General features: G+C 42.8%; 40 protein-coding genes, 1 pseudogene and 2 riboswitches. Of the genes and pseudogenes, 15 read left to right on the top strand and 26 right to left on the bottom strand.

The annotated features are described in order from the left end of the window. Positions 1–162: 162 nt before the first annotated feature. Positions 163–1,563: a Cof-type HAD-IIB family hydrolase gene (locus HMPREF2704_RS03260; RefSeq protein WP_049522857.1), complete on the bottom strand. Its 1,401-nt coding sequence runs from the start codon at positions 1,561–1,563 to the stop codon at positions 163–165. Positions 1,564–1,625: 62 nt separating this feature from the next. Between HMPREF2704_RS03260 and HMPREF2704_RS03255 the strand changes: the two genes are divergently transcribed. Beyond that, positions 1,626–2,588: an asparaginase gene (locus HMPREF2704_RS03255; RefSeq protein WP_003008546.1), complete on the top strand. Its 963-nt coding sequence runs from the start codon at positions 1,626–1,628 to the stop codon at positions 2,586–2,588. 197 nt (positions 2,589–2,785) lie between these two features. Here the strand turns inward: HMPREF2704_RS03255 and recG are convergent, their stop codons facing one another. From recG to manA, 8 genes are all read right to left on the bottom strand, one after another. Beyond that, a complete protein-coding gene (recG, locus tag HMPREF2704_RS03250) occupies positions 2,786–4,801 on the bottom strand; it encodes an ATP-dependent DNA helicase RecG (RefSeq protein WP_070845657.1) in 2,016 nt (671 codons plus the stop codon). Positions 4,802–4,861: 60 nt separating this feature from the next. Then, positions 4,862–5,974: an alanine racemase gene (alr, locus tag HMPREF2704_RS03245; RefSeq protein ID WP_049522855.1), complete on the bottom strand. Its 1,113-nt coding sequence runs from the start codon at positions 5,972–5,974 to the stop codon at positions 4,862–4,864. Next, positions 5,961–6,326: a holo-ACP synthase gene (gene acpS, locus HMPREF2704_RS03240; RefSeq protein WP_003005615.1), complete on the bottom strand. Its 366-nt coding sequence runs from the start codon at positions 6,324–6,326 to the stop codon at positions 5,961–5,963. Before acpS ends, alr begins: the two co-directional genes overlap by 14 nt. 86 nt (positions 6,327–6,412) lie before the next feature. Continuing rightward, on the bottom strand, positions 6,413–7,441 hold the full coding sequence (locus tag HMPREF2704_RS03235; RefSeq protein WP_049522854.1) for a 3-deoxy-7-phosphoheptulonate synthase: 1,029 nt from the start codon (positions 7,439–7,441) through the stop codon (positions 6,413–6,415). A 52-nt stretch (positions 7,442–7,493) separates the two neighbouring features. Then, a complete protein-coding gene (secA, locus tag HMPREF2704_RS03230; RefSeq protein ID WP_049474057.1) occupies positions 7,494–10,013 on the bottom strand; it encodes a preprotein translocase subunit SecA in 2,520 nt (839 codons plus the stop codon). Between the two features lie 174 nt (positions 10,014–10,187). After that, complete coding sequence (locus HMPREF2704_RS03225) at positions 10,188–12,032, bottom strand: APC family permease (RefSeq protein ID WP_070845655.1); 1,845 nt, start codon at positions 12,030–12,032, stop codon at positions 10,188–10,190. A 374-nt stretch (positions 12,033–12,406) separates the two neighbouring features. Continuing rightward, complete coding sequence (locus HMPREF2704_RS03220) at positions 12,407–13,147, bottom strand: MerR family transcriptional regulator (RefSeq protein WP_049490815.1); 741 nt, start codon at positions 13,145–13,147, stop codon at positions 12,407–12,409. 278 nt (positions 13,148–13,425) lie between these two features. Continuing rightward, the gene (gene manA, locus HMPREF2704_RS03215) at positions 13,426–14,370 is read right to left on the bottom strand and encodes a mannose-6-phosphate isomerase, class I (RefSeq protein WP_070845653.1); all 945 of its coding nucleotides are present in this window, start codon (positions 14,368–14,370) and stop codon (positions 13,426–13,428) included. 115 nt (positions 14,371–14,485) lie between these two features. Here manA and queG point away from each other — a divergent pair, with 115 nt between their 5' ends. Then, entirely contained in the window at positions 14,486–15,625 is a 1,140-nt protein-coding gene (gene queG / locus HMPREF2704_RS03210; RefSeq protein ID WP_070845650.1) for a tRNA epoxyqueuosine(34) reductase QueG, read from the top strand. A gap of 21 nt (positions 15,626–15,646) precedes the next feature. Here queG and HMPREF2704_RS03205 read toward each other — a convergent pair whose 3' ends face one another. From HMPREF2704_RS03205 to HMPREF2704_RS03170, 8 genes are all read right to left on the bottom strand, one after another. After that, positions 15,647–16,273 carry a GNAT family N-acetyltransferase gene (locus tag HMPREF2704_RS03205; protein ID WP_024054808.1) on the bottom strand — a complete coding sequence of 209 codons (627 nt, stop codon included), beginning with the start codon at positions 16,271–16,273 and terminating at the stop codon, positions 15,647–15,649. A gap of 83 nt (positions 16,274–16,356) precedes the next feature. After that, complete coding sequence (locus HMPREF2704_RS03200; protein WP_024054809.1) at positions 16,357–16,872, bottom strand: phosphatase PAP2 family protein; 516 nt, start codon at positions 16,870–16,872, stop codon at positions 16,357–16,359. 266 nt (positions 16,873–17,138) lie between these two features. After that, positions 17,139–18,899, bottom strand: a complete 1,761-nt coding sequence (locus HMPREF2704_RS03195; protein WP_024054810.1) for an ABC transporter ATP-binding protein — start codon at positions 18,897–18,899, stop codon at positions 17,139–17,141. Further along, positions 18,892–20,694 carry an ABC transporter ATP-binding protein gene (locus HMPREF2704_RS03190; protein ID WP_024054811.1) on the bottom strand — a complete coding sequence of 601 codons (1,803 nt, stop codon included), beginning with the start codon at positions 20,692–20,694 and terminating at the stop codon, positions 18,892–18,894. The genes HMPREF2704_RS03195 and HMPREF2704_RS03190 overlap by 8 nt, the downstream gene beginning before the upstream one ends. Continuing rightward, entirely contained in the window at positions 20,691–21,137 is a 447-nt protein-coding gene (locus HMPREF2704_RS03185) for a MarR family winged helix-turn-helix transcriptional regulator (protein ID WP_070845648.1), read from the bottom strand. The genes HMPREF2704_RS03190 and HMPREF2704_RS03185 overlap by 4 nt, the downstream gene beginning before the upstream one ends. 135 nt (positions 21,138–21,272) lie before the next feature. Further along, entirely contained in the window at positions 21,273–21,683 is a 411-nt protein-coding gene (locus HMPREF2704_RS03180) for a peptide deformylase (RefSeq protein WP_024054812.1), read from the bottom strand. Positions 21,684–21,930: 247 nt separating this feature from the next. Then, positions 21,931–22,830 carry a fructokinase ScrK gene (gene scrK / locus HMPREF2704_RS03175; RefSeq protein ID WP_003016958.1) on the bottom strand — a complete coding sequence of 300 codons (900 nt, stop codon included), beginning with the start codon at positions 22,828–22,830 and terminating at the stop codon, positions 21,931–21,933. Positions 22,831–22,989: 159 nt separating this feature from the next. After that, the gene (locus HMPREF2704_RS03170; protein ID WP_003008594.1) at positions 22,990–24,909 is read right to left on the bottom strand and encodes a sucrose-specific PTS transporter subunit IIBC; all 1,920 of its coding nucleotides are present in this window, start codon (positions 24,907–24,909) and stop codon (positions 22,990–22,992) included. Between the two features lie 377 nt (positions 24,910–25,286). Between HMPREF2704_RS03170 and HMPREF2704_RS03165 the strand changes: the two genes are divergently transcribed. The 10 genes from HMPREF2704_RS03165 (at position 25,287) to thiE (ending at position 34,985) form a co-directional block, all read left to right on the top strand. Next, entirely contained in the window at positions 25,287–26,741 is a 1,455-nt protein-coding gene (locus HMPREF2704_RS03165; protein ID WP_070466488.1) for a sucrose-6-phosphate hydrolase, read from the top strand. Beyond that, entirely contained in the window at positions 26,722–27,687 is a 966-nt protein-coding gene (locus HMPREF2704_RS03160; RefSeq protein WP_049486254.1) for a LacI family DNA-binding transcriptional regulator, read from the top strand. The genes HMPREF2704_RS03165 and HMPREF2704_RS03160 overlap by 20 nt, the downstream gene beginning before the upstream one ends. Before the next feature lie 470 nt (positions 27,688–28,157). Next, positions 28,158–29,294 (top strand): L-lactate oxidase, encoded by a 1,137-nt coding sequence (lctO, locus tag HMPREF2704_RS03155; RefSeq protein WP_049474070.1) that lies wholly within the window; start codon positions 28,158–28,160, stop codon positions 29,292–29,294. A gap of 190 nt (positions 29,295–29,484) precedes the next feature. Further along, positions 29,485–29,573: riboswitch (TPP riboswitch) on the top strand. A 151-nt stretch (positions 29,574–29,724) separates the two neighbouring features. Beyond that, positions 29,725–30,285 (top strand): ECF transporter S component, encoded by a 561-nt coding sequence (locus HMPREF2704_RS03150; RefSeq protein ID WP_049486253.1) that lies wholly within the window; start codon positions 29,725–29,727, stop codon positions 30,283–30,285. Beyond that, a complete protein-coding gene (locus HMPREF2704_RS03145; RefSeq protein WP_049474072.1) occupies positions 30,286–31,671 on the top strand; it encodes an ATP-binding cassette domain-containing protein in 1,386 nt (461 codons plus the stop codon). Between the two features lies 1 nt (position 31,672). Beyond that, positions 31,673–32,323 carry an energy-coupling factor transporter transmembrane component T gene (locus HMPREF2704_RS03140; protein WP_049474073.1) on the top strand — a complete coding sequence of 217 codons (651 nt, stop codon included), beginning with the start codon at positions 31,673–31,675 and terminating at the stop codon, positions 32,321–32,323. 10 nt (positions 32,324–32,333) lie between these two features. After that, the gene (gene tenA, locus HMPREF2704_RS03135; RefSeq protein ID WP_049506470.1) at positions 32,334–33,023 is read left to right on the top strand and encodes a thiaminase II; all 690 of its coding nucleotides are present in this window, start codon (positions 32,334–32,336) and stop codon (positions 33,021–33,023) included. Positions 33,024–33,029: 6 nt separating this feature from the next. Further along, the gene (gene thiW, locus HMPREF2704_RS03130; RefSeq protein WP_049474075.1) at positions 33,030–33,554 is read left to right on the top strand and encodes an energy coupling factor transporter S component ThiW; all 525 of its coding nucleotides are present in this window, start codon (positions 33,030–33,032) and stop codon (positions 33,552–33,554) included. Next, positions 33,554–34,357, top strand: coding sequence for a hydroxyethylthiazole kinase (locus HMPREF2704_RS03125; RefSeq protein WP_049474076.1), 804 nt, complete (start codon positions 33,554–33,556; stop codon positions 34,355–34,357). The genes thiW and HMPREF2704_RS03125 overlap by 1 nt, the downstream gene beginning before the upstream one ends. Continuing rightward, positions 34,350–34,985: a thiamine phosphate synthase gene (gene thiE / locus HMPREF2704_RS03120; protein WP_049474077.1), complete on the top strand. Its 636-nt coding sequence runs from the start codon at positions 34,350–34,352 to the stop codon at positions 34,983–34,985. Before HMPREF2704_RS03125 ends, thiE begins: the two co-directional genes overlap by 8 nt. 42 nt (positions 34,986–35,027) lie before the next feature. Here thiE and thiD read toward each other — a convergent pair whose 3' ends face one another. The 8 genes from thiD to uvrA form a co-directional block, all read right to left on the bottom strand. Next, on the bottom strand, positions 35,028–35,819 hold the full coding sequence (thiD, locus tag HMPREF2704_RS03115; RefSeq protein WP_049474078.1) for a bifunctional hydroxymethylpyrimidine kinase/phosphomethylpyrimidine kinase: 792 nt from the start codon (positions 35,817–35,819) through the stop codon (positions 35,028–35,030). Between the two features lie 86 nt (positions 35,820–35,905). Continuing rightward, a riboswitch (TPP riboswitch) is annotated at positions 35,906–36,003 on the bottom strand. A 115-nt stretch (positions 36,004–36,118) separates the two neighbouring features. Then, positions 36,119–36,550: a transcription antitermination factor NusB gene (nusB, locus tag HMPREF2704_RS03110; protein WP_049474079.1), complete on the bottom strand. Its 432-nt coding sequence runs from the start codon at positions 36,548–36,550 to the stop codon at positions 36,119–36,121. Continuing rightward, positions 36,543–36,932, bottom strand: a complete 390-nt coding sequence (locus HMPREF2704_RS03105; protein ID WP_003005404.1) for an Asp23/Gls24 family envelope stress response protein — start codon at positions 36,930–36,932, stop codon at positions 36,543–36,545. Before HMPREF2704_RS03105 ends, nusB begins: the two co-directional genes overlap by 8 nt. A gap of 36 nt (positions 36,933–36,968) precedes the next feature. Next, the gene (gene efp, locus HMPREF2704_RS03100) at positions 36,969–37,529 is read right to left on the bottom strand and encodes an elongation factor P (protein WP_049474080.1); all 561 of its coding nucleotides are present in this window, start codon (positions 37,527–37,529) and stop codon (positions 36,969–36,971) included. 148 nt (positions 37,530–37,677) lie between these two features. Continuing rightward, positions 37,678–38,784, bottom strand: coding sequence for an SPFH domain-containing protein (locus tag HMPREF2704_RS03095; RefSeq protein WP_049474081.1), 1,107 nt, complete (start codon positions 38,782–38,784; stop codon positions 37,678–37,680). A gap of 8 nt (positions 38,785–38,792) precedes the next feature. After that, complete coding sequence (locus tag HMPREF2704_RS03090) at positions 38,793–39,761, bottom strand: TIM44-like domain-containing protein (RefSeq protein WP_049474082.1); 969 nt, start codon at positions 39,759–39,761, stop codon at positions 38,793–38,795. A gap of 56 nt (positions 39,762–39,817) precedes the next feature. Next, on the bottom strand, positions 39,818–40,885 hold the full coding sequence (locus HMPREF2704_RS03085) for a M24 family metallopeptidase (RefSeq protein WP_070466490.1): 1,068 nt from the start codon (positions 40,883–40,885) through the stop codon (positions 39,818–39,820). After that, positions 40,882–43,707 carry an excinuclease ABC subunit UvrA gene (gene uvrA / locus HMPREF2704_RS03080; protein WP_070466492.1) on the bottom strand — a complete coding sequence of 942 codons (2,826 nt, stop codon included), beginning with the start codon at positions 43,705–43,707 and terminating at the stop codon, positions 40,882–40,884. Before uvrA ends, HMPREF2704_RS03085 begins: the two co-directional genes overlap by 4 nt. A 121-nt stretch (positions 43,708–43,828) precedes the next feature. On the opposite strand from uvrA, the gene HMPREF2704_RS03075 reads away from it, so the two are divergent. Together HMPREF2704_RS03075 and HMPREF2704_RS03070 are read left to right on the top strand one after the other, a co-directional pair. Beyond that, entirely contained in the window at positions 43,829–44,773 is a 945-nt protein-coding gene (locus HMPREF2704_RS03075; RefSeq protein WP_070466493.1) for a magnesium transporter CorA family protein, read from the top strand. Between the two features lie 28 nt (positions 44,774–44,801). After that, the gene (locus HMPREF2704_RS03070; protein ID WP_013904094.1) at positions 44,802–45,479 is read left to right on the top strand and encodes a DUF1129 domain-containing protein; all 678 of its coding nucleotides are present in this window, start codon (positions 44,802–44,804) and stop codon (positions 45,477–45,479) included. A 34-nt stretch (positions 45,480–45,513) separates the two neighbouring features. Here the strand turns inward: HMPREF2704_RS03070 and HMPREF2704_RS03065 are convergent, their stop codons facing one another. Beyond that, complete coding sequence (locus HMPREF2704_RS03065) at positions 45,514–46,035, bottom strand: GNAT family N-acetyltransferase (RefSeq protein WP_070845646.1); 522 nt, start codon at positions 46,033–46,035, stop codon at positions 45,514–45,516. A gap of 257 nt (positions 46,036–46,292) precedes the next feature. On the opposite strand from HMPREF2704_RS03065, the pseudogene HMPREF2704_RS10735 reads away from it, so the two are divergent. Beyond that, a pseudogene (locus HMPREF2704_RS10735) lies at positions 46,293–47,240 on the top strand (IS3 family transposase); the annotation flags it as partial.

Below are 47,240 nucleotides of genomic sequence, written 5' to 3'. Positions count from 1 at the left end.
GTTTCTAGCACTTTTCTCACGGCGGAAAGTTTTTCAATATTTTTTATAAATTTTAAAAATAAGAACATATTTCGACTTCTTTGTGGAACACTTTACTTATCTTAGTAAAAAATAGTTTGTCTACATTCTAAAAAAAGTTTGGAACAAAGGTTCCAAACTTTTTTAGTTGTCTTTTTTTGCTTCTTTTTGTTTTGCATGTTTTTCGTAGGCCTTGAGCTGGCGATCGAGTTCTTTTTTGATGGCTGGTTCTGGGGCGTATTTTTCTTCCCAATCATCTGGCTTCAGAATTTTGTGGGTTACTGGATCAAAGTGCGCCTTTCCATCTGGGAAAATCTTGCCCATATTGGCCCGGTGAACAATCTCAAAGACCTCTTCAGGATCGACCCCCATTAGTACAAAGCTACCATAAGTCAGATAGAGGGTATCAATTAAGGCATCAACCTGCCCTACCATGGAGATCTCAGCTGGATGCTTGCTCCGAACCTTATCTGCAGCCTTATCCAAGGCTTCGTGAAGAGCTGCGACCGAGCGGTCAAATTCTTCCTCACTTGTGCTAGCTGCTCGGACAAATTCTACCAACTCCTCTTGCTTGAACATGGTTCGATAAAGGGCGTCTTGAGGCTGCCAAACAACTGGTTTCTCCTGGGTTTCCCCATCCATCACACCATGGAAGGTTTTGACCTTATTGAAGTGATCATCCTTAGAAAGAAAGAGCTCTTTCTCTGAAAGAATACCAAAGTGTTGCAGGGCCTTTTGAATGCCATCCTTGCCATTACTAGTCGTGGTATGCTTGGCAATTGCCTTGACACTGGTCGTCCCATTTCCCATCGCAATAGACAAGCCAACACCTGACAGCATCTCTAAGTCATTATCAGAATCTCCAAAAGCCATCACTTCATCGATGTCAAAGCCAAATTCCTGACCAACGATGCGGATCCCTTCTAGCTTGGAAATCCCTGGGTTTAGGACATCTGCTGCAAAAGGACTAGACCGTGTGAATTTCAGATCTGGAAACTCTTTTTCAATTTTTGCAGTCTCTTCTGGACTCGATAAGATCAACACTTGGTAGATCGGTTCTTGCGCTAGTGCATAGAGGGTGACCTGATCTTGTGGGACGACCTTGCTGACCACTTTGTTAAATCCTCGACTGACTGTACGGGCCATTTTACGGGGCACAAAGCGACTGGACCAGGTTGAAATAGGACTCATCCCAAAACTCATGATCCGAGAACCAAATACCCCATCCTTGGTACCGAGAGCAATTTCCTTACGGTGTTCTCGAGCATAGTCAATTAGTTGGTGCAGACTCTTTTTATCGATTGGGCTAGTAAACAGCACGCGGTCCTTGGTCAAAATATACTGACCATTATAGGTCACTGCAAAATCAAAACCATAGCGTTCCATAAACGGTTTGACAAAGGCCGGTCCCCGACCTGTCGCAAGACCTACATAGATCCCTTCTTCCTTTAAAGACTGAATGGCTTTTTCTGTTGATTTTAGGACCGCTCGACTATCATTGACCAAGGTTCCATCGATATCAAAAAAGACTGCTTTTATTTCCATGTCTACTGTTTCTTTCTTTTTATGATAAAATAAATTATATCACATATTCCAAGGAGCTTCACATGTTTAAGAAAATTTTAGCACTACATACCGGAGGGACCATTTCGATGGCGGCAGATGACTCTGGGGCAGTGATTACCAATGAAGTCAATCCCATGACCCAAGTTACTTCACCAATTGAAGGGATTGCAGTCACCTCAGAGGACTTCTTCAACCTTCCCAGCCCTCAAATGACACCCCGTCACATGTTAGCTCTATATCAAAAAATCAAAGAGGAAGCTCACAACTACGACGGCATCGTTATTACCCACGGGACAGATACGCTGGAAGAAACGGCTTATTTCTTGGATACCATGGAGTTACCAGAGATCGCTGTGGTCATTACAGGAGCTATGCGAAGCTCCAATGAGCTAGGAAGCGATGGCGTCTATAATTTTCTGACAGCCCTTCGAGTGGCTGCCGATCCAAAAGCACGTGATAAAGGGGTCTTAGTCGTCATGAACGATGAAATTCATGCGGCTAAGTACGTCACCAAAACCCATACCACCAATGTCAGCACCTTCCAGACACCAACCCACGGTCCTCTAGGTTTGGTCATGAAAAAGGAAATCCTCTTCTTTAAAACAGCCGAGCCAAGGGTGCGCTTTGATCTCAATACCATCGATGGGTTCGTTCCGATCATTGCTACCTATGCAGGGATGAAAACCGATCTACTGGACATGCTGGATCTTTCAAAGCTGGATGGTCTCATTATCGAAGCCTTTGGAGCAGGAAACATCCCTAAAGAAACGGCACATAAACTCCAAGAATTCATGGATGCAGGCCTTCCAATCGCTTTAGTATCCCGTTGCTTCAATGGAATCGCTGAACCCGTCTACGCATATGAAGGAGGAGGCGTCCAACTCCATCAAGCAGGTGTCTTTTTCATCAAAGAATTAAATGCACCCAAAGCGCGCATCAAACTCCTCATCGCCCTCAATGCCGGCCTAAAAGGACAAGAACTCAAAGACTATATCGAAGGGTAGTATAAGATACAAAGGGCGTAGCGGATACAGTCAAAATAGGGAATTCGACGCAGAATCATTAGATTCTAGGAGGATTCATCTTTTTGACACAATCCGCAGCCCGTGTTCAGTTAATAAGATACAAAGCCCGTAAAATGCCATCTTAAAGGGAGTAGAGTGGAATCCAAAGAATTTCCACTCTACTCCCTTTTTATACTCTAGTCTAAATGTTCTTTCTTTTCTAAGTAAAGCGAGAGCAGATGCCAATCGGGGTGTTCGCGCCAATCTGGCGTGGCTACGATCTGGCTGGCAACTTTCCTTGCTTCTTCCAGAATGGGATAATCTTCTACCAAATCCGCCACTTGAAATTCTGGAATCCCAGATTGACGAGTTCCAAAGATTTCACCTGAACCCCGCATTTTCAAATCTTCTTCCGCTAGCACAAAGCCATTGGTCGTCTCTGTCATGATTTTCATGCGCTGCTTGCCACTATCTGTCTTAGGATTGGCTACTAGAATAGCATAGGATTGCTTATTTCCCCGCCCAACCCGGCCTCGAAGCTGGTGAAGTTGGCTAAGACCAAACCGATCTGCATCCATAATGACCATAACGGTCGCATTGGGCACGTTGACTCCTACTTCAATAACGGTCGTAGACACCAAAACATCGACTTGGTGCTCTTTAAAGGACTGCATGATGGCATCTTTTTCTTCACTTTTCATCTTCCCGTGAAGAAGAGAAACGCGTGCTCGCTGTCCAAAGAAGGTTTCTAGCTCTTCTTTGAGGGCAAGGGCGTTTTTCAAATCTAGCGCCTCTGACTCCTCAATCAATGGAGAAATAAAGTAGGCTTGAGAACCCTTGCCAAGTTCTTTGACTAACCAGTCGAGGACCACTTCTAACTGCTCATGCTTGACCCAACGTGTGATGATTTCCTTGCGTCCCGCAGGCATCTGATCAATGATGGACACATCCATATCTCCAAAGGCTGTAATAGCCAAGGTCCGGGGAATAGGGGTAGCCGTCATCATCAGGACGTCTGGATTTTGTCCTTTTTCTCGAAGAATACGACGTTGGGAAACCCCAAAACGGTGTTGTTCATCAATAATGACCAAACCAAGATCTTGGTAGTGAACTCCCTCTTGAATCAAGGCATGCGTCCCCACAATCAGTTGAACTTTTCCTGAGGAGATCTCTTCTAAGACTTCTCGTTTCTCAGCCGCCTTTAATCCTCCTGTTAGAAGGGCAATTGGCAAATCTAGAAAAAGATTTTGCAAGCTTTCCTTGTGTTGCTCTGCCAAAATCTCCGTTGGAACCATCAAGGTAGCTTGCTTCCCAGCGCTTAAGGCTGCATACATAGCAAGACCGGCCACGACTGTCTTCCCGCTTCCCACATCCCCTTGTAAGAGGCGGTTCATATGATAAGGAGAGGCCATATCTGTCAAGATTTCATTCAGGCTGTTTTCTTGAGCTTGCGTTAGCTCAAAAGGAAGCTGTTTTTTTCGTTCTGCTAATTTTTCTGGATTCCAGGCCAAGGAAATCCCTTGGCTGGCATCGTGATTTTCTTCTTTTAGCACTTGGAGTTGCAGCTGGAAAAAGAGGAGCTCTTCAAATTTTACCCGGCGAAGGGCTTGCTTGTACTCTGCCAGATCCTTAGGAAAATGCATAGCTTGCACTGCTTGGGAACGAGACATAAGTTGATAACGATCCCGCAAGACTTGGGGTACATTCTCTTCTAAAAGCTGGTCCAACCCCTGGTCAAACGCTATTTTGATCAATTTCACCAGGCTGTTTTGGCTGACTCCTTGCGTCACTCGATAGACCGGTTGCAAATCATCTTCCACTTGAGCCAGGAGTTTCATCCCTGTCAAACTGCCTTTAGCCTTGTCCCATTTCCCAAAAATCGCCACTGTCTGCTGAACCTCAATTTTGTCTGCTAGATAGGGTTGGTTGAAAAAATTAACCGCAATGACCTGGTCTCCCTGTTTGATGGAAAAACGCAAGCGATTTCGTTTGTAGCCATAATATTGGACATTGGCTGGTGTTGCTACCACCCCAGAGATGACTGCTTTTTCCCCATCTTCTAAATCTAAAACATTGCGGGTTTTGAAGTCTTCATACCGAAATGGAAAATACAAGAGTAGATCTTCTAAGGTTTCAATCCCTAATTTTTTAAATTTTTCCGCTGATTTTGGGCCGACTCCAGGCAGTACGGATAAGGGTTGGTGTAAATTCATCGCTCCTCCTTTCATTTATAAAAAAGCAGGCCCTACCGGGAAAGTCCCACCTGCTTTTTCTTATTGCTGACCTGTGTATTCACGCGGAATCCGGTCACTTAAGATACAGACTACTTCGTAATTAATCGTGCCACGGTAGTCCGCAACTTCTGTCGCGGTGATTTCCTTCTCACCATCTCGTCCAATCAGGGTAACTCTAGTCCCCAAAGGCATTTCTTCGGGAAGGCGAATCGTCACCTGGTCCATCGAAACCCGGCCAACAATGGGGCAAAACTCACCCTTGATCAGTACATGGAAATTTTGCATCTCTCTGATCCAACCATCCGCATAACCTATAGGAAGCGTTCCAATCCATTGGGTTTCTTCTGTTGTGTAGGTTGCCCCATATCCGATATCTTGACCAGCTTCTAACTGTTTGACATGGACTAATTCCGTCATCAAAGTCAAGGCTGGTTTTATTTCATAAGGCAAATCTAGGACAGAACCGCTCGGATTCAAGCCATACATGACATCTCCCAAGCGCACAGCCGTGAAAATCGTATCCGCATGCCACAAAGAGGTAGCCGAATTACTAGCATGGACAATGGGAGGAAGGGTTTCAAGAGCAGCCAATACTTCTTTGAAAAACTGGTATTGCGCTTGGAATTTTCGATCATCTGCTTCATCTGCTGTCGCAAAATGAGTAAAAATCCCTTCAATTTCAGCTCCAGCTGCTAAGAGGAGACGTTCAGCCTCTTTGATCTCTTCGATCCTTCGGAATCCAATCCGCCCCATTCCAGAATCCACCTTGATATGGACCTTCAATCCTGAAAGATCTGCTTCTTGTCCAAGCAATTGATCCAACCAAGCAAGACTCGCCACTGTTAAGCGGATGTCATGCTCTTTGGCTAGATTCACTGTTTCACTTGGCACAACTCCTAAAATCAAAATAGGGTGTTGCAAGCCTTCTTCACGGATTTCGAGGGCTTCATCCATATTGGATACACAAAAGCCATCAACCTGAGGCGCCAATTTTTTGGTCACCGCAACGACCCCATGACCATAGGCGTTGGCCTTGACGACTGCATATTTCAAGGCTTGACTCGGAATATGCTCACTGACTTGTTGCACATTAAAGGCAATGGCATCCAAATCGACTCTAGCAACAGTTGGTCTATGTTTACTTGCTTTCATTTTCTTCCTCCAAAATGACACTGGTCGACACTAGGTCTCCCTTGTGACTGATCGAAATCCATACCTTCCCAGAAAAAGGAGACTTAGAAAAATAGGGTGCTCCGTGGGCATCATTTAAAATTTCTAAATCTTGAAAACCAACCGGTCCAATCCCTGTTCCCATTGCCTTTGAAAAGGCTTCTTTGGCGGACCATCGGCCCGTTAAATATTCCATTTTCCGTTTTCCAGACAATTCCTCAAAGCGCTCTCGCTCAGCCTCGGTTAAGACTTTTTCAGCGAATCGAGTATTCTTCTGATAGGCTTTTTCAATCGCAGCGATCGATTCGATATCGATGCCATGTCCTTTGATCATCTTGTTTTATCCTTATTTATCGTTTCAGTATCGTTTTACTGACAAAAGAGAAGGGGCTAAAGAATCACTCCTTCCGCCCCTGCCTTTTACTTATTCATCGTTGCAATTTCTTTGACCAAGGCCTGTGTTTTTTCCCAACCCAGGCAAGGGTCTGTGATGGATTGACCATAAACCACTGGTTCATTTTGACGGCCATCTTCTAGATAGGATTCAATCATGAAACCACGAACTAAAGTTGCCAAATCCTTGTTCCAAGCACGGTTCATCATGGTTTCTCTCACGATGCGTACTTGCTCTTCGAATTGTTTGCCAGAGTTGTCATGGTTGGTATCCACCAGGATGAAGGGATGTTGCAAGCCCATTTCGCTATAGCGTTTTGCTGCCGCTAGCAAATCTTCATAATGGTAGTTTGGAATATTCTTACCACTTGCATCCAAGCCCCCACGAAGGATCGCATGAGCTAAAGGATTTCCTGATGTTTCCACTGCTTGGGCATTGAACAAAAAGTTTTGGGGATGTTGGGCTGCATAAATCGCATTGAACATAACAGAAAGATTCCCAGAAGTTGGATTCTTCATACCTGTCGGAGCAGAGATCCCACTAGATACAAAGCGATGCTCCTGGTCTTCAACTGATCGCGCTCCAATGGCATGATAAGAAATCAAATCTTCAACATACGGAAGACTTGCTGGATAAAGCAACTCATCCGCAGTTGTCAAACCAGTTTCTGTAATCACACGGTAGTGGAGATGTCGGACTGCTTTCAAACCGTCCACAAAGCTTGGTGCTGCATGTGTATCTGGTTGGTGCATCAAGCCTTTATAGCCATCCCCATTGGTCCGAGGTTTAGCCGTATAGACCCGCATCACAATGAAAATCTGATCTTTGACTTGCTCTTGCAAGTCTGCCAAACGACGGGCATAGTCCATCACAGCTTCTTCATTATCAGAAGAGCAAGGCCCGATCACAAGAAGGATCCGTTGGTCTTCTCCTTTGATAATAGCTTCCAATTCTCGATCACGCGCTTCTTTGCGCTCCAAGGCTGGACCTTCCAAGCGGTAAAGCGAAGCGATCTCTTGCTCATCAATCTTATTGCTCTTCGTAATGAATACCATACGGCCTCCTTATGCTACCTAGCCCCATCCTCTTTCTATTTCAGAGGAGCTCTTAAAATTTACGTCCGTGACAGTTTTTGAATTTCTTGCCTGAACCACAAGGGCACAAATCGTTGCGTTTCACTTGTGATAAGTCAATATCTGCTGGAATATCTTGTTGTTGCGCTGCAATGTTGCGAGTCGCAGTTGTTGAAATACTGTGTTCCGTACGTGGACGTTCTTGTTCGTGAATTTGGGCTTTCATCATGAGACGAGTCACATCAAATTCAATCGATCCGATCATATCGTTAAACATACGGAAACTTTCTGATTGGTATTCTACCACTGGGTTATTTTGCGCATACCCACGGAGTCCAACCGCATTTCGCAATTGATCCAAAGCATCGATATGGTCCGTCCACTTGCTGTCCACCACACGAAGGATCAAGACTTTTTGGAATTCTTGCACAGACTCTTCGTCACGCAATTTCGCTACTTGGCTAGCATAGATTTCTTCTGCACGTGCATACAAGTAATCGATAACTTCCTTGTCAGATTTTCCTTCAATATCGCTTGCAGAAATCGTATCTTCCGGAACCAAATTGTATTTGGCAAAGTTCAGAATCGCTTCAACGCGTTCTTCCTTGCTTGAGTGGCTGGCTCCTTCAACAATCCGTTTGATGGTCCGTTTGATCATGGCCTTGATTTCAGGCGCCAAGTCACGGTTAGCTGTGATGACATCATAGCGTTCAGCGTAGATAATTTCCCGTTGTTCCCGCATCACGTCATCGTATTGAAGGACTTGTTTACGGGTATCGTAGTTGTTTCCTTCAACCCGTTTTTGTGCACCCTCTACCTGACGGGTGAACATATTTGAACGGATCACTGATTCTTCTTCGCTCAACTTGAAGCGATCAAGCACTGCTTTGATCCGTTCAGAACCGAAACGACGCATCAATTCATCTTCAAGAGACAAGTAGAATTGAGATTCACCTGGATCCCCTTGACGTCCTGAACGTCCACGAAGCTGGTTATCGATCCGACGGCTTTCGTGACGTTCTGTCCCGATGACACAAAGTCCACCGAGTTCGCGAACACCTTCACCAAGTTTGATATCGGTACCACGTCCGGCCATGTTGGTCGCAATGGTAACAGCACCACGTTGACCAGCGTTCATGATGATTTGCGCTTCTTTGTAGTGGTTTTTCGCATTCAAAACTTCGTGAGGGACACCTGCTTGAACCAACAATTGAGAAAGGTAATCACTGGTTTCAACGGCAACGGTACCTACTAGGACTGGTTGACCTTTTTCATGACGAGACTTGACATCTTCCACAACAGCTTTGAATTTTGATTTCAAGCTTGGGTAGAGAAGGTCTGGATGATCAATACGGGCAATCGGACGGTTGGTTGGAATTGGAATCACGCGAATGTTATAAATTTCACGGAATTCTTCTTCTTCGGTTTTCCCTGTCCCTGTCATCCCTGACAACTTCTTGTACATACGGAAGAGGTTTTGGTAAGTAATCGACGCAGATGTTTTGGTTTCTTCTTGAACTGGAACACCTTCTTTGGCTTCAATCGCTTGGTGAAGTCCATCAGAATAGCGACGTCCTTCCATGGTCCGACCAGTAAATTGGTCGACGATCAAGATTTCTTGATCTTCGCTGACCACATAGTCGATATCCAAAATCATGATGTAGTTGGCACGAAGGGCATTGTCGATAAAGTGAGTCAAAGCTACGTTTTCAATATCGTACAAGTTTTCAAGATTAAAGTAGCTTTCTGCCTTATCGATTCCTGAATCAGACAAACCGATGGTTTTAGATGGGACATCAATAATGTAATCGTCCTCTGTCAAGGTCTTCACATAAGCATCCGCCATGTGGTAGAGCTGGCTCGTATCAGAAGCTGTCTGACCAGAAACGATCAATGGAGTACGGGCTTCGTCAATCAAGATGGAGTCTACCTCATCGACCAAGGCATAGTTCAATGGACGTTGAACCATGTTTTCTGCACGCACAACCATGTTGTCACGCAAGTAGTCAAAACCAATCTCTGAGTTGGTTGAGTAAGTGATATCACAGAGGTAAGCTTCTTTTTTCTCAGCTGGAGATTTTGCTGCAAGGTTGATCCCTACTGAAAGGCCAAGCCATGAGTAAAGTTCTCCCATCTCTGTTGCATCCCGCTCGGTCAAGTATTCATTGACGGTGACAACGTGCACCCCTTTGCCAGACAAGGCATTCAAGTATACCGGCATGGTTGCTGTCAAGGTTTTTCCTTCCCCTGTACGCATCTCTGGAACGTCACCATGGTGAAGGACGATTCCCCCCATGACCTGAACCTTGTATGGGAACAAACCAAGAACCCGTTTTGCCCCTTCACGAACAACTGCAAAAGCCTCGTACAAGAGATCATCCAAAGACTCACCATCTTGGTAGCGTTGCTTAAACTCAACTGTTTTCGCTTTTAATTCGTCATCCGTCAAAGCTGCCATTTGGTCTTCATAAGAAAAGACCTTGTCAGCCATTTTTTCAAGGCGTTTGATTTCGCCTCGATCATTTTCAATAATTGTTTTTAATAAATTTGCCATTTTTTTCCTTACTTTGAATTTTTCAAAATCTAAAATGTTCTTTTTATTCTAGCATTTTTTAAACATTTTTTCAAGATCAAGGCTGTATCTTACAAGACTTTCAAGTGGTTTTTTTCGTGTAAGAAAATCCAAAAAGATGCCTGCTCAAGCAGACATCTTTTCTATATACGGTGTTTATTCAGACAAATGGTAAGAATAGCTTGCCACAACCACTTCTTCATGCCAACGAAGTGCATACTTCAATTTCAAACTCATTTGGTTGTGGAGAATATTTTGCCAATGTTTTTTAGGGATAAATTGAGGGACTAAGACTGTAACGGTGTTGCCTTTTTCCTTGGCCTCCTCAGCTACTTTTGAGACAAATTCAACCGTTGGCTGGATAATATCCCGGTAACTGGTCATGACATTTTCAAAGCGAATATGAGGGAAATAACGCTTAAATTCTTCTGCTACCTCAGCGTCTTTAACCTTGGTTTCTTCCGTTGAGACATGCATAGCTATAACATCGTTTCCTAGGCTATTTGCATAACTCATAGCTCCCACACTTACCTGAGTGACATTCCCAACAAGGACAATCACGGTATTGCCCGCATAACTTGTCTTTTCAATCTCACCTCCCAAGCGCAATTGGGCTGCAACTTTATCATAGTGATTACGGATACTCAAGAACATCCAAAGCAAGAGACCAATAATAGGGAAGAAGGGCCAGATCTCACGCAAACGGAATAATAAGAGGATCAAGACAATCCCATAACAGATGGCTGCCCCCAGGATATTGGCAAGCGAATACTTAAGAAATCCTTTTTGATATTGGCGTTTCCAGTGGATCACCATCCCTGTTTGAGAAAGGGCAAAAGGAATGAAGACCCCGATGGTATAAAGCGGAATCAAGCTTTCTGTTTGCCCATCAAAGATCAAGAGCAAAACGATGGCACCAATCGCCAAGGTCAAAATCCCATTAGAATAGCCCAGACGATCCCCTTTTTCCATATACATGTGTGGCATGTATTTATTTTTAGCCATGTTAAAGGCCAACATTGGAAAGGCTGAGAAACCGGTATTAGCCGCAACTGCCAAGATCAAGGCTGTTGATAATTGGAAGACGTAAAAGAAGGCTTGTCCGACTGGGGAATTCCCTAAGATGGCTTGGGCCATTTGGGCTAGAGTTGTTACCCCTTTTGCCGGAACGACACCCACCCAGTAATTGAGGAAGGTAATCCCTGCAAACATGATCCCCAAAATCAAAGCCATGATGGTCAAGGTAGAGGCTGCATTCTTTGCTTTTGGTTTCTTAAAGAAAGGAACCGAATTGGAGATGGCTTCAACCCCTGTTAGTGAAGCCGATCCACTCGTAAAGGCCCGCAATAAGAGAATGACACTAACCCCTGAAATGGTTTGACCCACATGAGCAGTTGCGTTATAGGCCAAGTGACCCGTCAAGATTTGGATCACACCATAGCCGATCAAGGCAATGGTACTGACAATGAACAGATAGACCGGAATCATCAACGATGTCGCTGATTCGCGTAGCCCCCGAAGGTTCATCAGCATCAAAATCAAGACCAACAAAATGGAAATGTGAAGATTATAAGGATGAAGAGATGGAATCGCTGACGTGATGGCATCTGCACCGGAAGAAACAGATACTGCTACCGTCAGCATGTAGTCGACTAAGAGACTACCACCAGCGATCAAACCCGCTTTGGGAGACAAGTTCTCCGTAGTCACCATGTAGGCCCCTCCCCCTTGAGGGTAGGCATGAATGACCTGGCGATAAGAAATCGTTAAACTGGCTAGGAGAACCAGGACCACAATCCCAATCGGAATAGACCACCAAATGGCTCCCGCTGAAACGGTCATCAAGACCAGGATAACTTGCTCTGGACCGTAGGCGATAGAAGAAAGCGCGTCACTAGAGAGCATGGCCAAGGCCTGCATTTTCCCTAGCAATCCACCTTCACCTTCTGCACCAGATTTCAACGGACGGCCAATAAACCATTTTTTCAATGTTGAAAACATAAAAAACTCCTTGAAAAAAGATCATGAGGCCGGGGATTCCCTGCCTCTTTTCATAAAACAGGGGTTATTCTACTCCTTTTTTTCAAGACTGTCAACCGAAATAGTGAAATTTTCATAAAGTTTTCATTGTGTTCATCCATCCAACCTCTCTTAGAGCGGTCCGCTTCTTTTCAAATTGATCCAAGAAAAAAACGAGGCTGGGACAAAAATCCTAGCCTCTCAATTTTCTTTGGATTGTCGAGCAAGACGCAGTGGTTGAGTGGGCTCTACTACGCTGATTTCATCAGCTTTTACAGCCCTACTCAACTATGCGGAGGTGGGACGACGAAATCGAATTCTAACGAATTACCGATTTCTGTCCCACTCTCACTTTTTTATTTTGCTTGATTTTCGACATAAAAGGCAATGACATCCGAAGTGTACTGGGCTGTGCCAGCTCCAAACTTGTCGATGTTTTCCTTGAATTCTGGATTATAGACATAGCCTTTGCCGATATGGCCAAAAACCTCTATAGAGCAGTCAAATCCATACGTTCGAATCGCGTCTAAAAGTTTGGCTGCTTCTTCTTGGTTTTCCGATGCTGTTACTGGCAAACCTGCTTGGAGGTTTTTCGCCAAGGCTTGAAAGACTTGATTAAAGGCTCTTGTCGCCTCCTCTTCTCGACCTTTTTGACGTTCAAGCGCTTGATCCATGACTTCTTGACCGTACTTATCTACCGCCTCTTGCTGGTATTTTTGAGTATCTTGATAGCTAAATCCAGTAAATTTTTCCTCAATGGTCATTTTTCTTTCTCCTTTTTGTTCTTGAATGGTTTTTTGCAGGGTAGAAATCAAGGTATCCAGACGTTGTCTTTCTTGAGTCAAATAGTCCAACTGTTTGGTCAAATGGGGCAATAAGTTAGATTTTTCTTCAGCTAAGAGTTCTGCTATTTGGTCTAAGGAAAATCCTAGATACTTGTAGTAGAGAATCACCTGTAATCGTTCTAAATCTTCTTGACTGTATGTCCGATAGCCATTTTCAGATTTCACAGGGACGAGAAGTCCTATCTTGTCATAGTGGTGCAAGGTCTTGACAGAGACACCTGACAGCTCTGCAGCTTCTTTGATATGGTACATGATTTCCTCCTTATACTCAATGAAAATCAAAGAGCAAACTAGGAAGCTAGCCGCAGGTTGCTCAAAGCACTGCTTTGAGGTTGTAGATAGAACTGACGAAGTCAGTAACATATATACGGTAAGGCGATGCTGACGTGGTTTGAATTTGATTTTCGAAGAGTATTACATGGATAGTATAATCCCTCCCCTTAGGTCAGAGTCAAGGCTTAACATAAAAAAAGTTTTCAGATAAAAAGGCTTGAGTTGTTTCATAGCTTTTAACTCAAACCCCTTCTTTTTTACGGATGACTTACGATCAATTCTAAACCTTGCCCTTCCAAAGTCCAGGATTCAACATCGCTCGGCAAGATAAAGTGGCTTCCTTTTTGAATAGGATAATCCTTTCCATCTACCGTCAATTTACCTTCTCCGGCTAAGACGCTCAATAAGCTGTAATCAGCGGTCTTTTCAAAATCAGCTTTTCCAGTCAGTTCCCACTTATAAACGGTGAAGAAATAACTTGCAACCAAGGTGGTCATTCGAAGATCATCGATCACAACTGTATCTGGATGGCTATTGGCAGGCTCACCGATGTTTAACACATCAATTGATTTTTCCAAGTGAAGTTCCCGCAAGTTTCCTTGAGCATCCTTACGGTCAAAATCATAAACCCGGTAAGTGGTATCACTCGACTGTTGAGTTTCAAGAATCAAGATTCCAGAACCAATAGCGTGCATGGTCCCGCTTGGCACATAGAAGGAATCTCCAGCCTTAACAGGAACTTTTGTCAGCAAGGCATCCCAGTTCTTGTCCTCAATTTGCTGACGGAGTTCTTCTTTTGACTTGGCATTGTGTCCATAGATAATCTCAGATCCTTCATCAGCCGCAATCACGTACCAACACTCAGTTTTTCCAAGTTCTCCTTCATGCTCCATTGCATAGGTATCATCCGGGTGCACCTGTACACTGAGCCAATCGTTGGCATCCAAAATCTTTGTTAATAAAGGAAAGACAGGCTCTTTACGATTACCGAATAATTCCCGATGCTCTTGATAGAGCTGATCCAATCCCATTCCTTCGTATGGACCATTGGCTACTTTAGAAACTCCATGTGGATGGGCTGAAATCGCCCAAAATTCACCGACATGGTCGCTCGGAATTTCGTAACCAAATTCTTCTTTCAGACGAGTTCCTCCCCAAATTTTTTCCTGCATGACTGAATGTAAAAATAATGGTTGTCCCATAATATCCTCCTCGCATTTCATGTTTCTATTATACAAAAAAAAGAAAGTTTTTGAAAGCCCTTTCCATCACTTTCCTCTCTCGCCAGAAACTTCATTTTTGTGTATAATGAAAGGGATGACACTAAAAGAAAACATTATCCAACTGGCGCATTCTATTGGGATTTCAAAAATTGGATTTACAACTGCTGATGACTTCGCTTATTTGGAAAAATCGCTCCGCTTGGCCGTTGAGGAAGGACGGAATTCTGGATTCGAGCATAAGAATATTGAAGAGCGCATCCACCCCAAATTAAGTCTCTCCTCCGCAAAGACCATCATCTCAATCGCTGTCGCCTACCCCCATAAACTCAAGCAACAACCTCAAAAAACAGCCTATAAAAGAGGAAAATTTACGCCCAACAGTTGGGGATTAGACTACCATTATGTTCTTCAAGACAAGCTCAACCGCTTAGCTGCTGGGATTGAAGAAATGACGCAGGATTTTGAATACAAGGGCATGGTCGATACTGGAGCACTGGTTGATACGGCTGTCGCCCAACGAGCAGGGATTGGCTTTATCGGAAAAAATGGCTTGGTCATTTCAAAAGAATACGGTTCTTACATGTTTCTGGGGGAATTGATTACCAACCTCGAAATCGAACCAGATCAGCCAGTCGACTATGGTTGTGGAGACTGTCGACGTTGTTTAGATGCTTGCCCAACCTCCTGTTTAATCGGGGATGGCTCTATGAATGCCAAACGCTGTTTGTCCTTCCAAACCCAAGACAAGGGCATGATGGACCTAGAATTTCGCAAGAAAATTAAAACGGTCATCTATGGATGTGATATTTGTCAGATTAGTTGCCCTTATAACAAAGGGCTAGATAATCCCTTGGCAACAGAAATCGATCCTGATCTGGCTCATCCAGAGTTGATTCCCTTTATTGAACTGTCCAACGGTCAATTTAAGGAAAAATTCGGGAACGTTGCTGGAAGTTGGCGAGGCAAGAATATCCTCCAACGCAATGCTATTATCGCACTAGCCAATGCCAATGACCGCTCGGCCATCCCTAAACTCCTGAACATCATCGAAACTTCACAAAATCAGATCCATATTGCAACGGCTATCTGGTCTTTAGGGCAACTGCTCCGTGAAGTCACACCGGACCTTGTTGAGCTCTTACGGAATATCAAACATCCGACCGATGCCATCATAGAAGAACGAACTGCTTTCTTTGAAAAATTCGGCATTCAAGCAGATTCACAGCTACAATGAAAAAACACTAAGGTTGTAACCTTAGTGTTTTTTTAGTTCTTTCAAGAAATACCAACTACCCATCTCTACTTGGTTAAAGCTAATCTCACTTGAATAGACTTCCTTGTAGCCATTTTTCGTGTAAAAATAGACATTTCCTTTGGTATTGGTATAAAAGGCTAGTTTTTTTCCTTGGATCTCTTCCAAGAAAGGCTCAATTCCTTCTGTCATAAAGCGACTGCCATAGCCCTGCCGTTGGTGTTTAGGGGCGACTGCGAGAAGCATCAAATACCAATCAAAGTCTACATTTTGCTCCAATTCCTTATCCGTGTCCTCCATAAATTTAAAGTAGGCCAACATATTTTTCAAGGAAATAAACTTGAGCAAACCAAATCCCCCATTTAATAGATAGGCCCGAAAAGGAATCGGTCCCTTTTGCAACAAGGCTACCGCATAAATTTCATCGTTTTTTTCTGCCACAAGGCAAATATGGTGCTTAAGAAAAACCTTCACCAAGATGCGCATCATTGCCTCAACAAAGGCTGGGTATTGCTTGGGATCCCGAACCAAATCCTTGATAACTTTTAAAAATAGATAGTCCTCAAAGGCTGTACTGGCTACTCGAACCACCTGATCCAGATCTGCTTTTTCTGCTTTTCTGTACTTCATCTTCTCTCCTATTCTAAGTCCACTTTCCAGTATACACTATCCCTCGCTCTTAGACAAAGGTCAATTTTCAGCAATTTGTTCATTCAAACCAGCAAAAAGAGTCCTCCCCAAACGAGTCCCAGCCCCCAAGCGACGAGAACATCCTTGGGATAATGAACCCCTCCAATAACTCGGACAAGGGCTAATAGAAGAGATAGGAGCATGGAGCACATTCCTAGAGAAAGCGACAACTGACAGACACACATGGAGATAATGGTCGCCGAAAATACATGTCGGCTAGGAAAGGAATGACCAGATGAATTCTTTTCTAATAAGGGTTGAATCTCCCATTTTTCATAAGGTCTTGGAACATTGACCCAATGACGAAAGAGGCTAAACAAGACAAAACCCGAAGCAGGGATCCAGATAAAAGGCCAGATTTCTCCCATTGAAGTTTTCTTTAAAAACAGCCAACAAAAGACCAGGCCGTAGATGCCTGGCATGGCGAACGTCAGGATTCGATTCATCCTTTGAAGAACCTGCACACGACGTGGCTTTCTCGTAAAAGGCAGGGTTAGCCAACGATAAAATTTCAGATAATCTTGAAGATTGGGCTTCATGTTGGCACTCCTGTCTATCATCTCGTTTTTGTACTACTAGTATACGCGATCCTAAGAAAGCCTGTCAAGCCAGGCTTTTTTTTTTATCCTCTCTTTCTTCTTTTTAACATTAGAAGCGATCTATTTTTGACGCTTTGTCATTTTTCTGTACCTAAGAATCGTCTTTCCCATCCCTTCTTCCAGCATAAAAAATAGGATAGAAGCACATAGAATTGCCTTCTATCCTATTTTTTTACTTTACATTTCACAAGCCTTGTATCTTGATTTCATGCTACTTCTTCTGTGAATTGACTATTGTAGAGATCGGCATAGAAGCCATTTTGGCTCATGAGTTCTTGGTGGTTTCCTTGCTCGATAATATTTCCATCTTTCATCACGAGAATCAGATCCGCATTGCGGATAGTGGACAAGCGATGGGCGATGACAAAGGAGGTCCGGCCTTCCATGAGTTTGTCCATGGCTTTTTGAATCAACTCTTCTGTACGGGTATCGACAGATGAGGTTGCTTCATCCAAGATGAGGAGCGGGGCATCCTTCAAGAGGGCACGCGCAATGGTCAAGAGTTGCTTTTGACCGACGGACAAGGTGACAGAATCATCTAGCACGGTGTCATAACCATTCGGCAAGGTCCGAATAAAGTGATGGACCCCAACCGCTCGGGTTGCCGCTTCGACTGCTTCATCTGAAATATCGGTTTGATTAAAGACTAAGTTTTCCCGAATGGTCCCTTCAAAGAGCCAGGTATCTTGTAAGACCATCGAAAAAGCATCATGAACTTCTTCGCGACTCATGGCCTTAGTATCCACACCATCGATGGTAATTTTACCAGCTTGAATGTCGTAAAAACGCATCAAGAGATTGACCATGGTGGTCTTACCTGCGCCTGTTGGACCAACAATGGCTACTTTTTGCCCAGGCTTCGCTTCAGCAGTAAAGTCATGGATAATGGTCTTGTCTGGTGAATAACCAAAACGAACATGCTCAAAGGTAACATGACCTTTTGGCGATTCCAATTGGCGAATTTTTTGGGATTCGTCTTCCATTTCTTCTTCGTCTAAGAATTCAAAGACACGCCCCAAAGCAGCACTGGCCGATTGCAATTGGGTAATTCCTTGGGCCATTTGACCAATTGGTTGGGTAAAGATGCGGACATAGGTCATAAAGGCCACAATGGTCCCGATGGTAATGTCCCCATTAATGGTGAGGACAGCCCCAACGATACAGACCATGACATATCCGAAATTCCCTACAAACTGCATCAAGGGCATCATGATCCCAGAGAAGAATTGGGATTTCCACATGCTATGGTACAAATCTTGATTGATGGTATCAAAATGATTTTTGGCTTGGTGACGGCCATTGTAGGAAATGACGATATTGTGGCCACTATAGATTTCTTCAACATAACCTGAAACTTTGGCAAGGTTGTCCTGTTGTTGCTTAAAGAGAGGCTGGCTCTTGACCATAATGATGCTGGAAAGAGCAAAACCTGCAAAGACGGACACAATCGCTGTCACCGCCAAGTGCCAGTCCGTCTTAAACATCATAAGGATGGAGCCAATCAATAAGACAATAGAAGAGACCATTTGAACCAAGCTTTGGTTAAAGGATTGGGTCATCAAATCCACGTCATTGGTCACACGAGACAAGGTATCTCCTTGTTCATGGCTATCAAAATATTGGAGGGGCACGCGATTGATCTTCTCAGCAATGGCATTGCGCAAGCGTTCTGCAAAGCGCTGAATCATGGTTGAGATAATGAAACTACTGCTGTAGGACACCAGTGCTCCAACTCCATAAAGGATGGCTAAGGTCAGGGCAATCGAAGTGATCTTATCAATATCAATGGCGCCTCCCATCCCTTTTGTAATGGTATCTGTAATTTCTTTTAACTTATCCGGTCCAATAACCGTGATTACACTCGATACGATCGAAAAGAGGATAGCAATTAGGAAAAATAGGTGGAAGCCCTTCAAATAGGGAGAAAGTTGGCTCCAAAGGGATGTTTTTTGTTTTGTCTTATGCATGTTCCAACTCCTCCTTAGACAATTGTGAATAGGCAATTTCTTGATAGACTTCATTGGTCGCAAGCAATTCCTTGTGGGTGCCTTGACCGACGACCTTCCCTTGATCCAAGACCAAAATCAAATCCGCATCCATAATGGTCGAAATCCGTTGGGCAACGATCAATTTGGTCGTATCTGCCAGCTCTTCTTTCAGAGCTTGTCGCAGGATCCGATCCGTTTTGTAATCAAGGGCTGAGAAGGAATCATCAAAGATGAGGATCTCAGGCTTACGTGCAAGGGCACGCGCAATGGCCAAACGTTGACGTTGTCCTCCAGAGAAGTTGCTTCCTCCTTGCGCTACTTCTGTATCCAAGCCCTTCTCTTTTGTGGCAACAAACTCTTTGGCTTGGGCCAATTCAAGGGCTTTCCAGATGGCTTCATCCTCTAATTTTCCTTGACTACTTTCTCCAAATTCCATATTGGAGCGAATCGTGCCGCTAAAGAGCACTGCTTTTTGGGGAATGTAGCCGACTTTATTGTTCAATTCTTGGTGGCTATAGTCCTTGACATTCACCCCATCCACTAAGATCTTTCCTTCTGTCGCATCGTAAAAACGTGGAATTAAATTGACCAAAGTGGATTTACCAGAACCAGTTGATCCAATGAAGGCAACGGTTTGTCCTTTCTGAGCTGAGAAGGTCACGTGCTCAATCACAGCACGGGAAGTCCGTCCATAGCGGAAGGAAACATCTTGGAATTCTACACTTCCTTTTTCTCCAGACTCAGTCTTGGACTCAGATGGAAAATCAACAGACGGCTCTAGAGCCAAGACCTGATTAATCCGTTTTGCGGATACTAAGGCACGAGGCAGAATAATCAAGATGGCCACCATCATCATAAAGCCAATGACAACCTGCATGGCGTAAGAGGAGAAGGTGATCATATCGGAGAAGACCTTGGTCCGATCCGCTAATGCAGGACTGGTGAAGATCTTTGTAGGATCTTTTGGCATGGCGATATCATTGATCAAGTGCGCCCCAATCCAGTAGATAGCAAGGGTCAAACCACTTGATACCACTGTCATGACAGGGTTCATCAAAGACATCAAACGATAAACAAAGAGATTTAGACGGGTTAAGCCCTTGTTTTCAGCCTGGAATTTCTCATTTTGATAAGCTTCTGCATTGTAGGCGCGAACCACTCGCACCCCAGTCAAACTCTCCCGTGTCGTCGCATTCAAAGCATCGGTCAAACCTTGAACCTTTTGCTGGCGCGGAAAGGCAATAAGAACCAGAACAGAGAGAAGAATCAAGACCATCAAGACCGCAATCCCAACAGACGTTGTCCAGGCACTGCTCTTCCCCCAAATCTTGGTCAGAGCCCAAATCGCCATAATGGGACCACGCGTCACAACTTGCATCCCCATGACAATCATAATTTGTAACTGGGTCAAATCATTGGTTGTACGAGTCAAGAGAGAGGGAACGGAGAATTTCTTGATCTCGGCATCAGAGTAATCCATCACTTGATGGAAAATCTCTCCTCGAAGTCGCGTCGTAAAGCTGGCAGCGACTCTTGAAGCCAAAAAGCCCACAAAAACTGCCATCAAAAAGCTTCCAAAAGAGAAGAGCAACATCTTGCTTCCCGGATCCATAATATCAGAAACCTTGGTCCCATCCTTGGCTAAGAGGGTCGTGATATCGGATAAGTATTCAGGAGTCTTTAAATCCATCCAAACAGCCAGACAGATAAAGACCGTACTAAGGGCAATCATGCCCCATTCTTTGGCAGTTAACCGCCGAAATATATTGATCATTCCTCGCTCCTTTTTTTCATATTCTCATAAAATTGATGCATGACCCTGAAAAAGATGACCAATTCTTCTTCTGATACACCAGCCATCATATCCTGGTCCACTTCTTCAAAGAATTGTTTCATGTCATTCAATTTATCTTTTACACTGTCTGTTAGGTAGACATACTTGGCCCGTTTATCGGTTGGACTAGGCTCTAGATAAATAAAGCCATTTTTCTCCATGCGCTTGATCAGGTTACTCGTCACGGATTTTGAGATATGAAGTTCCTGCTCAACATCCCGAATCAAGGTCACTTTCCCCTCCTTTTCACGATGAGATAAAAAGCCCAATACCTGACCTTGGGGTCCTGCGCTAAATTCAAGCCCTCTCTTCTTGGCCTCTCTTTCTACCATGAGGTGAATGAGATGACCGATTTTTTTAAATTCTAGTAAAGGTTTGTCCATCATTTCCTCCAAATAGTTCTCTTAAGAACTTTAAAGTTACTATGAGAACTATTTTAACACAAAAAAGATCCCTGTCAAGAAAAAAGTTTCCATAAGAACTAAAAAAAGGAGCCGAATCGACTCCATCCTTCATCTTTAGATAATAATGCCTTCTAGATGATCCATTTCATGCTGACAGATCTGGGCCGGAAAGCCTGACAAATGAATTGTTTTTGCTTTCCAATTCATATCTCGATAGGCCACTGAAATCTCCTCATAACGAGTGGTCGGCCGACTCCCCACCAAGGACAAGCATCCTTCCTCTGTTTGGTAAGGCTTTTTCTTTTCAAGGAGAACCGGATTAAACAGGACCAAATTTTCACTTCCCATTCGGATGATAATCGCTCGCTTTTTCACCCCGATCATATTGGCTGCTAAACCGACACACTCAAGGAGATGAGCATTTAAGGTGTCCTGCAAATCCAAAGCCAAGGTGCGATCCTCAGGTGTCGCTTCTTCTGACTTTTGACCCAAGAATAAGACATCTTTTACAATATTCTTTTTCATTCCTTCCTCACTTCTTGATAGATAGACGAAAGAAGAGAGTGGGACAGAAATCGGTAATTCGTTAGAATTCGATTTCGTCGTCCCACCTCCGCACAGTTGAGTAGGGCTGTAAAAGCTGATGAAATCAGCGTAGTAGAGCCCACTCAACCACTGCGTCTTGCTCGACAATCCAAAAATAATTGAGAGGCTAGGACTTTTGTCCCAGCCTCCTCGCTCTTGTTTCTAACCTCTAAGAGACAATTGCTGCTTATTTTTTAAGCTTTTCGCTCACTTCTTTTGCAAGGACAAAGTTCCCCAAGGTCGCTGAACCATTGCCGGCAACTGCAGGTGTCACAATATAATCTCTCACATCAGGTACAGGGAGGTAACCGTTCAAGAGGGCAGTAAATTTCGTGCGAACACGATCTAACATATGTTGTTGAGCCATGACTCCTCCTCCAAAGACAATGACGTCTGGGCGGAAGGTAACTGTCGCATTCACTGCTGCTTGTGCGATGTAGTAGGCTTGAATATCCCATACATTGCTGTTGAGTTCAATGTTTTCCCCACGAATACCCGTACGAGCTTCGAGACTAGGACCAGCCGCAAAACCTTCCAAACAGCCATTGTGGAAAGGACAAACACCCTTGAATTCTTTTTCCACATCCATTGGGTGTTGGGCCACATAGTAGTGTCCCATTTCTGGGTGCCCAGCTCCCCCGATAAACTCACCACGTTGGATGACACCAGCTCCGATTCCTGTTCCGATTGTATAGTAAACCAAGTTTTCGATATGACCACCCGCATTGTTGCGTGCGACCACTTCTCCATAGGCAGAACTATTCACATCTGTTGTGAAATAGATAGGTACATTCAAGGCACGACGGAAGGCCCCAACGATATCTACATTGGCCCAATTTGGTTTTGGAGTCGTTGTGATGAAACCATAAGTGTTTGAATTTGGATCGATATCAATTGGTCCAAATGAACCAATCGCAAGCCCAACTAGATCCTCAAATTTTGAGAAAAATTCAATACACTTATCAATCGTCTCAATTGGCTTGGTTGTTGGAAATTGTACTTTTTCCACAACATTATAGTTTTCATCACCAACCGCACAAACAAATTTTGTACCGCCAGCTTCCAAACTTCCATATAATTTTGTCATGTTGGCTCCTTTTTTATTATGAAAAATATCCTGTATTTATTATAGCATATTTTGTAGTCAATCTTTTTCTCTTCTCTAAAGAAAAAACACACTTTTTTTGAGAAATAAAATTCAAGGACTGGAGATGATAGACCAGTCCTTGAAAACTTATTGTTTCGATTAAGCTTTGACTTCGATGATCGCATCACCCTTCGCAACAGATCCAGTTGCAACAGGTGTGACAGAAGCATAGTCAGCTGTGTTAGTGACGATCACCATAGTTGTGTCTTCAAGACCAGCTGCGGCAATTTTCGCTGCATCAAATGTACCAAGGACATCACCAGCTTTCACTTTATCACCTTGAGCTACTTTTTGATCAAATCCTTCACCGTTCATTGATACGGTATCAATCCCAACGTGGATCAAGATTTCAGCACCATTAGCGGTCTTCAAACCGTAAGCGTGACCAGTTGCAAAAGCAATGGTTACTTCAGCATCAGCTGGTGCATAGACAACGCCTTCAGTTGGTTTGATGGCAATTCCTTGTCCCATCGCTCCACTTGAGAAGACAGGATCATTCACATCAGACAAAGCAACAGCTTGACCAACGATCGGAGAGATAATGGTTTCGTCTTGAAGAGATGCTGGAAGAGCTCCAGTTGTTTCTTCTTCAATAATAGCTTCTGCTTCTTTGTCCTCTGCAGGAACTGATGAAGCTTCATCTTCATAACCAAACATATAAGTCAAACCGAAACTTAGGGCAGTTGTAAATACAACCATAAATACATATTTCAATAATTGACCGTTTAGATAGAGAAGCGTTCCTGGAATAATTGTAATACCAAATCCTGTACCAGCAAGATTTAACATAGATGCAATCCAACCACCTACTGCACCTGCTCCCAAAGCAATAACGAATGGTTTCACATAACGCAAGTTTACACCAAAGATTGCAGGCTCAGTAATACCTAACAAGGCAGAGATAGTTGCAGGAAATGCTAGAGCTTTCACTTTTTGAGATTTAGATTTCACTGCCACTGCTAAAGTAGCTCCAGCTTGTGCAGTCATAGCCGCTGTAATAATTGCATTAAATGGATCTTTTTTATCTGCAGTAATTAATTGTGATTCAAGAAGATTAAAGATATGATGGACGCCGGTAACGACAATCAACTGATGAACGCCACCAATAAGAAGACCTGCAAGACCAAATGGTAAATTCAAAATAAACTTAGTTACATTTAGTACATATTCTTCGATACTGTGGAAGAATGGACCAATAATAAACAAAGCGAGGAATGACATGATTGTCAATGTGAATAATGGAACCAATAACAAATCTAAGACATCTGGAATTTTCTTATGGAGCCACTTTTCAAGTTTCGCACCAATTAGACCAACGAAGAAAGCGGGAAGAACTGAGTTCTGGAATCCAACCACATGATGGAAGATACCAAAGTATGTTGCTGCTTTAGAAGGATCTTCCGCTACAACCCACGCATTTGGAAGTGTCGGACTAACCATCATCAAACCAATTACAATCCCAAGAACAGGATTTCCTCCGAATACTCGGAATGCAGACCATGAAATCAAGGCTGGGAAGAAGGCAAACGCGGTATCAGTTAAAATTGTTGAATAGGTATAAAAATCAGTAGATTTAAATGCATCTGCTGTTGTGCCAAACAAAGCCAAAACCTGGTCTTGAGCAATGGCACCACGAATCCCCATAAACAATCCAGTCGCAACAATTGCTGGTAGAATTGGAACAAAAACGTCTCCAAAGGTACGGATCGCGCGTTGGAACCAGTTTCCTTGTTTAGCGGCTTCTGCTTTCATTTCATCTTTTGATGATGTTGGTAAGCCAAGAGCTACTACTTCATCATAGATCTTGTTTACAGTACCAGTACCAAAGATGATTTGGTATTGACCTGAGTTAAAGAAAGCACCTTGTACTTTTTCAATGTTCTCAACAACATCTTTGTTGATTTTTGATTCATCTTTTACCATCACGCGAAGACGAGTCGCACAGTGAGCAACACTGCTAACGTTCTCAACCCCACCGATTGCATCGATGACCTGCTTTGCAATTTCTGTATTTGACATTTTGCAAAAATCTCCTTATTTTTTGTAATGTAAACGGTTAAATCGTTTCTACGTTTTTAATTGTACCACGTATTGAAAATATGTCAAGCGTTTTGCAGGATTTTTTTGAAACTTTTTTGGACTTTTTGACACCTTTTGACAGTATGAAACTATTTTCATTTTAAAACAGGCCTGTACTACGCTTTTTAGCACTTTAAATCAGACTTTTATTTTCATTTTCTTTCATATTTTCATAAATTTTCAACTTCTCCTCTTTTCTTCAGGCTGCAAAATAGCTGTCAATCGTTTGACATTTTTTGCCATTTTTTTCATTTATCGCTTGCATTTTTAATAGGAAATCGGTACTATGGAAGTAAGAAAAAATTCGGAGGAATAAAATGGAATGGACAACTGAACGTCGTTACAGACGTTACGAAGACTGGACAAAAGAGGAAAAGCAAGCCATCCAAGATCATATGGCCAAATCTCCTTGGCATACACACTATCATGTTGAGCCAAAAGCTGGTCTCTTAAATGATCCTAACGGTTTTTCCTACTTTGATGGAAAATGGATCTTGTTTTACCAAAATTTCCCATTTGGTGCAGCCCATGGGTTAAAATCATGGGTACAAACAGAAAGTGAAGACTTGGTTCATTTCAAAGAAACTGGTGTAACGCTTCTTCCAGACACAGATCTGGATAGCCATGGAGCTTATTCCGGATCAGCCATGCAGTTTGGTGACAAACTATTCTTATTCTACACCGGAAATGTTCGTGATGCAGAATGGGTTCGTCATCCTTACCAAGTCGGTGCTTTGATGGATAAAGACGGCAAGATTGAAAAAATTGACAAAATCTTGATTGATCAACCTGCTGACTCTACGGATCACTTTCGTGACCCACAGATTTTTAATTTCAAAGGTCAATTCTACGCTATCGTTGGTGGTCAAGACCTTGAGAAGAAAGGATTCATCCGTCTCTATAAGGCTGTAGATAATGACTATTCCAACTGGGTTACAGTCGGTGACTTGGATTTTGCAAACGATCGGACAGCTTATATGATGGAATGTCCCAACCTAGTCTTTGTAGGAGACCAACCCGTTCTCCTATACTGCCCTCAAGGCTTAGATAAAGCCGTTCTCGATTATGACAATATCTATCCAAATATGTACAAGATTGGGGCAAGCTTTGACCCAGAAAAGGCCAAAATGGTTGATGTATCTGAATTGCATAATCTCGACTATGGTTTTGAAGCCTATGCGACTCAAGGATTTAATGCTCCCGATGGACGTGCCTATACTGTTAGCTGGCTAGGTCTTCCAGACGTTTCTTATCCAACGGATTCCTATGACTACCAAGGAGCTCTCTCACTGGTCAAAGAATTAACCATCAAAGATGGCAAACTCTACCAATACCCAGTTGAAGCGATCAAGGACTTGCGCGCTGAGAGTGAGGCATTTGCCAACAAGGCTCAAACCAAGAACTGCTATGAATTGGAATTGCAGTTTGAAAAGGATAGCCAGAACGAAATCGTCCTCTTTGCCGATGCAGAAGGGAAGGGCTTAGCTCTCACATTTGATCTGGCTAAAGGATTGGTCACAGTCGATCGTAGCCAGGCTGGTGAGCAATATGCCCAAGACTTCGGTACGAGCCGTAGCTGCACAATCGCTAACCAAGCGACAACCGCTAATATTTTCATTGACAATTCGATATTTGAAATCTTTATCAATAAAGGAGAAAAAGTATTTTCTGGTCGGGTCTACCCACATGCAGATCAAAATGGAATCTTGATCAAGTCTGGAACCCCTACTGGAACTTACTACGAACTTGATTATGGTCGCAAAGCTAACTGATGTCGCCAAACTCGCCGGTGTCAGCCCTACTACTGTCTCACGGGTCATCAATAAAAAAGGATACCTATCTGAAAAAACGATCCAAAAAGTCCAAGAAGCCATGCGAGAATTGGGATATAAACCTAACAATGTTGCTCGTAGCCTCCAAGGAAAATCAGCCAAGTTAGTCGGCTTGATCTTTCCCAACATCAGCAATGTTTTCTATGCTGAGTTAATCGACAAACTAGAGCACCAACTCTTCAAACACGGCTATAAAACCATTATCTGCAATAGTGAACACGACTCCGAGAAAGAGCGCGAATATATTGAGATGTTGGAGGCTAACCAGGTAGATGGCATCATTTCAGGAAGTCATAATTTGGGCATTGAAGATTACAACCGGGTAACTGCTCCTATCATTGCTTTTGACCGCAACCTCTCCCCAGAAATTCCGGTTGTCTCTTCAGACAACTACGCTGGAGGGATCCTCGCAGCTGAAACCCTCGTCAAGACTGGGGCTCAAAACATCATCATGATCACAGGAAATGACAATTCCAACTCCCCAACAGGTCTTCGCCATGCAGGTTTTGCTTCAGTCTTGCCAAACGCTTCTATCATTAATGTCTCCAGTGATTTTTCACCCATTCGCAAGGAAATGGAAATCAAACAGATCTTAATCCACCAAAAACCAGATGCCATTTTTGCTTCGGATGATTTGACAGCTATCTTAATTATGAAAGTCGCTAAAGAGCTGGAAATTCCAGTTCCTCAACAGCTTAAAGTGATTGGTTATGATGGCACCCAGTTCGTCCAAACCTTTATTCCAGAGCTCACAACCATCCAACAACCGATCAAAGAGATCGCAGTCTTGACAGTAGACCTCTTGCTTCAAAAAATCGACGGTCAAACCGTTGCAACGACAGGCTATTTCTTGCCGGTTAGTCTTCATTCCGGCAACAGCGTCTAATTCCTTGCTATATAGTTCCTTCTCTCAATTTTCAAAGGCTGGACACGCGTTTGCCCAGTCTTTCATTTTTCATCGTAAATTTTCAAATTAAGATTGATAGAATTTTTAGGAAAATGAGGCTGGGACAAAAGTCCTAGCCTCTTCTTGTTTTTGGAGTGTCGAGCAAGACGCAGTGGTTGAGTGGGCTCTACTACGCTGATTTCATCATCTTTTACAGCCCTACTCAACTGTGCGGAGGTGGGACGACGAAATCGAATTCTAACGAATGACCGGTTTCTGTCCCACTCTCTATTTTGTGTAATGGATCAGTGTTAACCTGCACTTTCTTTTGGAACATAAGTCATTCTTTTATTTCATCATCTCTCTTTAAATTGAAAATGACAGACAAATTTTTTGAAAATCGTTTGCAAATAAGTTAAGATAGGTGGGTAAGAAAAGAGTAACCGCTTACTTATGAAGGAGGACATTTTATGTCATATAAAACAAGCAATGCAGAAGGACCTGTAGATTTTATTAACACTTATGATTTGGAGCCTATGGCTCAACAAGTCATTCCAAAAGCTGCTTTTGGCTATATCGCTAGCGGAGCAGAAGATACCTTTACATTGCGTGAAAACATCCGAGCTTTTAACCATAAGCTGATTGTCCCTCATACGCTTTGTGATGTGGAAAATCCAAGTACTGAGATTGAATTTGCTGGTGAAAAGCTATCTTCACCCATCATTATGGCTCCAGTTGCAGCTCATAAATTAGCCAATGAACAAGGGGAAGTGGCTACTGCGCGCGGGGTACATGAGTTTGGTTCCCTCTATACTACAAGCTCCTACTCTACAGTTGATCTTCCAGAAATTACGCAAGCCCTTCAAGGGACTCCTCATTGGTTCCAGTTCTACTTTAGTAAAGATGATGGGATTAACCGCCACATTATGGATCGCGTGAAGGCAGAAGGTTATAAAGCGATCGTCTTAACGGCAGATGCAACTGTTGGGGGGAATCGTGAGGTTGATAAACGTAATGGTTTTGTCTTCCCAGTTGGAATGCCAATCGTAGAAGAATACCTACCTGAAGGTGCTGGTAAGTCAATGGACTTTGTCTACAAATCAGCTAAACAACGCCTCTCTCCACGAGATGTAGAATTCATCGCTGAATACTCAGGCCTACCCGTTTACGTTAAAGGTCCTCAATGCCGTGAAGATGTTGAACGTTCTCTTGCTGCAGGTGCATCTGGTATCTGGGTAACCAACCACGGTGGACGTCAAATCGATGGTGGCCCAGCTGCCTTTGACTCACTTCAAGAAGTTGCTGAAGCAGTTGACAAACGTGTACCGATTGTCTTTGACTCTGGTATTCGGCGTGGGCAACATGTCTTTAAGGCTTTGGCTTCAGGAGCTGACTTGGTAGCTATTGGTCGCCCCGTTATTTATGGCTTAGCTCTGGGCGGTGGTGTAGGTGTACGCCAAGTCTTTGAACACTTGAATGCAGAATTGAAGACCGTGATGCAACTATCTGGAACTCAGACGATTGAAGATGTGAAACACTTCAAACTTCGTCACAATCCATATAATCCAACTTTCCCAGTAGATCCTCGTGATCTGAAATTGTATTAATAAGAAAAGAGGGAGTGGGACAGAACGAATGTTTACTAAAAATCGTTCCTTGTCCCACTCCCTATTTGTTTTAGAGAGTACAAACAGGATGTACACGGAAAATGGTATCATAAACTTTGTAAATACATTTTTTAACAAATATCTTGCTAGAGATTTCATTTTCTGTTATACTGATGAGTAAATAATATTATAAAGACATTTGGGGTGCTTTAGGCTGAGATGATACCCATTGAACCTGCTACAGTTAATACTGGCGAAGGGAAATGTGAAAAGGTTTTTTTCGTGTGTCGAAAAGAACTGTCTAATCTTATAAGCAAAACTCTAATTCTTGATTGTAATTGGAGTTTTTTAATTTTTACCAGATAGACTAGATGTAGAGTATTGTGGTACGTCTTTCTTAAATGCCCGACTGTCTTAAAAAGGAGTTTTTATGTTTAAAAAATGGCGTTTAAAAGATGTTATCTTACTTGCTTTCTTGTCTATCTTTTTTGGTGGCGTTTTTGTAGGTTCAGGATATCTATATAATATTTTGACTATTGGCTTAACACCTCTAGGTTTACAGGCTTTTGCCAACGAAATATTATTTGGTCTTTGGTGTATGGCTGCACCTATTACGGCTATTTTCATCCCAAGAATCGGTAGTGCAACTATTGGAGAAGTTTTAGCTGCCCTTGCTGAAGTCCTTTACGGTAGTCAATTCGGTTTAGGAGCTCTATTATCCGGTTTGGTTCAAGGGTTAGGAAGTGAATTCGGCTTTCTTATCACCAAGAATCGTTATGAAAGTTGGCTTTCACTGACAGCTAATAGTATTGGAATTACACTCTTTAGCTTTGTCTATGAATACATTAAATTAGGTTACTATGCCTTTTCTCTTCCTTTCGTACTATCCTTGCTTTTGGTACGTTTTGCATCAGTATTTTTCTTCTGTGCGATTCTAGTTCGTACTACGGTCAAACTTTACCATCAGTTTTCTGCTGGGAGTGAAGTATAGATGGGGGTGGAATTAAAGGGGGTTGTCTATCCCTCTTTCACAAAGCCGATTGACTTTACATTTCAATCCCAAGCCTTTACTTTATTGGTTGGAAAAAGCGGTTCGGGTAAATCAACCCTTTTTCAAATTATTGCCCAACTCAGTCCAGTGCCATATAGTGGTCAGATCCTTATCGATGGAATTGACATGAGACAACTTTCTGTAGCTGAACGTGTCCAATTGGTCGGTATCCTATTTCAAAACCCCAACCATCAATTTACCATGGAGACCTTGTTTGAGGAATTGGTCTTTTCCTTAGAAAATATTGCTTATCCAATTCAGGAAATTGAATCTAAAATAGCGGAAGTTGTGGAGAAATGTAGAAGCCAAAAAATTCTCCACCGTCCGATTCACCAATTGTCAGGTGGAGAAAAACAAAAAGCGGCCCTAGCAGTACTCTTTGCCATGAATCCTAGTGTCTATCTTTTAGACGAACCCTTTGCATCAATTGATCGTAAAAGTCGGCTTGAGATACTAGGGATTTTGAAGGAACTGGTTGAAGCAGGTAAGACGATTATCCTCTGTGATCATGATTTGTCTGACTACGAAGCCTATATCGACCATATGGTTGAACTAAGAAATGACGAAGTCAAAAAAATATTCAAAATCCCTTCCTCTGAAACTAGAGAAGTTTTTTCAAAGGAAGTCGGCAATTGTCAGGATCTTTTCCATCTGAAACAAATGACCTGTATCCTAAATGATTCTCCTCTCTTTTCCATTCCTGATTTTACATTTTATGAAGGGGTTTCCTGTATCCTAGGGGATAATGGTGTTGGGAAATCAACCCTCTTTCGTTCCATTCTCCAATTTCAGAAGTATAAAGGGAAGATTCATTGGAAGAATAGGCTATTAAAAAAGAAAAAAAGTCTATATGATGAGATAACATATGTGGTACAAGAGGCGGATAAGCAGTTTATCAGAGCCAGTCTCAAGAAAGAACTTCAGTTAGATGACCTAGATAATGAGAACGATAAAAGAGTCAAGGAAGTCCTGCAATTGTTTGATTTGGAGAATTCCTTAGATAAGAGTCCCTATCAGTTAAGTGGAGGACAACAAAAGATGGTTCAATTATTAACGATCATGACAAGTCAAGCCACTGTTGTCTTATTAGATGAACCGTTTGCAGGTTTAGATGATAGGGCTTGCGATTATGTTTGTAGGTGGATAAGGGAGGAGTGTCAAAAAGGACGTAGCTTTTTAATTATTTCCCATCGTTTAGATCCGCTTGTGTCACTAGTTGATTACTGGATTGAAATGACATCTACAGGGTTAAAATATCTTAAAGAAGTTTCTATCACAAGGCCACTAAGATCTCGTGGTATAGGAAATAAAACGGAGGTGAGATAGAATGGTTAAAGTCCCCACTCAAACTCCGGTAACAATCCTCTTTTTACTACTTTTATCCTTGGAAACCTCCTTTGTTCCATCGGTTCCTCTCAATCTATCGGTTGCCTTCTTTTGCATCGTCTATATGTGCTTTTATCGCAAGTTTCATATGATGATTTGGATGGTTTTCTTGGCTATCCTACCAGGCTTTGCCAATTACTGGGCAGTTCATTTACATGGAGATGTTTCCCAAGCAGTTTTACTTGGAACCAGGGGTTTTGTGACAGTTTGTATAGGGATTGTATTTATCTCAAGCATCTCACTAAAAGAGTTACTCTTGTATTTGGCACAAATGGGATTGTCACGGTCTTGGGCCTATGCCTTGTTAGTGGTTTTCAATGCTTTTCCGCTGATTCAGAAAGAAATTAAATCCATAAAGGAGGCCTGTTTGTTACGAGGGCAAAAATTGCATTTTTGGTCCCCTTTGATTTATAGCAAGGTCTTGATTAGCGTCTTTAGATGGCGACATCTATACTTAAGAGCCTTATCAGCACATGGCTATGATGAAGATGCCATGATAGAAAAGTCCTATCGGAACTTTTATATTCCCAGACAGACAAAAATCATCTACCTACTTATCTATTTAACCCTTCAAATCAGTCTGTTTTTATAAAGGAGTTATTATGGAATTTACAGATATTGCTATGGAATTATCCAGGGAGGCCTGGCAGGCTTCCTTTCAGCACCCTTTTATTTTACAGTTACAAAAGGGAAATTTAGATCCTTCCATTTTTCGCTATTACTTGATTCAGGATGCCTACTACTTAAATGCCTTTTCAAAAGCCTATGATCACTTAGCTGAAAAAACTTCAAAACAAGAAATGAAGAGACTTTTGAAACAAAATGCTCAGAGCTTAGTCGAAGGTGAGTTATTTATCCGTCAACAGTTTTTCAAGGAGCTGGGGATTGATGACAAGGAAATGGCAGAGCAGCCGATTGCTCCAACCTGCTACCATTATATTTCGCATATTTATCGTCAATTTGAAGAAGAGAACGTAGCCATTGCTTTTGCGAGCTTGCTCCCGTGTCCATGGTTGTACCATGACCTAGGTAAGGCACTTAATCTTCGTCCTTCACCAGAAGTCCTTTATCAGAAGTGGATTGAAACTTACATTACAGATGAACTCGAACAGCAAATAAAAGAAGAGACGGAACTAGTCAATCAACTCTACAGTGAAAGTGACGAGCTAGACAAGAAAAAAATGCTCGAAGCCTTCCGAATTAGCGTTTATATGGAAGCACAGTTTTGGGAAATGGCCTACCAGCATCAAACATGGAAGAGCACTTTACAGGCTTTAGAAAAAGGAGATTAATGAAAAATGAAAACCAACCAATTACAAATTCATAAATTAACCGTCTTATCCATGATGATTGCCCTCGATGTGGTTCTGACACCTATCTTCCGTGTCGAAGGAATGGCACCTATGTCTAGTGTTGTGAATATTTTAGCAGGAACCATAATGGGACCAGTCTATGCTTTAGTCATGGCAACTGCGACTGCTTTTATCCGTATGACAACACAAGGAATTCCTCCTTTGGCCCTAACAGGAGCTACCTTTGGAGCTCTACTAGCCGGACTCTTTTACAAATATGGTAGAAAATTCTACTTTTCTGCCTTAGGAGAAATCATCGGTACAGGAATCATCGGCTCTATTGTCTCTTATCCTGTTATGGTATTTTTCACAGGCTCAGCTGCAAAACTCAGTTGGTTTATTTACACACCACGATTTATCGGAGCTACCTTGATCGGGACAGCCATAGCTTTTGTATCATTTCGATTTTTAATTACCCAGAAATTCTTTAAAAAGGTACAAAGCTATTTCTTTGAAGAAAGGATTGAATGATGCATACCTTCCAAAATCCCTTCCCTCTATCTGAAAGTCATTTAATCCATTGTATCACTAACGAAATTTCCTGTGAGATGGTCGCTAATGCAATTTTGGCTCTGGGATCTAAGCCAGTAATGGCAGATGACTCCAGAGAGGTCCTTGATTTTACCAAGCAAAGTGCAGCTATCTTATTGAATTTAGGACATTTGTCAGCTGACAAGGAGCAAGCAATTCTTAAGGTAGCATCCTTTGCAGCTAAATCCTCGCTACCTATGGTTTTAGATGTGGTTGGCGTCTCTGCCTCTCCTATCCGCAAAACCTTAGCAATGGATATTTTGAAATATTCTCCAACCATTATTAAGGGAAATATGTCTGAAATTCGAAGCCTAGTGGGTTTGAAGCACCATGGAGTTGGAGTGGACGCCAGCCAGAAAGATCAAGAAACAGCAGATCTAGTGAGTGTCCTGAAAGACTGGTGTCAAGGCTATCCAACAAGTACATTCTTAGTTACCGGTCCTAAAGATCTCATCGTTTCATCTAATCAAGTTGCCATTTTGACAAATGGTTGTCTAGAACTGGACTGGATCACAGGAACAGGAGATCTTGTAGGCGCTCTAGCTGCGGTCTTCCTTAGTCATGGGACTACAGCCTTTGAGGCATCTTGTCTCGCAGTGTCTTATCTGAATATCGCTGCAGAGAAAATTATAGACCGAGAAATGGGGCTAGAAGACTTTCGTTTACAGACTCTTAATCAATTGTCTCTCTTAAAAAAGGATGCCAACTGGTTAGATGCAATCAAAGGAGGCTATTATGCTTAAAGAAACGCTTAGACTGTATCTGGTTACGAATCGCTACCAAGATCCGCTTGAAACCTTCCTTAAAAAAGTTGAGCAAGCTTGTCAGTCAGGTGTTACCATGATCCAGCTACGAGAAAAACAGCTCACGACCAATCAGTATTATGAACTTGCAAAAATGGTGAAACAAATTACCGATACTTACCAAGTTCCTTTGATTATCGATGATCGTTTGGATGTGTGCCTAGCTGTCGATGCTGCAGGACTTCATATAGGAGATGATGAACTCCCAGTTTCAGTAGCCAGACAAGTCTTGGGCACAGAGAAAATACTAGGTGTAACTGCAAAAACAGTGAAAAGAGCACTCGAAGCAGAAGAATCTGGGGCGGATTACTTAGGAACAGGAGCAATTTTCCCCACAACAACCAAGGAAAATGCCCCTATTACCCTCATTTCTACCTTAAAGGACATCTGCCAAGCAGTCGGTATTCCAGTCGTAGCGATTGGCGGTTTAACTTGTGAAAATATCCATCAACTTTCTGGAACAGGTATTGCTGGTATCGCAGTAGTTCGTGATTTGATGCAGGCAAGAGATATTGAAGCAAGAACCCAAGAATTTTTAACAAAATTAGATCAAATCATCTCTAAATAAAAACTCTCTCATTCCCAATATATGGGGAATGAGAGAGTTTTTTTAATCTTTATAAGTTGTATGGTTAACAGGACCAGAACCATGCCCAAGTTCAGGGGCATCTTGGATAGCTCTTGTGATAAAAGCCTTGGCCTTATCAACTGCTTGATAGAGGCTTTTCCCTTTTGCAAGCTCAGCAGTGATAACTGCAGCAAAGGTACAGCCAGTACCATGGGTATGGCAAGTTTGAATTCGTGGACTTTCCCAGACAAATTCTTCATCCTTTGTGAAGAGGAAATCTTTGGCACCACCTTCGAGGTGTCCTCCTTTGATAACAACTGATTGAGGCCCAAATTCTTTTAGGATCAAACGCCCAGCCTTTTGCATATCTTCTTGGTCTTTGATAGAAAAGCCGACAATTTCTTCTGCTTCAGGAAGATTGGGTGTAATAATCGTTGCAAGAGGCAGCAAATTTGTTTTGAGATAGTCTCTTGCACTTGTATCAATTAAAGCGTCTCCACTAGTAGCTACCATCACAGGATCAAGCACATAGGGACAATCAAGTTGCTTTAAGTAGGGTTGGATCATCTCCATGATTTTCGTAGTCGCAAGCATACCAGTTTTTACAGCTTGAGGGGAAATATCTGAAAAAACACTTTCCAATTGAGCTTTCAGCATTTGAGGAGAAACATGCTCTATTAATTGAACCCCCCTGGTATTTTGAGCGACAAGACTAGTTACAACGGCCATTCCATAGACACCTCTAGCTTGGAATGACTTTAAATCAGCCATTATTCCAGCTCCACCGCTAGGGTCAGTTCCAGCAATTGTTAGAGCAACGGGTAAATAAGTCATCTAAAACCTCCCAACCAGCTGAAGTTTGTATTTGGTAAAACAAGATAAAGTCTGTATCAAGAAGTCAATTAGTGGCTTATAAACCATTGTTATTTTGTCCACTTCCATCAACTAGCATTACCTAGATCGAGTCAAAGGGTCTAACAGTCGTTAATCTCAGCTTTACGCACCCCTAGTGGTTGTTTTCTTTTTTCTTTAGTATAGCATATTTTTATACTTTATATCGTAAGATTAGATTAAAATTAGGTCCAAAATAGATATTTCCTTCAATCAAAAAAGAGCCCGCGGGCTCTTTTATACTATGCTTCTGTCACAAATTGACTGAGAACACCATTGACAAAACGTGATGAAGTCTCATCTGAAAAGGCCTTAGCCAATTCGACTGCCTCATTCACAGCAACAATCTGTGGAGTGTCAAACTCTGTCATTTCAAAAATTCCAAGGCGCAGAATATTTTTCTCTACCAAGGTCAAGCGTTCTACTGTCCAACCAGGCTTCAAATGTTGACCGATTTGTTGGTCTAATTGATCTTTTGACTGATAAACGCCGGTCACGATATTCAAGAGAAAGGCCGGAAGATCAACTGTTGCATCTTCTGCCACGTCCTTATCATGCAGATAAGCAAAGCGACAAGCTTCGACAATGTCTCCATCGTACTCCAAGGCCATCAAGGCTTGGAAAGCACGCTCGCGTAAATCTCGACGTGATTCTAATAAAATTTCATCAGTCATTGAGGAAGTCCTCATTAAACAAGTCTTTCAAGTCTGGTTTTGGAGATTTTTCTGTTGCAATCCCTACAACGTGGATATTAACCGCATCCAAGGTGACATCCGCCATATCATACACAGCAGATTTCACAGCCTTTTGGATCGCTACTGCTACAGATGGTACCGCCACTCCATATTCAAGGTAGAGATAAATATCCACTGAGACCTGACCGTCTTCTTCTGTATGAAGGTAGACGCCACGACCAAGTGAGCGTTTTGAAAGGCTATCTGACACGCTCTTATTTTCAAGAGAGTAAACTCCCTCTACTTTTGCCGTTGCAATCGCAATAATTTTTTCTAATACACGTGGTGCAATAACGATGTCACCAAATTGTTCAGTTGCCATAGAAGTTCCTTTCTATTTGACACCCTGAGAGATCTCTTACGCACGAGAAACGTAAGTTCCTTCTGCAGTGTTGATAACGAGTTTTTGTCCTGCTTCGATGAAGTCTGGAACGTTTACAACAAGTCCTGTTTCCATTGTTGCTGGTTTTCCAGAACCAGTCACTGTAGCACCTTTGATCGATGGTTGAGTTTCTGTGACTGTCAATTCAACAGTAGTTGGTACAGTTACCCCAATCACTTCATTTCCGTAGAATTGAATTTTCACTTCTGAATTTTCAAGAATGTAAAGCAATTCATTTTCAACATTGACGACAGGGATTTCGTATTGGTCATAAGTTTCTGTGTTCATGAAGTAGGCTGTGTCGTCCATTTGGTACAAGTATTGGGCTGGGACAGTCTCAAGAATCGCTTGTTCAAATTTTTCTTCTGGACGGTAGCTTGTGTCAAATGTAGAACCAGTACGGACATCACGTAATTTCATCCGCATGATGGTATTTCCTTTACCTGGTTTGTGGTGACTTGCTTCCAAAACGCGAATCAATTTTCCATCTGCTGTGACAAACGTCATACCAGCTCTTAATTTACTTGCTTCGATCATGTTTTATTACCTCTTTTTTTAAAAATAGATTACTCTTTATTGTAACACACTATTTGATTTTTCTCAAACAGCAATCTTTTCTTTTTAGGAAGGAAAGAGTGCAGAGACTAGCGATTGGAGACTCTACATCTCTGAGCCTAGTTCCCTTCTATTCGTCAACAGGGACAATATTACCATCCGCATCTTTGGTCACATGGACATATTTGCCATCCACCTCAATGTAGAAGGTTTTGGGCTTGTCTTGAGCTGGTGCTGCTTGTTGTTGCAGATCATTTCCCAGAGCTTGACCCAGATTCATCCCCATAATCATATTCATGCCATTGCTACCTTCATTTTTGGCAGCTGCCACCAAGGCCTCATTGCGGGCGCGACGCTCTTCAATTTCGATGGTATTGTACTTCATGGCTGCCAATTCACTGTCCAGTTTATTAACCTTGGCCATACTATCAGCATCGTAGCTCAGATCTTCGATCAGGACATTGGTTAATTCAATACCATATAATTCTGACCACGTTTTGTTGACTTCGCGTTTTGCGACTTCATTGAAGACGTCTTGGTCTGCATTGATATTGTAGATATCTGCCTTATTTTCAGCCGTATATTTTGAAAGGGCGACGGCAATTTTTGGAGCGAGGTTTTGGCGCAAGGTTCCCTGAGCTACATCTTCCAAGGTAAAAGGTTTATCTGCCGTAATTTGGCGACTGACTGCACTGACATAGAAAAGAACCGGATCTGCTATTTTGACATCATAGAGACCATAAAAGCGAATGCTCAGAAGCTGTTGGTAACGGTCGCTAAAGTACTCAACTGGATTTTGAGTGCCAAATTTATTTCCTGTAAAAGGTTGCATCCGCACAAAAATAATTTCTTGTTGGGTGACCACTTGGCCTCCAAATGAGAAACGATTCTTGAACTGATCCCACGTTCCTTTCACACCACCCTTTTCAAACAACCAGGCATTTTCACCGGCTTGCCATTCGTGACTCCCTGCTTCTAGAAGGTCTCCTAGAAACGTTCCATTATTGACCAAGAGAGCAACATAGCCTTGGGGAACAATGACAACAGAGCCATCTGTCAATAGACCCGTATTTTGGTTGCTCTGACGAGAGCGCCCATCTGGATCTTTGGTCAAGAGCTGTCCCTTAATGGCCAAAGCTGTTGCTGGAACAGCTTCCGGCAAGGTAATGGCTTCCTTAAATTTACTATCTTGAAAACTTGAAATGCCCGCTGAAAGGGCTGCTTTAATAAATCCCATACATTCTCCTATCTGTAGAATTCAATTTCATCCACAACTTCGTAGACATCCAAGACCCAATCTTTTGGATTGTGCTTCAAGGATGCTTGGCAATATTCACACTTGTCGATTGAATCGATCGTTAGTGGCGCACCACAGTTCGGACAGTGATCACTAACGACTTCTGAATTCTTAATGATCTCTGTCTGGGCTCCATGTTCACGGAGGAAGACCATGCGGTAAACGGTAAAGAGATCTTTGGTTGGATCCCCTTCGATCACACGACCCGTTTCATCATTTCGAATGTAATCTCTCATCGTCGAAGACAGAATGACTTCAATGCGGTCATTGCCTTCTGGATTTTCGATAAAGTCTTTGATCTTCGAATCTTCCACACATACGCGCTCTAGAACATTGGTTGTTTTGGCACGAATATGCTCTTGTAACTGCGTCAAGTGCTGCTCATAAAGACTCGTACTTTCTAAGTTCCGCACAGAATTCCAATCTTTTTCTGTCCAGGCAGACTGCAATTGAAGATAAACCAGCTTAACTTGCGACAAGAAGCGGTCTTCATCAAACATTGGATCCAGTTTACGGATGCGGCGAATCGCTTCATAGTTGTTCTCAATTGGTCGACCCGCCCGTTCTTCGGTTGTCCGTTTTGGACCACTATTTGAATAGGACGAATCATCACTCTCATTAGCCTCTTTTGCAATATTATAGACAAATCCAATCAATCCAATGATGGCGACAACTGCTACCGCCCCACCAGAGTCTGATCCAGAACTAGAACTGTAGCTACTGGATCCACCAGACCAGCTACTGCCACCAGACCAGCTACTTCCCCCTCCAGACCAGCTACTACCACCACCACCGCCAGAATGAATAGTGCTACTACCACCACTATGCGTATTGCCGACACCAGCATGAGCAGAAGGAGCAAATGCAAATAGAAGGGCTACTAGAAGAATTCCCAATACTAAAATTCGTTTTTTCATAGGCCTCATTTCTTATCTTTGTTTGTTACACAGGGGTTAAGAAAATACTGTCTATTTTATAGGACAATCAATTCTTTAGGAGCAAGAGTCAAGACTTCACAGCCAGTTTCTGTAATCAAGAGGTCATCTTCGATCCGCACGCCAGAGAGACCTTCGATATAAATACCTGGCTCATCTGTTAAGACCATACCTGCTTGAATCGCTTCTTTAGACGTTTGGCTGAAGTATGGTTCTTCGTGGATATCTAGCCCAATTCCATGACCGATTCCATGAGTAAAGTATTGACCATAGCCGGCTGCCTCGATCACATCACGTGGGATTTTATCAAAATCACGGAAGCCAAGTCCATCTTTAGCAGCATCAATCAAGGCTTGATTGGCTTTCAAAACGGTTTCGTAAATCTCTCTTTCCTTGTCGCTGACATGTCCTGCATAGATTGTCCGTGTCATATCGCTAACATAGTGATTATACAAGCAACCAAAATCAAGGGTCAAGGCATCTCCTGCTGAAATGACCCGATCACTTGGAGTCGCATGAGGCATGGCAGAGCGTTCACCAGCTGCTGAGATAATATCAAAAGATACACCAGAAGCTCCTAACTCCCGCATTCTAAAATCTAGGAAAGTCGCTGCTTCCAACTCTGTCGTTTTCCCTACCTTGATATAGTCTAAAATATCATGGAAGGCTTGGTCAGAGATGCTACAAGCTTTTTTAATCGCCGCAATCTCGGTCTCATCTTTAATCAAGCGCAATTCCATGACAAAGTTCGCTAGGGATTGAAGGCTAATACCACTGAAAACAGAAGCCATGCGGGCATGGTAGGCCACCGTCACTTCATCCTCAAAACCAAGTTCTTTGATTCCAAGGTCCTTAACGATCTCTGCAGCTGCAGTCAACTCATCGCGGGTTTCCACAATCTCTACAAAGGGGAAACAAGTCGCATGGGCATGGATGGTGTAGCGCGAATCTGTAAAGAGTACCACGCGTTCTTCTGTCACCAAAGCGGTCCCGTTTGAACCCCAGAAATTGGTTAAATAATAAACATTTTTCAAATTGTTAATCAATACCGCTTTGAGGTTTTGGGCTTTCATTTTGTTTCTTAAGTAGCTGATCCGTTGATTCATTGTAATTTTCCTTTCAAATATTGTCCTGTGTAGCTAGCAGGATTTGCTGCTACTTCTTCTGGTGTTCCGGTCGCAATAATGGTTCCACCACCGACACCGCCTTCTGGTCCTAAATCGATGATATGATCTGCTGTCTTAATAACATCTAAATTGTGCTCAATCACAAGGACTGTATTGCCATCATCCACAAACCGCTCTAAGACTTTGATCAAGCGAGAAATGTCTTCGGTATGGAGTCCGGTCGTTGGTTCATCCAAGATATAGAAGGATTTTCCTGTAGAGCGCTTGTGCAATTCAGAAGCCAACTTCATTCGCTGCGCTTCCCCACCTGAAAGGGTGGTCGCTGGTTGCCCCAGCGTTACATAGCCCAAGCCCACATCTTGGATGGTCTTGAGTTTGCGTTCAATTTTTGGAATGTGCTTGAAGAATTCGACTGCCTTATTGACCGTCATATCCAGAACTTCTGCGATATTTTTTTCCTTGTAGTGGACTTCGAGGGTTTCACTATTGTATCGACGTCCATGGCAGACCTCACAAGGGACAAAGACATCTGGCAAGAAGTGCATTTCAATCTTGATGATCCCATCTCCTGAGCAGGCTTCACAACGCCCACCCTTGACATTGAAACTAAAGCGGCCTTTTTTATAGCCCCGAATTTTGGCTTCATTGGTCTGAGCAAAGAGATCACGAATATCATCGAAGACGCCTGTATAGGTCGCTGGATTGGAACGAGGAGTCCGACCAATCGGGCTTTGATCAATGTCGATCAAGCGATCGATATGCTCAATCCCCTGAATCGTCTTGTATTTCCCTGGTTTTTCCGAATTGCGGTTGAGCTTTTGAGCGATGGCTTTTTTCAAGATGCCATTGATCAAGGTCGATTTTCCAGAACCGGAAACTCCAGTGACTGCGATGAATTTTCCTAGAGGAAAGCGTACTGTGATGTCTTGTAAGTTATTCTCACTTGCTCCTGTAATTTCAATAGAGCGGCCATTTCCTGAACGGCGCTCTGTTGGAACCGGAATCTTGCGCTTGCCGGACAAATACTGGCCAGTGATGGATTTGCTGTTGCGTGCCACCTGCTTTGGAGTTCCTGCTGCAACGATCTCTCCCCCAAAGACACCGGCACCTGGGCCGACGTCGATCAGGTAGTCTGCCTCTCTCATGGTATCTTCATCATGTTCGACGACGATCAAGGTGTTGCCTAAATCGCGCATCTTCTTGAGACTGGCAATCAGGCGGTCATTGTCCCTTTGATGGAGGCCGATAGACGGCTCATCCAAGATGTAAAGGACACCAGAGAGGTTGGAACCGATCTGGGTTGCCAAGCGAATGCGCTGGCTTTCTCCACCTGATAAGGTCCCAGCCGATCGTGACAGGGTCAAGTAATTGAGCCCCACATTGTTTAAGAAGGTTAAGCGATCCTTAATCTCTTTTAGGATCGGTCTTGCAATCGTAGCTTCATTGTCCGTTAAGATCAGCTGGTCCACGGCTTTTAAGTGGTCCGCAATCGATAGATCTGACACTTCCCCGATATGCATCCCCTTTTCTCCTCCGACACGAACAGAGAGAGCCTGGTCATTGAGACGGTAGCCATGGCAGGTCGCACAGGTCAATTCGTTCATATAAGAGCGCATTTGGTTGCGGGTGAAATCACTATTGGTCTCACGGAAACGACGGTGAATATTGTTTACGACCCCTTCAAAAGGAATCTCGATATCCCGAACTCCACCAAATTCATTTTCATAGTGGAAGTGGAATTCCTTGCCATTTGACCCATAGAGGACCAAGTCCTTTTCTTCTTGAGAAAGATCAGAAAACGGCTGGTCCATATCAACGCCAAAATGGATCATGGCCTGCTCCAACATCTGTGGATAGTAGTTGGAAGAGATCGGATTCCAAGGAGCGAGGGCTCCTTCGCGAAGGGTTAAGCGATCATCTGGCACCACCAAATCTAAATCCACCTCTAGCTTAATACCCAGCCCATCACAATCTGGACAAGATCCAAAAGGCGCATTGAAAGAAAAGAGGCGGGGCTCTAATTCAGGAACGGTAAAGCCACAGACTGGACAAGCATAATGCTCAGAAAAGAGCAATTCCTTGCCATCCATGGTATCAATCACCACATAACCATCCGCAATCCGAAGAGCTGCTTCAATCGAATCAAAGAGCCGCGAGCGGATGCCCTCTTTGATCACGATTCGGTCCACAACTACTTCAATCGTGTGCTGCTTGCTTTTAGATAGTTCTGGAACCTCTGTCACATCATAGATCTCACCATCGACCCGCACCCGGACATAGCCGTCTTTTTGGACTTTTTCAATGATATTCTTGTGCTGGCCTTTTTTCTTGCGAATAATAGGAGCTAGAATTTGCAGGCGTTGGCGCTCTGGTAATTCCAAGACTTGATCGACAATTTGCTCAACCGAAGAAGCTGTAATCGCTCCATGCCCATTGATACAATAAGGCGTCCCTACACGCGCATAGAGCAAGCGCAGGTAGTCATTGATCTCTGTTGCCGTCCCCACTGTAGAACGGGGGTTTTTGCTGGTCGTTTTTTGGTCGATGGAGATAGCTGGACTCAAGCCGTCAATGGAGTCCACATCTGGTTTTTCCATATTTCCCAAGAATTGCCGGGCATAGGCCGATAAGCTCTCCACGTAGCGGCGCTGACCTTCTGCATAGAGGGTATCAAAGGCCAGACTGGACTTTCCAGAACCAGACAAACCCGTCACCACGACTAATTTGTCCCGTGGAATTTCCACATCTATATTTTTTAAATTATGGGCGCGTGCCCCATGAATGACAATTTTATCTTGCATGTTCTTACTCTAATCACCTTTTTGTTAACCTCCATTATAACAAATTTTTTAGTATTCTTTTATCCAAAACCGTCCTTTTTCTGATATAATGTTAAGGTGTAAAAAAACAAGGGGAGGCACCATGAAACAGGTCTTTTTATCGACAACGACTGAATTTAAGGAAATAGAGACGCTGGAACCTGGTAGCTGGATCAACCTTGTGAACCCTTCTCAAAGTGAATCGATGGAAATCGCCTCTGCTTTTAATATCGATATTGCCGACTTACGGGCACCACTCGATGCGGAAGAAATGTCCCGTATGACCATCGAAGATGAATATACCTTGATCATCGTCGACGTTCCCATCAAGGAAGAGCGGAACAATCAGACCTACTACGTGACCATTCCGCTAGGGATTATCCTGACAGAAGAGGCTATTATCACGACTTGCTTGGAGAAATTGCCGCTTCTCGATATCTTTATCAACCGACGCTTGCGGAATTTCTATACCTTTATGCGGTCACGCTTTATCTTTCAGATCCTCTATCGTAACGCTGAACTCTACTTGTCAGCGCTTCGTACCTTGGATCGCAAAAGCGAGCAGATTGAAAGTCAATTGCACAAATCAACGCGTAATGAAGAGCTGATTGAGTTGATGGAGCTGGAAAAAACCATCGTCTACTTTAAAGCCTCTCTGAAAACCAATGAGCGCGTGATCAAGAAATTGACCAGCGCTACAAGTAACATCAAGAAATACTTAGAAGACGAGGATCTGTTGGAAGATACCTTGATCGAAACCCAGCAGGCCATCGAGATGGCAGATATTTATGGAAATATCCTGCACTCCATGACCGATACCTTCGCATCGATTATCTCCAACAACCAGAACAACATCATGAAAACTCTGGCTCTCGTTACCATTGTCATGTCCATTCCAACCATGATCTTTTCGGCCTACGGGATGAACTTCAAGGACAATGAGCTTCCGCTCAATGGCGAACCCCATGCCTTCTGGCTGATCATTATCATCGCCTTTGCCCTGACCGGGTCTCTCGTCGTCTACCTCATCCATAAAAAATGGTTCTAACACCTACTAATAACACTAAGGAGTATTTATGTCTCAATTTGATTTGAATCAACTAAGCAAGAAAAATCAAGAATTTATCCGTATCGCCAAACACCAATTGCTTGAAAATGGAAAGACAGAGGAAGAAGCAGAAAGCCTCATCCAGGAAATTCTACCAGCTATCCATGAAAACCAAGGAAAAGGAATTCCGGCACGGACCCTTTTTGGAGCTCCAACTGTATGGGCGAACTCTTTCAGCGAGAAAGAACGCTATGAAAAAGAGCATCCGAAATTAAACGATGCCCCCTCTCTCATGATTTTGGATTCCTTCCTCTTTATCTTTGGAGTCTTTGCTGCGATTAGCGCCTTTATGAACTTGGTTGCACCTCGTCGTACTGGCTATGGTTTGATCACCTTAATCCTTGGAAGTTTGACAGGGGCTCTGCTCTTATACCTCATGTACTACTTCTTCTATCAGTATATGGATGGTACCAAAGATCGTAGCGAGCGTCCTTCTCTTTGGAAATCTATGCCGATTCTTGTTGGAGTCATGTTCCTTTGGGTCATTGTCTTGTCCTTTACTTCCTTACTCCCACAGGTTCTCAACCCAACTATTCCAGATGTCCTTGCCATCGTTTTAGGAGCTTTAGCACTTGTCCTTCGCTTCTACCTCAAGAAACGCTTTAATATTAAAAGTTCGAGCACAGCACCAGCAACTCGACGCTAAAAAGAAACGGATGAAGTTTTCATCCGTTTTTGTTTTACTGTATTTCCCTGTTCAATCTTTTTGAAAAATAGAGGACTAAGTCATCATTGTTTTCACAAGAACTGTAAGGGGCCAAGGAGTGATCCCTAAACCAAACCCCAGATCCATCTGGGATATAGCCCCGTTTGACATACAGTCTTTGAGCTGGACCATAACCCGAGTGTAAACCAACCCCTAAAGTAACAATCTCTGATAGTAGCCAGACTCTTTTTTCTGCCTCCTCTAAGAGTTGATTCCCAATCCCTCGATTTCTAAATGGTTCAAAAACATTAAAATCAGATAGTTCAGGATAGACTCCCACGAAAGGGCCGTGCTTGGCAGCAGGCAATATAGTGATATAGCCTGCCACAAATCCATCCGACTCAGCTACTAATACGTCCCTCTCTCTATTCTCCTGCTCCTGAAAATAGCTAGTCAAGATATCCTCTCTACCCGGCCACCCTTGGTGGATAAAAGCTTGAGAGATCCCTTCAATATCATACTCCATCATGTTTCTGATGATTGTGCATTCCTTCATGTTGCGCTCCTTGATACCTTTCTCCCCATCATTATAGCATAATTAGAGCTTGGGAAAGGTCAAAGAGCTTCACACGGACCTAACTCACTATCATATTTCTATGCTCGCAAAAAAGATCCAAAAGGGTCTGAAAAAGAGGTCCACTGGACCTCAACTCGCTCTTACATTTCCAGGCTCGTGAAAAAAAGACCCGTTAGGGTCTGAACCGCACCCCAAAAGTTAGACAGAAAAAATCTAACTTTTGGGGTGTTTTTATTATGAAATTGACATATAAGGATAAAGTTCAGATATATGAACTTAGAAAACAAGGGCGAAGCTTCAAAGAGCTTTCAAATATATTCGGGATAAATATTCCTAATCTTAGGTACATGATTAAATTGATTGATCGTTACGGTATAGAGTTCGTCAAAAAGGGGAAGAACCGTTATTATTCTCCTAAATTAAAACGAGAAATTATTGATAAAGTTCTGCTTGAAGGTCGTTCTCAAATAAGGGTGTCTCTAGATTATGCTCTCCCAAACCAAGGAATGCTTCCAAATTGGCTGGCACAATACAAGAAAAATGGGTATACTATTGTTGAGAAAACAAGAGGGAGAGCACCTAAAATGGGACGCAAGCCAAAGAAAAAACCTGAAGAAATGACAGAGTTAGAACGTCTTCAAGCAGAAAATGAATACCTGAGAGCGGAGAATGCTGTTCTAAAAAAGTTGAGAGAACTCCGATTGAAGGAGGAAAAAGAGCAAGAAGAAAAGCGGAAATTGTTCAAGGATTGGTAACAGAGTTTTCTTTAGATATCCTTCTAAAGATTATTAAGCTTGCCCGTTCAACTTATTATTATCACTTAAAACAGCTGGATCAAAGCGATAAGGATGAGCAAGTTAAAGCTGAAATTCAGTCAATTTATACTGAGCATAAAGGAAATTACGGCTATCGTCGCATGACTCTAGAATTACGAAATCGTGGCTTTGTAGTGAACCATAAGAAGGTGCAGCGTCTTATGAAAGTACTTGGTTTAACGGCTCGAATTCGCCGTAAACGGAAGTATTCTTCATACCAAGGAGAGGTTGGCAAGAAAGCAGATAACCTTATTCAACGTCAATTTGAAGCAACCAAACCAATGCAAAAGTGCTACACAGATGTGACAGAATTTGCCATTCCAGCAAGCAGTCAAAAGCTTTATTTATCACCAGTTTTAGATGGCTTTA

It is taken from the genome of Streptococcus sp. HMSC076C09, from assembly GCF_001837905.1.
Classification (GTDB): domain Bacteria; phylum Bacillota; class Bacilli; order Lactobacillales; family Streptococcaceae; genus Streptococcus; species Streptococcus parasanguinis_I.
This window is presented reverse-complemented; position numbering and strand designations above follow the sequence as displayed.

What these genes read in the sequence shown, in the direction of transcription:
- uvrA (WP_070466492.1), bottom strand. Translation starts at nt 43,707, where the DNA reads ATGCAAGATAAAATTGTCATTCATGGGGCACGCGCCCATAATTTAAAA.
- HMPREF2704_RS03125 (WP_049474076.1), top strand. Translation starts at nt 33,554, where the DNA reads ATGCATACCTTCCAAAATCCCTTCCCTCTATCTGAAAGTCATTTAATC.
- thiD (WP_049474078.1), bottom strand. Translation starts at nt 35,819, where the DNA reads ATGACTTATTTACCCGTTGCTCTAACAATTGCTGGAACTGACCCTAGC.
- HMPREF2704_RS03220 (WP_049490815.1), bottom strand. Translation starts at nt 13,147, where the DNA reads ATGTACCATATCAAAGAAGCTGCAGAGCTGTCAGGTGTCTCTGTCAAG.
- tenA (WP_049506470.1), top strand. Translation starts at nt 32,334, where the DNA reads ATGGAATTTACAGATATTGCTATGGAATTATCCAGGGAGGCCTGGCAG.
- HMPREF2704_RS03170 (WP_003008594.1), bottom strand. Translation starts at nt 24,909, where the DNA reads ATGTCAAATACAGAAATTGCAAAGCAGGTCATCGATGCAATCGGTGGG.
- scrK (WP_003016958.1), bottom strand. Translation starts at nt 22,830, where the DNA reads ATGACAAAATTATATGGAAGTTTGGAAGCTGGCGGTACAAAATTTGTT.
- HMPREF2704_RS03195 (WP_024054810.1), bottom strand. Translation starts at nt 18,899, where the DNA reads ATGCATAAGACAAAACAAAAAACATCCCTTTGGAGCCAACTTTCTCCC.
- HMPREF2704_RS03200 (WP_024054809.1), bottom strand. Translation starts at nt 16,872, where the DNA reads ATGAAGCCCAATCTTCAAGATTATCTGAAATTTTATCGTTGGCTAACC.
- acpS (WP_003005615.1), bottom strand. Translation starts at nt 6,326, where the DNA reads ATGATCAAAGGACATGGCATCGATATCGAATCGATCGCTGCGATTGAA.
- HMPREF2704_RS03150 (WP_049486253.1), top strand. Translation starts at nt 29,725, where the DNA reads ATGTTTAAAAAATGGCGTTTAAAAGATGTTATCTTACTTGCTTTCTTG.
- HMPREF2704_RS03095 (WP_049474081.1), bottom strand. Translation starts at nt 38,784, where the DNA reads ATGGGATTTATTAAAGCAGCCCTTTCAGCGGGCATTTCAAGTTTTCAA.
- HMPREF2704_RS03090 (WP_049474082.1), bottom strand. Translation starts at nt 39,761, where the DNA reads ATGAAAAAACGAATTTTAGTATTGGGAATTCTTCTAGTAGCCCTTCTA.
- HMPREF2704_RS03165 (WP_070466488.1), top strand. Translation starts at nt 25,287, where the DNA reads ATGGAATGGACAACTGAACGTCGTTACAGACGTTACGAAGACTGGACA.
- HMPREF2704_RS03065 (WP_070845646.1), bottom strand. Translation starts at nt 46,035, where the DNA reads ATGAAGGAATGCACAATCATCAGAAACATGATGGAGTATGATATTGAA.
- HMPREF2704_RS03070 (WP_013904094.1), top strand. Translation starts at nt 44,802, where the DNA reads ATGTCTCAATTTGATTTGAATCAACTAAGCAAGAAAAATCAAGAATTT.
- HMPREF2704_RS03075 (WP_070466493.1), top strand. Translation starts at nt 43,829, where the DNA reads ATGAAACAGGTCTTTTTATCGACAACGACTGAATTTAAGGAAATAGAG.
- HMPREF2704_RS03260 (WP_049522857.1), bottom strand. Translation starts at nt 1,563, where the DNA reads ATGGAAATAAAAGCAGTCTTTTTTGATATCGATGGAACCTTGGTCAAT.
- efp (WP_049474080.1), bottom strand. Translation starts at nt 37,529, where the DNA reads ATGATCGAAGCAAGTAAATTAAGAGCTGGTATGACGTTTGTCACAGCA.
- thiE (WP_049474077.1), top strand. Translation starts at nt 34,350, where the DNA reads ATGCTTAAAGAAACGCTTAGACTGTATCTGGTTACGAATCGCTACCAA.
- manA (WP_070845653.1), bottom strand. Translation starts at nt 14,370, where the DNA reads ATGGGACAACCATTATTTTTACATTCAGTCATGCAGGAAAAAATTTGG.
- HMPREF2704_RS03205 (WP_024054808.1), bottom strand. Translation starts at nt 16,273, where the DNA reads ATGAAGTACAGAAAAGCAGAAAAAGCAGATCTGGATCAGGTGGTTCGA.
- alr (WP_049522855.1), bottom strand. Translation starts at nt 5,974, where the DNA reads ATGAAAGCAAGTAAACATAGACCAACTGTTGCTAGAGTCGATTTGGAT.
- HMPREF2704_RS03085 (WP_070466490.1), bottom strand. Translation starts at nt 40,885, where the DNA reads ATGAATCAACGGATCAGCTACTTAAGAAACAAAATGAAAGCCCAAAAC.
- HMPREF2704_RS03180 (WP_024054812.1), bottom strand. Translation starts at nt 21,683, where the DNA reads ATGAAAAAGAATATTGTAAAAGATGTCTTATTCTTGGGTCAAAAGTCA.
- thiW (WP_049474075.1), top strand. Translation starts at nt 33,030, where the DNA reads ATGAAAACCAACCAATTACAAATTCATAAATTAACCGTCTTATCCATG.
- queG (WP_070845650.1), top strand. Translation starts at nt 14,486, where the DNA reads ATGACACTAAAAGAAAACATTATCCAACTGGCGCATTCTATTGGGATT.
- HMPREF2704_RS03190 (WP_024054811.1), bottom strand. Translation starts at nt 20,694, where the DNA reads ATGATCAATATATTTCGGCGGTTAACTGCCAAAGAATGGGGCATGATT.
- recG (WP_070845657.1), bottom strand. Translation starts at nt 4,801, where the DNA reads ATGAATTTACACCAACCCTTATCCGTACTGCCTGGAGTCGGCCCAAAA.
- HMPREF2704_RS03225 (WP_070845655.1), bottom strand. Translation starts at nt 12,032, where the DNA reads ATGTTTTCAACATTGAAAAAATGGTTTATTGGCCGTCCGTTGAAATCT.
- HMPREF2704_RS03140 (WP_049474073.1), top strand. Translation starts at nt 31,673, where the DNA reads ATGGTTAAAGTCCCCACTCAAACTCCGGTAACAATCCTCTTTTTACTA.
- HMPREF2704_RS03160 (WP_049486254.1), top strand. Translation starts at nt 26,722, where the DNA reads ATGGTCGCAAAGCTAACTGATGTCGCCAAACTCGCCGGTGTCAGCCCT.
- HMPREF2704_RS03105 (WP_003005404.1), bottom strand. Translation starts at nt 36,932, where the DNA reads ATGGCAACTGAACAATTTGGTGACATCGTTATTGCACCACGTGTATTA.
- HMPREF2704_RS03145 (WP_049474072.1), top strand. Translation starts at nt 30,286, where the DNA reads ATGGGGGTGGAATTAAAGGGGGTTGTCTATCCCTCTTTCACAAAGCCG.
- HMPREF2704_RS03235 (WP_049522854.1), bottom strand. Translation starts at nt 7,441, where the DNA reads ATGGTATTCATTACGAAGAGCAATAAGATTGATGAGCAAGAGATCGCT.
- HMPREF2704_RS03255 (WP_003008546.1), top strand. Translation starts at nt 1,626, where the DNA reads ATGTTTAAGAAAATTTTAGCACTACATACCGGAGGGACCATTTCGATG.
- nusB (WP_049474079.1), bottom strand. Translation starts at nt 36,550, where the DNA reads ATGACTGATGAAATTTTATTAGAATCACGTCGAGATTTACGCGAGCGT.
- lctO (WP_049474070.1), top strand. Translation starts at nt 28,158, where the DNA reads ATGTCATATAAAACAAGCAATGCAGAAGGACCTGTAGATTTTATTAAC.
- HMPREF2704_RS03185 (WP_070845648.1), bottom strand. Translation starts at nt 21,137, where the DNA reads ATGGACAAACCTTTACTAGAATTTAAAAAAATCGGTCATCTCATTCAC.
- secA (WP_049474057.1), bottom strand. Translation starts at nt 10,013, where the DNA reads ATGGCAAATTTATTAAAAACAATTATTGAAAATGATCGAGGCGAAATC.